We start from the raw sequence: 54,801 nt of genomic DNA on the forward strand, positions 1-54,801 counted from the left end.
TGGTCGTAGGTTCGAATCCTACACGACCCACCATTTTCAGAGGGGCGAGTTGCGTAGGTCTAGGAAGGGGGTGTTGCACCGTTCTAGCCTTGCAGCCGTCTGGGCCGAACATTAGGCCCGCATTGACGTGATGTCAATATGGAATAGCCTGCCTTTCAAGGTGGGCTTTTCTGTTTCTAAGGTCCTGAAACCATTCTGCAGGCGTAGCAATGCGCCCCCGACGTAATCAGCGATTACAGAGGGTACTGCGGTGTTGGCTTTGAAATTGCGCGGCTCTGCCAGCATGCCGGCGCTGGAATCCAGGCGCTCTCGGTAATTCCAGATTATTCCTACAGGCCTAGCGATCTGCTGGGAGGCGCGGCTACCTTTCGTCCGGTAGCCGGCCCCTCAGTACCGGTATCGCTAGGCGAGACTGCTTCGGGCGGCAGATCCCCATCCACCAGATCCACCAGATCCGCTTGTTGCCGCGGGAGCCGCGGATGCCGAGGCGGCACGGTTCGATAAGTGTTGAGCCATCAGAGTGAACAGCACGCTTTGCTCGAAGGTGTCAGGTGGCTGTGGTAGCGCTTCTGCTTCCCACGCGGTTGGACCTCCCTGAATGCCTGTCCCTGGCGTGTGCTCCCTTGGTTCTGCAGGCTCTGTCCTGACCTCCGGTGGCGGCGCTTCACTCACTCGAGCGAGAGGTTGCCCGCATGGCTTCGGTTTGGCAGAGGCTTGCGGGGAGCCGCTGTAATCCACCTTCCTGACATTCTCCAGCGCGCCTTGGGCCAGGCTTCTAGCATGCAGCACGGCACGCATGTGATCGTAGTCGGCCTCGATGTAGCTCATCGTGGTCTGGATATTCGAGTGGTTGAGCAGGCACTTCGTGAGGTGGATGTTCCGCTCGGGTGCCTTCATCAAGTCGGTGGCCAGAGTGTGCCGGAAACGGTGCGGGGTCATCCGCACCCCAACCTTCTCGGTCAACTTCCGGTACATGGCTTCGACCTGGTCGGAGTTCATCACCTTGCTCTTGTAGTGCGGTGAGAACCGGTTGACGTTGAACAACTGGTCGTCATCGGCGAATCCGGCTCTATCGGCCTCTTGCAGGAGCCTCGATAGGTGAGGCACAAGCCCCTCCGTTATTGGCACTACGAACTCTTTGTGAGTCTTCTCTGTCTCGCCGCGGATGAGGATCAGTTGATTTTCCCAGTCGATGTCGCGCTTGCGGATGCACAACAGCGCATTCAACCGGATGCCGGTGAAGTAGAAGACCTCAAACGTGCAAAGCCAGAACCAGGCGGGTGTGATCCGTGCGCGTTCGCCGGTGCAGCACTCGGCGCCGACCTGCATGTTGAGCCAATTGCGGGCGCGCAGGATGGCTTCGGCGGCGACGGTTTTGCTTGCTCGCCTGGGGGGGATGACGGTGGTCTTTCTGAACGGGTTGACTTGGGAGTGCGTCACCAACTCGTGCTCGATGGCATAGCCCCAGATCGTCCGCAGATGATTCGAGTACGTGTTCCAGCTCCGCTTCGACAGGCCTTGTTCCAGTACCTTGCGCCGCCATCCCAAGACAGCCCGGTGGTCCACGTCATGTACGGTTGCCGTAGGACCGAAGTGCTTGAGCAGCGCCTTGGTCGCGGCGCGGTAGATCTTCGCGCTGGCTTCTCGGAGATCGTGCGCGAAGATGTACTCCTCGGTGAGCTGCTGCGGCGTCATTCGACACCCCCTTCGGGGTCGGTGATGACCGTGAGGCTTGGGTTGTCCAGAGGCTGCTCAGGGAACAGTAGTTTGGGATCCTGGAGCAGGTAAGCCTTGAGCTCTTTCGTCTTGCGAGGACCAGAAACCTTGATGGTCCAGATGTTCAGGTTTTTACTGGTCTTCCGGTGAAGCCCTTGTTTCTCGAACGCGCGCTGCACCAGCTTCCAGCCGGTCGTATCCTTGGCCTGGGCCAGCTTTTCGAGCTCTGGATGCTCCTGGACATAACGCTTGAAGATTCCTGGCGTGACCAGCATGGCGGTCCCGTCGACGGTATGCACCAAAGCCTTGGTGTCGTTGATGAACAGGCGACGGGCCGCGATGCCAGATTTCATCCAGCCAATGAGTCCCTGTCCCAGATCAGTGCTTCTGCTAGGCATAAATACATCTTCAATTGCTTCAGGAGCGCAATCTGTTGGCTCCTTGGTCCCTAGTGGCTGCTGTAGGTTCTCCTCCCCGCGAGTATTCGTAGGAGAAGCAGCCGATGATGCGTAGCTAGTGTCTAGCTCTTCTAGTGGCGAAGTGATATTACCAAGAAGCGCGTACAAATCGTCTGTTTCTTCCTGATCAACAATTGAGGGCTTCGCAATCGCCCGCATCTCGTTTGACGGTTTCGCAACGCTCGGCGAAGGTTGGCGGAGCGTCATCTTGGTTTCTGGTGCTTGCTGCTGTTTAGCCGGTTCGTTGGGAATTTCACAGGTCGTTTCCGGCTTTTCCGTTGAGGCGGTTCCATCTTCAACGACGAGTGATCCGCTGTAGGGCGCGGGACGCTCGGCAGGGTCTGTCCAGATCAAGGCTGGAGCAATCTTGAGCAGCGTGAACTTGTTTCTCCATCCAGCACCGTTGTCTACCGTGGCCGTCCAGATGGCCTTGTCCTCGGCGTTGGTCTGGATGACGGCCTGATCCTGGAGCATGTTGAAGAACGGCGCGTTGGAGGAGGGCACCCCCTCGATACCCTGGGCCAGCAGGTAGGCTCTCAGTTGATCGGCTGCAGGCTTGCTCACCAGCCAGAGTGCGTCCTGGGTCAGCCATCCATCGGACGGACCGCCAGGTTGATTCAGCTTGAACTTGTCCTTCACCAGGAAGCGAAGGCCGTCAGCCAACTGCCGCTGCAGCGACTGCTTCGGTGCAGCCAGAGCTCGATCCGGATTGCCTCCCAGCTCCTGTGCGACTGAGGCCTGGTCTGCCTTCACGATGATCTCGCCGAGGATCCCGGCGTGCTCGTACTGCCCAGCGAACAGGTAGATCAATTGAGCCCACAGCTCTGGAAAGCGACTGAGCCAATCGAGTGCAGTGCGCGGTAGCAGTTGGTGGATGAGGAGTGCTGAGGCTGCTCCGTGGAGCTGGTATTCGCGGGACTTCACGTACTTGAAGCGGTAAGGCTGGTTGATCGGTCCGTTCCAGGGGTGCCAGGTGCTGCCGTCCTGCAGCTCCACCTGCAGGTCGACGACGATCTTGCCTATGTCGTGAGCCAGGGCACCATACGCGGCGGCGGCCGACCAGGCTTCAGCCTGGGCTGACTGTGACTCCGGCGCCGCGCCGATCGGGAGCAGGTAGGTCTGCCGAACCTTCAGTGCGTAGGCCACGATTTCCAGGCCGTGATCGATCATCCCGCCTGGATGGGCATGGTGATGGTTTTCCGAAGCTGGGAGCTGCTGGACCAGCTCGGCATAGTTGGCCAGTGGCCGCCGGTAGATCTCCTCGAATTGCGGTTTGGATAGCGAGGCGCGCTGCCAGATGTTCTCCAGTAGCTGCCGGCGGCGAGGCGTGCCGAGCAGTTCCATACTGCTCAGAGGAGGGAGGAATCCCCCTGGGGCAGTTTTGGTTGGTGGGGTGCGGGATGGCTTCCTGGATATCCAGGAAAGGAGTTGAAACATGGGAAGCTCCATGACGATTCATGGAGCGGGCTTTTCCCTTATTCCAGGGAAGAGGAACAACAGAAAATCCTCACCTCAAGTAGCTGGTATTTTCTATGGCAAAGTGCCACTTCTGGTGCTTGTTTTTTCGGTTTTTTATTCATTGTCTTTAGTTTAAAGCATCTGAATGCTGCTTAAGCTTAGTAAGTCAATTTTGATAATTTTCCAACGCCTCAACGCGGATGAATTGGATACACTTTTTCAATAGTTACCGCGCTGGTGTAGATCAGGCTACCGTCGCTTATTCGATACCCAGTCAAGTTGAAGCGACCCCGTTTAGTATTTGAGTCGAGATAAACTCGTAGTCGACAGTCACGTATAGGCCCGCATTCGTGTGGTAACACGAGCTTAAGTCTGGCTTGGTCAATAGGGATATGAACCTCTTTTTCACCAGTGTTTTGCAGATGCACTTCCGCTTGGGCAAGGAGCTTTTCATCGCCATCGTTGAGGTGAAATCGAATGTTCTTTAGTGAAATAGCTTGGGCTTCATCCGAAAGCTTGCACCAGCCGTCAAGATTGAAAATGCTCATGATGATATCTTCCGCTGCCTTGAGACGGTGATCTTAACCCTTGGGCGTGCAGAGCGTTCTCTCTGCCTTCCGCTCTTCTTGGATAAGTTAGAGCGTTGATCGGGCATGTGTCGAGGGCTAGTGCTAAATTGACGGGTTTCCGTTAGATTACTATTCATGATTGCTTCTCTTATTGTTCCTGTTCACATTATATTGGTCGTTTCTTAATGCGTGCTCTGTGCGTTGTCGAACTCTTCTGGTCGTTTTGTCTCGTGGATTTTTGCGAGGTGAGTATGTACGCTGGTGCACCGACATCGTATTCTAAGTTCACCAGTATGGAGGGAGGTCTATTGATCCGTCGGTGCCCAGAAGAGACCGGCATATGGCTATAGAGAGGTGTTCAACATGTGGCATCACGGCATCTTACAGCCAACGCTGTGGCAACTGATTGTCGCGACTTTGGCGCTGACCCATGTCAGTATCATCAGTGTGACGCTATATCTGCATCGCCATTCAGCTCATCGCTCGGTACAATTGCATCCTGCGCTAAAGCACTTCTTCCGTTTCTGGCTGTGGCTGACGACGGGAATGAACACCCGTGCGTGGACGGCCGTTCATCGCCGGCATCATGCCTGCTGCGAAACGCCCGACGATCCGCACAGCCCGAGGTTCAAGGGACTGCTCACGGTGTTGCTGCGAGGTGCCGAGCTGTATAGAGCCGAGGCTCGCAATCCGGAAACCTTGCAGACCTATGGCCGAGGCTGCCCGGACGACTGGCTGGAGCGTCGCCTCTACAGTAGGTTTCCGAACGCCGGGCTAGGCCTCATGCTCGGTGTGGACTTGGTTTTATTCGGCGTCGCGGGGCTGACAGTCTGGGCGCTGCAGATGGTCTGGATCGCCTTCTGGGCTGCCGGTGTGATCAACGGTCTGGGCCATGCTTTCGGCTATCGTACCTTCGAATGCCCGGACGATTCGAGCAATCTGCTGCCGTGGGGAGTCCTCGTCGGCGGCGAGGAGTTGCATAACAACCATCATGCTTACCCGGGCTCGGCCAAGCTTTCCGTGCAGGCCTGGGAGTTTGATCTGGGCTGGGCGTGGATATGTCTGCTGAGAGCACTCGGACTGGCTCAGGTCAACCGTGGGCTGCCCACCATCCAGTGGGACTGTGACAAGCGAGCGCTGGATCTGGAAGCCAGCGAAGTCATCCTGCGCAATCGCCTGCTGGTCATGGCCCAATACGGGAAACGGGTAATGCGGCCGCTGGCACGCGAAGAAAGCGTTCGCTGTGATGCGGCGACCCGGCATTTGCTGCGGCGCGCCGGCCGTTTGCTGGTGCGGGACCCAGACAGGCTGAGCGATCTGCAGCAGAGCCTGTTCCATTCAGCTGTCGGCAGGAGCCAGGTGATGCAGCTAGCCTGCGCGCATCGCCTGGCGTTGCAGCGCACATGGAGCGATGCGGGGGCTGACCTGGGCGAAGTACATGCGGCGTTGAAACGCTGGGTAACCGAGGCGGAAGCCAGCGGGATACGCCCGTTGAGGGAGTTTGCCGGGCTACTGTGCAGCTACAGCCTGTACGCTCCGCAGCAGATCGTGCCGTAGATTCGCCGTTGAAGCGGGCACGAGAAGTCGTGGAGGAGGGGCGTACCGGTCTGGGGATCGACTTCAAGAGGAGATCCATGTTTCATGATCGCCTGCTAGATTTGCAACGTTGCGTACGCCACTTACCGTGAACGCCAGCCTGTGGATACCGAGACTATTTTCGTGGTACCGAGCAGGGTCGACTGCGACCGGGCCTTTCGGCGTTTGCGCGAGGCGGGTGAGCGGATGGCGTTGCGTCCACTGCCTCGCTGAGCTTCTGAATGGAGCAGTCGTCGCGATACAAGGGGCGGGGGGGCAGGGGCAGAGAGCTGGGGGCTCCGTTGTGTCGGCTCGTTACGATTTGGAAGACGCCCAGTTCCCCGGCCTCGAACGCCAGCGCGCTGGCGGCCATTAACAGGCGCCAGGCCCGGTAGGTGGGTTCGCCGACATATTCGACGGCAAGCCCCTGCCGCTGCTCTAGGCGAGAGACCCAAAGGCGCAGGGTCAGGCCGTAGTGACGGCGCAGTGATTCGACATCGGTGACTTCCAACTGCGCCTGTTCCATCCTGCGGACAAGGCTGCCCAGAGTGTCCGGCTGGCCGTCGGTGAAGAGATAGCGATTGATCAGGCGGGCCGACGCGGTCCGTTGCCACCCGTCCGGGCACTGAGTGATGCCCTGGTTGAGAAACAGCCCAGAATCCTTGAGAAGGCGGTGTACCGTGTCGAAGTATAGCGACAGGTTGTCCGGGCCAAGGTGCTCGGACAGTCCGACACTGGCGATCTTGTCGTATACCTGCTGACCTTTTAGGTCGCGGTAGTCGCAGCATTCCACCGTCACTAGCGCCTGGAGCCCTGCCGCGTCTATTCGTTCGCGTGCCAGGGCCAACTGTTCCCGGCTTAGGGTGATGCCATGGGCGTGTACCCTGTGGTATTTCGCTGCATGGAGGATCAACGCGCCCCAGCCACAACCGATATCGAGCAGGTGCTCGCCGGGATGCAGCTGGAGTTTCCGGCAGATCAACTCAAGCTTGGCCCGTTGAGCCTGTTCGAGGCTATCGTCGATTTGCTCGAAGTAGCCACAGGAGTAGACCATCGCCGGATCCAGCCAGAGTCCGTAGAACGCATTGGACAGGTCGTAGCGGAAGGTGGTGGCGTCGGGGTTTTCTGCGTGCGAGTGCATCCCCGTCGTACTCTGTTGGCGCAAGAGTCCTTTCTGCCTGCCGGACTCCGTAGTGACCGAGCTCGGCAGCATGATGGCGCCGAACAACAGGCGTGCGCGTCGGTGCCAGACCTTGCGCTGGGTTTGCATGTGCTCCCTGAGCGCCAGGGCTGCGAAGAGGTCGCCCTCGATGTCGAAGTCGTCGCGGAAATAGGCTTTGGCCAGGCGCTGTGGGTCGCTATTGCTTAGGATCATCTTCTGTACGCCGTCCGCATGCCTATAGACCAGGGTGAATGGGGACTGAGTACCGGCAGTGGGCCCCAGTTGCAGGAGTGTGCCGTCCCACAGCCGAGCGTTCATACGGCTACTCGTGCCACGGAACAACTGGCCGAGCAATTTTGACGACTTGCGCGCGCTGAGGCTGCGGTTGTGGCGGGTGGTGATCTCGGCGACGTTGCGCCACTTGCCGGAGGCTGTTCGGGGGAGCAGGTGATCGCTGGCGAATAGGCGATCCCAGAACGCCGAGGTAACCCCGAAGTGCCCGGCTTGCCAGGGTGCGCTGTGATGCAGATGGTGGCATAGCTGGCGGCGAGCCAGCCAGGCGTTGTCAGAGTGATCGAAGTGATGCACGGCGTGATGGATCAGGATGTACGCTAGGTAGCCTGACATGATGCCCAAAGCCAGCGAGGAGCCTCTCCAGGGGCCGAGTGTGAGCAGCGCTGGTAGGTAGACCAGGCCGATGAACAGGGCCGCGCTGGACAGGGTGGATAGCCCTATCAGCGCGCCGGGCCGTTGGTGATGGGACTGGTGCCATTGGCGAAAGGGTGATAGTCCGTGGAGGACAAAGCGATGCAGGAGGTATTCCAGCAGCGACCACGCCACCAGACCGAACGCGGCCAGCAGCAGGCATTCCAGACGCAGTTCTGCGGGGCAGAAAAGGCCGAGCCAAACGGCCAGCACCAGTACCCCGACAACGTAGAAGGCGATATCGGTCCGGTGTACGAGCTTACTGTGTTCGAGCTTGAAGAGAGGCATGTCGACCTCGGTTCATCCGGAGCGGAGTGTCCTGTATGGTCCTGGCCCGGGTTTGTCTGATATCGAACTTACATCGCGAGTAACCGAGTCGAGGTGCCCGGAGCGAGGTCAGACCAGACTGATGTCCATGTGCACGCCGACCCCCACGGAACTCTCGATGACATCGCGCACGAGCAGGGACTCGATTTCCGAACGGGTATTCGCCAGCAGAACGACATGGCCCTGGGCGATAGCCTGTCTGAAGGGACCGCTGACCTGGCTGACATCCACCGATGCGCCGACCGCTCCTCCGAACAGCGCTCCCAGGGCGCTGCTCCAACCCAGCAAGGCCAACGGTGCATCACCGAACAGGCTGGCCTCGGTTCGTGTCAGAGCGAATGTGACCAGCGTGCTGACGAGGAGCCCTGCTAGCGCGCCGGCTGCGCCACTTGACAGCACCTGGATGAACGAACGCCGGCGCGTTGTTGGAAGTGGAACGTCTTCAGCGCCGAGGATGCTCAACTGTTCGAGGCCGAGGCCTCGGTCGACCAGACGTTTGCGAGCGCTTTCGGCCTGCGCTCGGAGGTTGAAAACGGCCGATACCTGATGGCTGTAGCCAGCCATGGCAGATCTCCCGGAAGATATGGATTCCCAGTCTACGGGCGGGGGCCGGCGACGTCTGTGCGCAAGCGAACCCAGGGCGGCCGACCTGCGCATCGCTGCCAGGTCAGGTCGGAGTCTTTTTACCCGCAGTGGTGGCGCGCCGCGCTTCGAGAATGGCGTCGGCCCAGGCCAATGGCCACTGGACATAGCGCTGTTTGTCGAACTCCCTTTTCCAGTTTTCGGTTTCCTCCACGTTCAGTTGCGTGAAACTGTTTGAGCCTGCCTCCTTGGCCTCCCGGAACGTGGAGTACTCGACGCCGTTGTCGCCGCCGAACTTCTTCAGCGGTTCTTCCGGCATCCGCGGCTGGAACCACTCCTGGGGTTCCTCCGGTGCGTGGGCGATGAAGTAGTCGCGCAGGGTCCGTCCTTCGGGTAGATGACCTTCGGCAAGTAGCCGGGGTACGTAGATATCGTCGTCGATGTTCATGGTGTCGCATCCGGAAGATGAAGAGGGTGAGCGGCGGGCTGGCGCGCCGTCTCGTTGCCGTGCGACGAAATCCTCATCGGGCGGGCAGATAGGGAAGCAGGCGATCGGTCTCGCGCTTGACCACCGCGTAGCATTCGCAACAGAGCGCTTCCAATTGCGGACGGTCGAGAACCGTGATGTGCCCTCGGCTGTACTTGATCACGCCGAGTTTCTGCAGCTTGCCGGCCGCTTCGGTGACGCCTTCGCGGCGGACCCCCAGCATGTTGGCGATGAGTTCCTGGGTCATGCTCAACTGGTTGCTGGGTAGCCGGTCGAGCGACAGCAGCAACCAGCGGCAGAGTTGTTGGTCGATCGAGTGATGGCGGTTGCACACCGCGGTCTGAGCCATCTGGGTGATCAGCGCCTGGGTGTAGCGGAGCATCAACTGGAGCATCTCGCCATGCCGATTGAACTCGTCCTTCAGCTTCTGTCCGGGCAATCGATAGGCATGCCCCGCGCTTTGCACAATGGCGCGGCTCGGAGTGCTTTCCCCACCCATGAACACCGCCACGCCGATGAGTCCTTCGTTGCCGACGACGGATATCTCCGCGGAGGCGCCGTCCTCCATGACATACAGCAGAGAAACGATGGCGTCGGTGGGGAAGTAGACATGTCGGAGGGCATCGCCCGATTCATAGAGGACCTTGCCGAGCGGCAGTGTAACTCGCTCCAGGTGCGGGATCAGACGCTCTTGTATCTCCTGGGTAAGCGCGGCGAGCAGATGGTTCTGCAGGGGAGAAACGTCATTGGTCATGTCGGCCACCAGTGGGTTCCCTGTGGTGGTTAGGCGTGATTGCGCTTGACATTGCCAGTGGAGTGGGCGCAAGGGAAACGCAGGGCGCTGAGATATTTTCGAGGATCAGCTCTGGCAGTGTAGCCGCAATGGCCAGGAAAAGCGTGGCTAGCGATGAGAGGCGGAACGGAAGGGCGAATCCCCCTTGGGAGGGATTCGCTTAGAAGTGATGTGGCTAGGGGGCGATGTCCAGGCGCAGATCACGGATGAGTTGGGTCACCGCTTCGGGTGTACGCCACTGTTCGGTGCCTATGCCGGTGCTGAATGCCTCGATGGTGCCCGTCAAGGCATTACCCAGCAGGATGCTCATCGCTCCGTCCCGGTCTCGTGTGCAACTGCACGTGAACGGTGAGAAGGAGGGTTCGATGAGCTGCCGGGCCTGCTCAAAGGTCAGTCTCATGTGCCAGGCTCGCTCATTTCTGTTGTGAAGACGGCCCCTGGCGCCCGGCTTCCTGGCTCATCAGGTCGTCGTCACCGCGGGCGGCCTGCGGTTGTTGCCCATTCTTCACGGGATCGCGAGTTGCCGTGGCGTCTGATTCCGGCTTCTGTTCAGAGGGCTTGCGCTCGGAGTAGCGTTCCGCCTTGCTGGGGCTGGCAGGGGGCTGGCCGGACTGGTGCTCGGGGGTTCTGTTGGCGCCATTACCATTGCGCGGCGCTTGCTTGATGTGCTTTTCCATGATGTTGCCTCGGATCGTGTCCCGTGCTCGGCGAAAGTGTCGAACGCTGGGACAGGCATTGTGGTGAGCCGCGGTCTTGCTGTCGGTGCGTTGCCGTACCCAGGCGCAACCCGGCGCTTCGACTCAGTAGGGGAGCCGCGCTAAGTGTGGCAGCGCACCGACCCGGCCACCTGAGACGGTGCAGGCTGGAAAAGCCAGGGGTCGGCAATCGTGCCGGTGCCGGTTTGCAGTGGAGTTCATCATGAATACCCCCACGGAGCCCTCGTCAGCCACGTCCGGACCCATTTTGGACGCACATCGTGCCGAAGGATCGACGGAGCCTGGCACCGACGATGCCCATACTCTGTTGCCGCCGTATCCTCCGGCTGCACTGCCGGTCTGGCTTGCCAGCGAATGGGCGTGGCTGGGCGAACGCGGACGGGCGGTCGCGTGTCTTTCTCGGCAGTGCTATGCCGGGACCCGTGCATGGGTCTTGATGCTCCTGCCAAAACATTTCCGTTGAGCCTTCATTCAGAACAGGTGCCTGGCGCACCTGGAGTGGGCTTCGCGAGGACCTCGTCGAGGGTGGCAGATCTGCTTGGCCGACTCTGCTGGCGGCGCACCTCCCCGCCGTGGAACGACCGGGCTCCGGTACGCGAGGAACTGTTCGGCGTCGAACGCCTCGAGCATCACGGAGAAAGCCTGGCCGCAGCCCAGCCGGTCACCGCGCGTCCTCCCATCGTCCGCCCCCTGCGCAGGCGTCTTGCTGACAACGCGGCGGCGCTGCTGACGGCATACCGGGCCAGCGCCAGCGAACTGGAGCAAGGACGCAGGGTGGTGCCCGCTGCTGAATGGCTGCTGGACAATTACCATGTGGTGGAAGAGCAGATCCGCGAGATCCGCGACGACCTGCCTCCCGGCTATTACCGGCAGTTGCCCAAGCTCGCGTCGGGCCCCTTTGCTGGCTACCCGAGGGTCTTCGGGTTGGCATGGGCTTTCGTCGCGCATACCGACAGCCATCTCGATCTCGAGTTGTTGCGGCGTTTCATCGCCGCCTACCAGCGTGTCCAACCGCTGAGCATCGGGGAACTATGGGCGGTGGCGATCACCTTGCGCATCGTCCTTGTCGAGAACCTGCGGCGCCTGGTGGACCAAATCGGCCAGGGAAGGGCCGAGCGGGCCGAAGCCGATGCCCTGGCAGATGCCCTCCTGACGCCCGGCTGCGCCGCCTCGGCGCTGGCAACGGACATCGCCCGACGCTCGCCGGCAGCCTTGTCGGAAATCTTCGCCGCCCAGTTGGCCAGGCGCCTGCGCGATCAGGACCCGAAGACAAATCCAGCGCTCAACTGGCTGGACGAGCGGCTCCAACAGCAAGGCAGTTCGGTGGAGCAGGCGGTGCAGCACGCGCAGCAGCGGCAGGGCGCCTCGAACGTCAGCGTGCGTAACGTCATTACCAGCATGCGCCTGATCTCTGCCATCGACTGGGCGAAACTGTTCGAAAGCGTGAGCCTGGTTGATGCCCGCTTGGATGCGGACGGCTCCTTCGGCAGGATGGACTTCCCCACCCGGAACCTCTATCGCAGCGCCATCGAGCAACTGGCCCGCAGTGCTCCGCTCAGCGAACTGGCCATCGCCGAACAGGTGCTGGCGAAGGCACGCTCCACCGCAGCACCCGGCATACTGGGCGAACACTGGAGCGAGCCGGGCTACCACTTGATCGGCGGCGGACGTCGCGCGTTCGAAGCCCACATCGGCTTCCGGTCGCCGCCGTCATTGTGGCTCGGTCGTCTCGGCGGACGTCTGGGGATCCTCGGCTATGTCGGCGCAACGCTGCTGCTCAGCGGGCTTCTGCTCGGCGTGACCGTCTACGTCCTGCAGGTGCCAGGGCTGGGAGACGGTGGGTGGCAGTGGCTGGCGCTGGTAGGTGCTCTGTTCGTTCCGTTCAGCGAGGCCGCGGTGGCGTTGGTCAACCGTGCGGTAACCGGTGGAGTGGGAGCCGCCATCCTACCGGGACTGGAACTGGCCGATGGAATACCGGAGGAGCTTCGGACCCTGGTCGTGGTGCCGACCCTGCTGGGCGGCGAAGCAGAGCTGCTGGAGCAGATCGAGCAACTGGAGGTGCATTATCTGACCGGCACTCGCGGCGATCTCAGCTTCGCCCTCCTGGCCGATGGCATTGATGCGCGACAGTCCGTGCTCGAGCGCGACGTTCGGCTGCTGAAACTGGGCGCCGCAGCGATCGAACGGCTCAACCGGCGCCATGCTCCGGCCCCCGGCGGGCCGCGTTTCCTACTGCTGTACCGGCAGCGCCGGTTCAATCCGCAAGAACGGCGCTGGATAGGCTGGGAGCGCAAGCGTGGCAAGCTACATGAGCTGAACCGCCTCTTGCGGGGCGCGACCGACACCAGCTTCGCCAACCTCGGCGAGTCAGGACCGACGGTGCCTTCCGGGGTGCGGTTCGTCATTACCCTGGATGCTGACACACGTCTGCCACGCGAGACGTTGCGGCGTTTGATCGGCAAGATGGCCCACCCCTTGAACCAGCCGCTGTTCGAGGCGGCGACTCAGCGCGTAGTTAGTGGCTACGCTATCCTCCAGCCCCGGGTTACGCCGGCACTGCCGCTTGGCCGAGAAGGCTCGCTTTATCAGCGGGTGTTCTCCGGACCGGGTGGAATGGATCCATATGCAGCCGCAGTCTCGGATGTCTACCAGGACCTGTTCGGCGAAGGATCTTACACTGGCAAGGGTATCTACGATGTAGATGCCTTTGAAGCCGCCATGGCCGGCCGCATCGGTGAAAACAGCGTTCTCAGTCATGATTTGTTCGAGGGCATATTCGCCCGTGCAGGACTGGCTTCCGATGTGGAGGTGGTTGAGGAAGCGCCGGCGCGCTTCGATGTTGTCGCTCAACGCTTGCATCGCTGGACGCGCGGTGACTGGCAACTGCTGCCGTGGATCATCGGTCATTGGCGCGGTGAGTGGGCAGTGCCGTGGGTCGGCCGCAGCAAGATGCTCGACAACCTGCGCCGTTCGCTGCTTGCGCCTTCCGCCGCGCTCGCGCTGCTGTTTTCCTGGCTGCTGCCGATGCCGCAGGCGTTGTTCGGTAGCCTGCTACTGGTTGGGAGCCTGGCACTCCCGGCCTGTCTGCCGGTGTGCCTGGGACTGTGGCCACGGCGTCGCGGTATCGGCCTGCGCCATCACTTCAGCGCCTGGGCCGCCGAACTTCGGCGCGCTCTGTTACAGACGCTGCTGTCCCTGGCTTTTCTGGCCGATCAGGCTTGGCGCATGGGCGATGCGATCGTGCGGACGCTGCTGCGGATGTTCGTCACTCGGCGCAATCTGCTCGAGTGGACCACCTCCGCGCAGTCGGTGGGGAAACCGCGTCCCGGGTTGGCTATCAGCTATCTACAGATGGTTGGCGGTACCTCCCTGATACTTGGCGCGGCGGCACTGGTGCTGTATTTGCAGCCGTCCTCCCTGGCTCTGGGCGTACCCTTCATGCTGCTCTGGGCACTGGCGCCGGCCTTGGCGGTATACAGCAGTCGAGTGCCGCGGCCGTCGAAGCGCAAGGTCCTGGCGCCGGAGGAGGCATTGGGGCTGCGTTTGATCGCGCGACAGACTTGGCGATTCTTCGAAACCTTTGTCGGCGCCGAGGACAACCGGCTACCGCCGGACAATTTCCAGGACCAGCCAAGGCCCGTAGTGGCACACCGTACCTCGCCGACCAACATCGGCCTCTATCTGCTTTCTGCGGTCGCCGCTCGCGACTTCGGCTGGGCGGGCACGCAGGAAACCCTTGAGCGCCTGGAGGCGACCCTGGCGGCCATGCAGCGCCTATCGCGCCATCGGGGGCATTTCTTCAACTGGTACGGCACGCTCGACCTGCATGTGCTTGAGCCGGCCTATGTGTCCTCGGTCGACAGCGGCAACCTGGCCGGCCATCTGGTCGCCTTGGCCAATGCATGCGAAGAGTGGCTCGACGAGCCGCTGTCGCCGGCTTGGCGCAACGGGTTGGGCGATACGGTGGCGCTGGTGCGGCAAGGGCTCGATGGGCTTCCCCGTGGCGCCGGACATTGGCGGCGACTACGTACGACCGTGGAAGAGATCCAGGCGCAGATCGATGGTCCGCAGTCCGCCGAGACGGGCTTGGCAGGATTGCGGCGGCTCGCGGAGAAAGCCGTGAGAGATGCCGTGACATCGGCCCCCCGGGGAGTGGATGCAGTTTCTGATGAGCTTCTGTTCTGGCTCGACGCACTGAGGAACTCCGTGGTCGAACACCAGCGTGACCGCCTGCTTTCCGCTGCGCCGTTGCTGGAGGCTCGCGTGCGGAGCGTGGCGAAGCAGGCCCGGGCCTTTGTCGCCGGGATGGATTTCGCGTTCCTCTTCAATACCGAGCGTGACCTGTTTTCTATCGGTTATTCCCTGGCCGACAACAGCCTGGACAGCAGTTGCTACGACCTGTTGGCCTCGGAGGCGCGCCTGGCCAGCCTGATAGCCATCGCCAAAGGCGATGTCCCTACCCGCCACTGGTTCCGCCTGGGTCGTACGGCGACACCGGTGGGGACGGCATCGGCGCTGATATCTTGGTCTGGCTCGATGTTCGAATATCTCATGCCATCGCTGGTCATGCGGGCGCCCGTCGGCAGCCTGCTGGAACAGAGCAATCACCTGGTGGTGGAGGTGCAGCAGGCCTACGGGCGGAAGAAAGGTGTTCCCTGGGGCATCTCGGAGTCGGCCTTCAACGCGCGGGACCTGGAGTTCACCTACCAGTACTCGAACTTCGGTGTGCCAGGGCTGGGGCTTAAGCGCGGTCTGGCCGAGAACCTGGTGGTGGCGCCGTATGCCACGGGGTTGGCGGCGATGATCAAGCCGCGTGCGGCGTTGTTTAACTACGCGCGCCTGGCCGAACTGGGTGCGCGCGGGCGCTACGGCTTCTACGAAGCGCTGGACTTCACGCCGTCGCGGCTGCCCGACGCGACGGCGGTGGCGCTCGTCCACAGCTATATGGCCCATCACCAGGGCATGAGCATCGTGGCGATCGCCAACGCCCTCGATGAGGGGCGGATGCGCACTCGCTTCCATCGCGAGCCGATGGTCCGTGCGGTTGAGCTGCTGCTCCAGGAGCGCATTCCCTCCGATGTCTTTCTGGCGCATCCGCGCGCTGAGGAAGTGCGCGTCTCGTCATACGAGGCCGGCATAGAAGCCTCGACGCTGCGGCGCGTAGCGTTGACGCCGGGCGAGTCACCGGTTACCCACCTGCTTTCCAACGGTCGCTATTCAGTAATGCTGTCCGCTTCGGGCGCTGGCTACAGTCGCTGGCGCGACATCGCCGTGACCCGGTGGCGAGAAGATCCGACGCGCGACGACTGGGGCTACTATGTCCTCCTGCGCGACGTTCATGACGGTCGCACATGGGCGGCCACTACTCAGCCGAGCGGGCAGGCACCGGCCAACGGAGAGATCCTCTTCGACGAAGACCGGGCGGAATTCAGCCGCCACGACGGTAGTCTGAGCAGCGTGCTAGAAGTCTTGGTCTCGGGCGAGGACGACGGCGAGGTGCGGCGCATTACCCTGGTCAACAACGGTCGTCGTTCACAGGAGATCGAACTGACTTCCTACGCCGAGCTGGTCCTCGCGCCGGCTGCCGCTGACGATGCCCATCCGGCGTTCTCCAAGCTCTTCGTGCAGACCGAATACGTCGCCGAGTACGCAGCCCTAGTGGCTACCCGGCGTTTGCGCTCCGGCACCGAGACGCCGGTTTGGGCCGCACATTTCGCGGTGGTGGAGGGCGCCCTGACCGCGCCTGTCGAATACGAGTCCGACCGTGCCCGCTTCCTTGGCCGCGGAAGGACCTTACGCGATGTCTTGGCGGACCTGCGGCGGCCGCTATCCGGCAGCGCCGGCACGGTGCTCGACCCGGTTTTCTCGCTGCGCCGGCGATTGCGTATCGCGCCTGGGGAAATGGCGAGGGTGTCCTTCTGGATTGTGGTCGCTGAGACCCGCGAGGCGCTCTTCGACCTGATCGACAAACACCACGAGCGCAGCGGCTTCGACCGCGCCAGGACTCTGGCCTGGACCCAGGCGCAGGTACAATTGCGTGATCTCGATATCGCCCCCGGAGAGGCCGCCGATTTCCAGCGCCTGGCGGCGCCGCTGCTATATGCCGACGCACGTTACCGTGCGCCACCCGAGTCGATCCGGCACGGTTCAGGGCCTCAGTCCGGGCTCTGGCCCCTGGGGATATCCGGAGACCTGCCGATCCTGCTTCTGCGACTTGACGACAGCGACGACGTTGAACAATTGCGGCAGATCCTGAGGGCTCACCAATACTGGCGGACGAAAGGCCTGGAGGTGGACCTGGCAGTCGTCAATGAGCGCGCTTCGTCCTACATCCAGGATCTCCAGGTAGCGATCGAGACCGCCGTGCGCAGCAGCCCGTCGCGTACCCGTGAGGGCGACGGCGCGGCGCGGCGCGGCCAGGTGCACACCTTGCGCGCCGATCTTATGAGCCAGGAGGGCAGGGCACTGCTGCTGGCGGTCGCACGCGTGGTACTGCTCGCCCGGCGGGGGCCGATCGCCAGTCAACTGGCCGCCCTGTGTTCCTCCAGGCCTATACAGACTCCGGCTGCGACTGCTGGTACGGCGCGACTGGTGGCCAGCCACGTGGGGGGGGCGGATAAGACGAGCCTGGGTGAGGATCTCGAATTCTTCAATGGGCTAGGCGGCTTCGGCAGCCGCGGCCAGGAGTACGTGATTCTTCTGGAAAAGGGGGAAAGCACGCCAGCGCCATGGATCAATGTCATCGCCAATCCCCGGTTCGGCTTCCAGGTCTCGGCGGAGGGCAGTGGCTATACTTGGGCGGAGAACAGTCGCGAAAATCAACTGACGCCCTGGTCCAACGATCCGGTCGGCGATCCCTGCGTAGAAGCGTTCTACCTCCGCGACGAGGAAAGCCGGGCGCTGTGGAGCGTCACTGCGCGGCCGATTCGCGACGATGGGCTCTACAGCGCACGCCACGGATTCGGCTACAGCCGTTTCGGCCATCGCTGCCAAGGCATCGACATGGATCTGGTGCAATTTGTCGCGCTGGCGGACCCGATCAAGATTTCTCGTCTGGTGCTGCGCAACCTCTCCGGCAAGTCACGACGGCTGTCGTTCACCAGCTATGCGGAACCGGTTCTCGGCAGCGCCCGGGCGACATCGGCGGCCTTCATCGAGACCTGCCAGGATGTCGAAAGCGGAGTGCTGCTTGCGCGCAACCCTTGGAACGCAGCCTTCCCCGGGCGTGTCCTGTTCGCCGATCTGTGTGGCCGCCAAAGCAGTTGGAGCGGTGATCGCCGCGAATTCCTCGGGCCACTCGGCGCCCCCTCCGCGCCTGCGGCGTTGCTCGGCGAGCCGGGCCTTTCCGGACGCACGGGGGCTGGGCTCGATCCGTGTCTGGCGCAGCAGTGTTCGATCGAGCTGGCACCGGGGGAGGTGGTGGAAATCGTCGCATTGTTCGGCCAGGCGGACTCCCTGGCCCATGCCCGAGATCTGGTCACGCGATACCGCCGGATCGATCCGGCAGAGACACTGGCGGGTGTTGGTAGGCACTGGCGGACCTTGCTCGGAGCCGTTCAGGTGAGCAGCCCCGAGCGTTCGCTGGATATCCTGCTCAACGGCTGGCTGCTGTACCAGACCCTGGCCTGCCGCGTCTGGGCGCGCTCGGCGTTCTACCAGGCCAGCGGCGCCTATGGCTTCCGCGATCAGTTGCAGGATGGCATGGCGCTGACCCTGGCTGCTCCGGCGCTGACCCGCGAGCATCTTCTGCGCGCCGCCGGTCGGCAGTTCCGCGAGGGGGATGTGCAGCACTGGTGGCTGCCGCACTCGGGACAGGGGGTGAGGACGAGAATTTCCGACGACCGGGTCTGGCTGGCGTATGCCACCTCGCTGTATCTCGAGGCGACGGCCGACATCGGGATTCTCGACGAAGTCCTGCCGTTCATCGAAGGGCCGCCGCTGCAAGAGGGCGAGCAGGACGCCTTCTTCCAGCCAATGCCTTCGGATCAGTCCGCGTCGCTATTCGAGCACTGTGCACGAGGCCTGGACCAGTGTCTGGCTCTGACCGGTGAGTCGGGCTTGCCGCTGATCGGTTCCGGCGACTGGAACGACGGCATGAACCGCGTCGGTGCCGGCGGCACAGGAGAGAGCGTCTGGCTCGGCTGGTTGCTGCTGGATACTCTCGCGCGCTTCGATGGCTATGCTCGTTCGCGTGACCCTGAGCGAGCCCGGCACTGGCGCGAACATGCCGGGCGGTTGCGTCTGGCCATGGAGCGAGAGGCCTGGGACGGTCACTGGTATCGCCGAGCGACCTTCGATGACGGAACCTGGCTGGGTTCGAAGGATGGCGAAACCTGCCGCATCGACTCGATCGCACAGTCCTGGGCCGTTCTAGCGGGGGCCGACCCGCTGCGGGCGGGAATGGCAATGACCGCGTTGGAGAGGTACCTGCTACGTCCAGCCGATCGATTGGCGCTGCTGTTTACGCCCCCCTTCGACGAGAGGGGGGCGGATCCCGGCTATATCCGCGGCTACCCACCGGGCCTGCGGGAGAATGGCGGGCAATACAGCCACGCGGCCATGTGGGCGGTCCTGGCATTCGTCCGCCAGGGCAAAGGGGACAAGGCGGGGACATTGCTTTCCTTGCTCAATCCAATCAACCATGCGCTCACGCCGGAACAGGTGGAACGCTATCGAGTAGAACCCTACGTGCTGGCCGCCGATATCTACTCCGAGGTGCCGCATATCGGTCGTGGCGGCTGGACCTGGTATACCGGCTCCGCCGCCTGGATGTATCGCGCCGGACTCGAAGGTTTACTGGGAATTAGCCGGCAGGGTGCCTGGCTGCTGATTGATCCGTGCATTCCGGTGACATGGCCGGGCTTCGAGGTAAGCCTGGAGGTGGAGGGCGGCCACTACGAGATTCAAGTGGAGTCCGGAGAGGGGCGCAGCCGTGGCGTGCGCGAGGCTTTCCTCGACGGCCTCGAAGTGGAGTGTATCGATGGCCGAGTGCGGGTGCCTCTCGATTGTCAGCGACACCGCTTGCGACTGAGCCTTTAGAGCAGCTAAATGGTCGAAAGGACTAAATTTTAGTCAGAAAGGCGCAGATGAGATTGAGATGCTAGGTAAACCATAGGCTTGACTCGGAGCGAGTACGGACCTTTTCCGCCTTCCGGCAGGCCCTTTCGGATAGGGCTTTTACCCTTGTGAACCATTCCCTTCGCCCTTCAAGCCCATTCCCCTTTGGGCCATTTGCTCCTGCAGAGGCTGCTCATCGGTGGGGCAGGTGTCGATCCAGATCCATGGAGTCGTGAAGCACGCGAACCACCTCGAGCACCTGGTCTGTTGCCACCCGGTAGAAAACGAAGTGCCTGGGCCGAACAACCTTACCGACGTTGGGCATCGAGCGGCAGTAAACGAGGTGGATGCTGCGCAGGCCAGCTCCCAGTTCTTCACGGCTGATGCTGCCTACCTGTTGTGGGTCTGTCGCAACTGCTTCCAGCACCGCCCCTATGAGTGCCTGGTAACGTCGGCGCGCGGCATCGCCGAAGCGGTTGTGGGTGAAGCGCAGGATATCGACGATGTCCGCTTGGGCATCATGGGAGATGCGGTACTTGGCCATGCTTCAGTGGCTCGCCTGGTTGCCGAGCTCGTCGAGGTATTGGGCCAGGTCGTCGCTGGTGATCTCGTCGTACTCGCCGCGTTCCAGTTGCATCAGTCCACTGGATGTTGCGTTGCGGAGGGCTTCGAGCTTGGCGCTATTCTGGGCTTCCTGTTGCAGCAGCAGGCGCAAGCCTGCCCGGATGACTTCGCTGCGATTCTGATAGCGGCCGGTCTCCACCAGCTCGTTGATATCCTGCTCCAGCGGATCGGGAAGGACGACGTTTCGAGTTGCCATGAGGTGCTCCAGTCGGCAGATAGCTAGTGGCATAATATGCCATAAGACTTGCCAGATCATCTTTTTTGGCGTATAGGTGATAGCAGGATGCCTCCCTTTGGGAGCCAGGAGATTGATGATGAACGCGCACACCAACAAAGGTTTTGCCTCCCGGATCGGTTTTGGTCTGGGTATGCTTGTGCGTTCCTGCCTGCATGACCGCCGTCCAGCTCTACGTTGGGTTAAGCGAGTTAGCCTATTCTTGTTAGCGGCTCTTGTAGTGTCACAGAATTTTATGTGGCTTGCTGGGATATCAATGACTCTACTGTGTGTCTTTCTGGTGGGATTTGCCTTGGTTAAAGGGGACATCTCCGTCTCTAAAGGGTCTCCAAGTCGAGATGTCTCAACTATGACTTCACAAGCTGAAACTGAATCTGTAGCAGAGCTGTTAGACTATCAGGCAGCACACCATTACCGGGACTAGAACCCGGTAATGGATTTATACTTTCTCAAACTGCGTTTTTAACTCTATTTCCTGCTTCCTTGCCGGCGGCTTGAACTCCTTCAGTCCCTCTGCTCAATCCGTTCAGAACAGACCCTGCTTGAATTCCGGACCAGCCGATCGCGGTCATCCACAGTAGTGGTAAAACAATGAACATAGAACCCATAACGAAGTTCAGGATCGCATCTTGAGTAGCCGTATTCAGCCCCATGACTGGGTTGAGTGAAAGGTGTGGTGATCCCGAACCATAGAAGGCATCAAGTATCGTGCTGTCGATATATCTGGCCAACTGAAACCAGAAGTCGACGAACATCATCGCAAAGAAGACGACCGTCATCGTCATGGCAACTTTCAGTTGATAGGTGCCGATGACCAGGACCATCGGAATGCAGATGACCATTGCCATCTTCAGGAACGACATCACCATCGGCAGTGCCTGGCGGACCATATCCATCGCCGGGAAGTAGGCCAGGCTGCCCATTGCCACTCCGAGAGTGCCTCCGGCACGAGCCAGTCCATTCCAGACGGTTCCGCCTACCTGCCCACCGTAATCGGTGTAGACGTTGCCCTTGACCTGGCTGGAGGGGGAGATCACCTGGCGAATGACTGCCTCGGTTACCTCGTCCTGGTTCAGCCATTTCGCCCACTTGAGGAAGCTGGTCATCAGGTCCGGATCCACCTGGTCCTTGATCCGATCACGCAAGCCGATCCCTGAGTCAGCCCACCACTGCTTGCAGGTTGGGTAGCCGCCACCACCGCCCACCTGAGGCAGGCCGGCATCGCGGGTGGCGTTGTAGGGCCACGACTGACGGGGACTCTTCGAGTAGTCGGTGTCGTAGTACCCCGGGGTGTTCAACAGGAATCGGGAGCCGATCCAGTTCAGGTCTTGCAACGCCTTGTTGTCCTCGGCGACGGAGCCCAGGTCGGGTTGCCGCATGAACAGCCGCGCACGGGAAGGCCCGTAGCAGTCTCTGGAAAAATCAGCGATTTCTTGTGCCAGCAGCGGATTGTTCACGCGCGTGTTGTCCACTTCCATTCGCATCTGCCGCAGATCCGTGCCGCACGGAATGGCCGCGATGGCGCCGCTGGTGAAGCCCTTGGACAGGGCGTGCATCATCGCCCACCAGAGCGGCATCTGCGCACTCTTGCCGGCCAGGCTGCTGAAGGAGCTCGACCAGCCGGTGTCCGCCGGTGCCGGCAGATTGTATTGGCACTGCTGGGCGCGAGCCTGGTCGAACTCGATGGTGTCGAAGCTCACGTTGACGACCGGGATCCCCGCCAGGGCGACCACGATGTAGCCGACGTAGATGTGCGTCTCGATGCGGGCCAGAGACAGCACGCCCTTATTGCCCTCGTCGGCGCCTTCCCCGCGAACTTTCAGCCATTCGCGCATCACGATGGCCGCGAACGGCACCGCGAACAGGCCAGTATCCGAGATCATGTTCCAGATCCCGTTGTTGATGATCCAGCCGAGGAGGGTGAGGTAATACTCCAGGTAATCATTGGTCATGAAGGTCATGATGCGCCTCCAGTACGGAAGTACGCTTTGCTGAATTCGATGAGCAGGACCAGCAACAGCACCAGGATCTCGATCCGCCGAATGCGCTGCCGCTCATGCGCGCTCAGTTCCTTGCGCTGCTGCTGCTTGAGCCGGAACCAGGCGATGGCCAGGGCGCAGTACAGCAGCGCCCGCCAGGCGAACAAGCTCCAGTAGTTGCTTTGCCGCCAGGCCTCCAGGCCCTGGATGCCACCGAAGTGGTTCAGGGCGAAGAGGCTGAGCAGCGTACCGACCACTGCCAGTCCGATGACGATCAGCACTCCGACCAGTAGCTGACCGAGAAGCTTTCGGGTGGTGAGCGTATCTGCCATCACGGTCTCCCTCCCGACTTGCCGCCGGCGGCAGAGGGGGCCTGCAGGCGATCGAGGCGATCGGCATCGGGCGCCGACTCGAACACGCCACTGGACCCTGAGGCGCGTTGTTGCCCGCGCTCGATGACCCGCATGGGGGAATTGCTGGCCAACTCGCGACGGAGTTCCAGTTCGGTCTTGAGATTGGAGATCTCCTGCTGCAGGAGGCTGGTCTGCTGATCGACGGCTTGGGTGGCCAGGCCGTTGGCGGCGACGTTGGGCTCCTTGGCGCCGGCGAACATCAGGCGCTGCAGTAGCAGTGCCTTGCTGAGCACGTCCATCAGGGAGACATCGGACGCCAGGCGGCGCGCCAGGACGTCCTGGTCACGCTCGTCGCGCAGCGCCTCGATGACGCCGCGGGTAATTGGCAGAGCATCGGTGCCGGCCGCAGCCAGGTTCTCTGCAGTCAGTGGTTTGCTCTTCGACAGCAGCTCCTGCAGCGACTGGAGCTTCTTGTCGTAGGTCTCCTGGATCAGCGGGGTGAGGCCGACGCCAGCAGCCGTCACCGTCTTCTGGCAGCCTTCGCAGGTCTGTTGCTGTTGCTCCCCCAGTACCCGGGTGGCGAATGCGGCGGCCTCCTGGGGGGAGGACCAAGTGTTGCAGACCAGGCCGTTGTTGCAAGTGGCGGAAGGCACGCTCGACGAATCATTCACCGAGCGGCTGGTCAACAGGTTGTAGCCCGCCCGGGTCACGTCGTTGACGATGCGAATGGGCTTCTGGCCGGAGCCGCCGGCCTTGTCTCCACCGACCCAGGTTACGCCATCGTTGCCGCCCTTCTTCTCCACTGCTTCGAGGGCGGATACGGCGTCTTTCCCGCCAGAGGCCAGCGTGGCTCCCAGGGCCTGGCCTTCGGCGATTTTCCCCCAGCCGGTCTGCTCGCCAGCGATGTCGGCCATCTTCTCGGCGATCGCTCTGCAAGTCCCTTTCGAGCGATCGTAGTCGATCCGCGCCTGCAGGATGCCATTGGTGATCAGGTTGTAGAGCTGAGGGTTCGCGCGCTGGATGATCAACGCCGGCAGCGACATGACCGCGCCGGTCGCGTTCTGGATGACTGAGCCCATGATGTTCTGGAAACCCTGTGTGGCACCGTTGAGCTGGTTCTCCAGGGTGGTGCTCAGGTTCATGTTTCCGCACATCATGTCGTTGTTCCAGCCGAAGCCGACGCCGATCGAGTCCATCTGGCCGGCGCTGCCCATGCTCACCGCACTGCCGCCGCCAATGCTGTAGAGGACCTCGTCGCTGAGCACCGTGCCGGTCTTGGATACGTTGATCGGGTCGTCGGCCTGGGCAAGTTGCGCTGCGAGCAGCCACGTCAGCGCGACCGAGGTGATGTTCATTCGCATGATTCGTCTCCGTGTCCTTATTGGAAGTCGGTACTGCCGAGGAAGATCTGCCCCTTGCGCTGGCAGCAGGAGTAGGGACGCCAGAGCGCCCAGGCGTAATCGCCGTCGACGGCTTGCGTCTTCGGCCCAGAGTTGGGAAACACCGCGCAGTTGAGGCTCAGGGATGGGGTCAGCTCCTGCCATTTCCCGGTCGAGGCATCGCCCTCTTTCAGCTCGCCCGCCGGCCAGTAGCCGTCCTTGGGGGCTGCGCGCATGGGGAGGTAGACGTGGAGCTGGCCGATTCGCGTGGTGATATCGCCGGCGCGCTGGGCGATGACGGCTGCCGTCTTGTAGTCGTCGGTCTGGTGCAGGAAACCGCTGCGCGGATAGAGGTTCCCCCACATGTCGCCGGAGAAGATTCCACCCACCTCGCGCAGCCCTGGGACCAACGCTTCGGGGTACACCTGCTCGGGAATTCCATGCCGCCAGCCAATGGCGTCCAGTGTGCTGAGAAAGTACGGCACCAGCGGGAAGGTGGCGCCAGGGCAAACGTACCCAGAGGCGCTGGCGAACCGGCTGAACGTGGCGCCACCAGGATGGCCGATCACATCCGCTTCCTTGAAGCGGCCGATGCTGTTCTCGGCCTTGTAGTTTGTGGTCGCGTCATTGCCGGCCTGGGCGAGTGGATTCGGTGTACCCAGCGCCGATACCTCGGTCCAGGGGTTGCTCCCGGTATTCGCGTAGCTGGAGACGACTGCGTCAGGCACGTAGTGGCGGACCTTGACCGACGTCTTCACTTTGCAGCCATGCGGGCCGCAGAGCAGCCAGTAACAGATCCCGACGACCTTGTATTCGAGGCACTGAGGGGAAAGGGTGGAGGAGACGATGGCAGCGCTGTTGATCGCGGCCGAGGCCGTGAACGAGAGGCTGAAGGTGGCGGCCGCCGCTGCCAGGCGGCGGAGGTTGAGGCTGGTCATCAGCGCGACCTCCTGGCCTTGGCGATTAGCTCAAGAGCGCGCGAAACATCCGGTTCGCCGTAGACCACGTACTGCCTATCGACTACTACGGCAGGGATCTTCTCGACACCGAGACTCCACGCATCGGCGACGTCTTGTTGTGCCTTGACCAGCTCTGCCTGCAGGCGGCGCCCATCGGGGCTTTGTAGCAATCGCTTAAACGCCGCTTGAGCATGCTGTGGATCCTGGGGCAAGGCCGCAGTCAGTTGCTCCTCGAGGTGTTCCTGGGCGTCCAGAAGCAGAACGCGCGACGATCCGGTGGCAGAGACCGGATGAGCCTTGTCGGTGATGACCCAGGTTTCGGCCTGACTCGCGCTGCTCAGCAGTACCAGTAGTACGCCAACGGCCAGCGTTGGTGGCCGCCGGCCAGGGGGGGAGTGATGAAGAGGCATGGGTCTGTACCGGTTCTAGAAAGGTACAGACAGCAGACAGGATCACTTCCGATAGGGCAGCAGGAAATCATCAACTCGTAGGTGGTGTATTTTTTCGAACCGTGATCGAACGCTGCCACGTACATAAGTAGGGGTGACGCCTGCATGTCCTGGGTAGCATAATTCCTGTATGTAGCTGGCTAACTGATATTAAGGAGTGGTCGAAGTCATGGAGCGCTTGCTCGAGAGCATTTACATCAATGCTCGGCCGGCAATGGAGTTGAGGCTTAGCCTCACCAGCTCCGGCCACAAGAGAATGGTAAAGATTGTGGATGGGGAGGAGGTCGAGGTTCTGCCAGGTGAAGTGCAGGGCATCCTGGAGGCCCAAAAGAGGGATGTTGGAATCCTCGCCGATTTCTTAGCCAAGAGTCTCTTGGCGCGACGCTAGAGATCCTTGGCTAGCCAGTCTATCGCCGACAGCAACGTGGTCTCGTCGGCCATGCCTTCAAGCTTCACGCTTCGTCCCGTCTGGTTGTCCCGGATGACGAGGGTCGGGGTCGCTGTAATGCCCTTCGACCGTGCAATGTCGATGTCCAACTTGATATCTGAGTCAATAAGTTCGTTGTCTTTCGCACATTTCTCCAGTCGAGCCTGGTCCAGTTCAGGAAAGTCCAATGTGCCGCCAGGCAGCCCGCCCCCGTTGCCGGCCGACTGAGCGAAGATCGCATCGATAGCGCTCCAGAAGGCTTTGGCGCCGCCTTGGATCCCCGCGCACTCCACCAGGCGAGCCTGGTGGCGGGCCGCCTCGCCATGCATCTGCAGGGGAAGATGGCGCCAAACCAGGTTCACGTCCGGATGGCTGTCTACCCAGCGCTTAAGCCGCGGGGTGTAGACCTTGCAGAAGGGGCACTCCAGGTCGGCGTATTCATTGATCGTCCAGCGCGCTTTCGCATCGCCGTAGAGGCTGTGGTTGGCTGGCAGGCCCTTCACCAGAAGCTCTACCCCTACGGCGGATGCAGCCAGCAAGACCAGCAGCAGCCCCGCCCAGGGCAGGGCGGGACCTTGAAATCGTTTGGCTGCCCAGCCGCCCTTCAAGAGTCTCACGCTTGCCTCCGCTGTAGGATCTCCGCGCGGTCCACGGCCTCAATGAGCGCCTGTTGGGCCGTATCAGGCTGTGGATGTTGTTGCAGCCATTCATCCAAGAGCTGCTTTATCTGCGGGACGATATCCCGGCGATCGACTGCCCTCAGTTGAATCTGCTGCAGCTCCTCTATCAGTACAGGAGCGCATATCCTTAGCGTCTGCAGGGCATCCTCTTCGGGGTTCTGCAGGATCTGGGTCAGGTTGTCGATCAGGTTCTGGGTTAGCGAATTCAGAGCTCTCATTCGTCCTGGCACTCCACTGCCGGTTGGTCTGGGAAAACAATGGGGAAGGGTGGCAGGCCGCGCACCTTGTCGAGATCCGCTGCGACCTGCAAGGCCGCCTCGAGCTCGTCGTAGCCGGTGGCTTGCATGATGTTGTAGCGCTGGTTCTTTTCTTCGTTTTCGGTCATGGCCAGGGCCAGGTAGAGACTCGGGGGAACCACACGGACGAGGTATTCCTTGCCCTTGGCCAGGAGCACGCCCTCGGTGAACTTGCCGCTTTCCTTGCGGGCCGAGAGCATCATCGACTTCTGCGCCGGCGACAGCTCGCGGAACCTGGATATCTTCTCTACTTCGTCGGGGGGCATGTTCAGGCACAACCACCACTCGATCATGTTCAGCATCGGCGCCCCGGAGGCTGGGATGTCGTCGATGTTCTGGGTGGCGAGCCAGAACCAGGCGCCCAGTTTCCGCCACATCTTGGTGATCTTCATGGCGTAGGGCAGCAGCAGCGGGTGCTTGGTGATGATGTGCCCCTCATCGGTGATCTTGACGATTGGCCGGCCCTTGAACTGGTCGCGTTCGGCGATGTTGTTCACGGTGTTCAGCAGCGAGATGTAGGCGATCCCGAGCTGGGCGGCGTAGCCTTCGCGCGCGTACGTTGCGAAATCCACCACGGTAAGGTCGGCCTCAGGCCAGGGCGTGCCTTCGCGATTGAACATCTCGCCGTCGGCGCCCATGCAGAACATCTGCATGGCTTCCGCCATTTCGGCGATCCGCGCGCGGCGTTCTGGCGCGGTGCTATCGCTCCTGGAGGCCTCGTAGAGCGCATCGCGCACGTCCTGGGTCAGTACCGTGCGGTTCGCGGCGGCGCAGGTCCTGGCCGCCGCCAGGATCGCCTGGCGGACGGCGCTGCGATCGGCACGGGTCAGGCGCGCATCTTCCTTCTCTTCGCCACCGGTAATCATGAGGCGGGCGACGATCTCCATCTCGCCCAGGATGTCTCGCTGGTCGTCCTCGAGGTCGGCCTTGCTGCCCTGGACCGAGTCCGAGGCCTCGATGTCTTCGGCGTCCAGCACCTTCACTTGGTCGGGGCTCTCGACCAGCTTGATGGCGTCCGCGAACGGCGCCAGGCTGACGCCGGAGCCCGGGGCGAGGCGCACCCGGTGGACCGAGAGGCCAAACCGCTTGGCTAAGTCGGCCAGCAGGCCGAAGCTGTTGCCCGCTTCCGCGACGAACATCCGCGGCAGGTACATGGCGAGCATCTGGCAGATGAGGTTGGTCAGGGACGCCGACTTGCCGGAGCCAGTTGGCCCGAAGATGAAGCCGTGGGCATTCATCTGCCGGTCCAGCTTGTTGAACGGGTCGAAGGTCAACGGCGCGCCGCCACGGTTGAACAGCGTGAAGCCAGGGTGTCCGGTACCGGTGGTGCGCCCCCAGATGGGCGACAGGTTGGCGATGTGCTGAGCGAACATCATCTGGGTGTACCACTCCAGGGCTCGCTTCTCGTTTGGATCGAAGTTTGAGGGGAGCCAGCGCAGGTAGCTGTTCAGCGGTCCGACTTCGTTCTGCGGTTCGACCGGCACCAGGCCGGCGCCGAGCAGTACGTTGCTCACGGTGATGCAGCGTTCCTCCAACTGGGTATGGTCGCGGCCGCGCACGAACAGAGCGATCGCTCCGCGATAGAGCTTGTGCTCCCGGCCGATCAGGCGTCGAACGGTGGCCACGTCCTCGCGGGTGTGGATCGATGCCTGGGTGTCACCAACGGCCTTTTTCGAGAGCTGCTGTAGATGCCCTTCCAGCATGTCCTGCGGCGTCACGACCATGGTGATGCACAGCAGCGTGTCCTCGGGCATTCGATCGAACAGGGCGTTGAGGCCATCGCCTTTGAGCGTCTCGCCGGTGAAGTGGCCTGTCAGCGGCGCCTTGTTCAATTGGTCGACCACAATCACTCGGTGCGGCATGGCATCGAAGAGCCATACGCCCTGGGTGGCATCGGAAACAGGCTGCCGATAGAACAGGTTCTGGGAGAAGTCAGTGCCGTCGGCCAGTGGCAATTCATCCTGCAGGATCGGTTCGTCCGGACGGCATACCAGTTCGTAGAAGCGACGTAGGTCCGCCTCGGCCTGGCCGAGGTGATCCGGGTGCGGGTTGAACCAGCGGATCAACCAGTTCCTGATCTCCTGTCCGCCCATGCGCGAAGCGACGATGCCGGCGTTCGCCAGGCCGCCTTGGATACGCTCGCAGATGGATTTCAGGTACGCCGCCGGGTCCTGTCCGCGAATCTGCGCATCCGCATTGCGGATCCGGCGGTACACGACCATCCGCACGCGCCGCTGTTGTCCTCGCCAGGGCAGCTTGCTGACGGCGGTGTCGACGAACAGTCCGCCCGGCTTCGAAATGCCCTCCAGGTGATGCTTCATGAGCGCCAGGTACATCTCGCTGAAGGCCGATCCTCGCGCTCGAGGATGGACGTACTGCCTCAACTGCTCCTGGAAATTGTCCCAGCTGATCTCGTCCTGGGCGTAGAACTGGACAATCCAGGGTGAGGTTTCGTGCTCGTCGAAGGAGTTCTGCAGGGCTTCTTTCAATGCGTCCCGGGCGTTCTGCATCCAATTGGGATCGCGGCCCTCGGTGCCCAAGGGCACCAGTTCGAAGAATGCGGCGCGCGAACGCCCATCCTCTAGGAGCATCACTTGCTCGTCGGGCAGGTACTCAGCCCAGGGCAGCAGGTCTACGAACGATGGGTCGTGATCGTAGAGGCGTGACGCTTCAGCCTGCGTGGCGCCATTCTTGCTCCCGGTGTTGGGCAGAGGAATACCCATGGCGGCCAGTCGCGCCAGATAGCGCTCAGTCGCTTCTTCCGCGGCCGCTACGTCCAGCGCTCCTGAATCTTCGGGAGCGTCTGCCGGTACCGACTGAGGCTGTGTGCGACCGCGCAGAAGGGTTTGAAAAAAGCCCATCAATAGTCCTCCGTGCGTTCGCCCGGCATGGCGTACTGGACTCGCTGGTAGAAGGGGAACACGGTGGTGTATCCCGGTACCGGGGCGGGATCGCTGCCGGCCAGGTGCGGGAACACATACATCACCAGGTCGGGATTGGGCAGTCGTTTGAACTGGCTGTGGATCTCGTTGCTGGCCGTGCGGGTGTAGTCGGCCTGGTCATTCGCGGAGGCAGCCTGCTGCGGATCGATTGGGCGCCGCAGCGTTTGCCTGGCATCGAGGAGCAGCCGGCCACGGCTGTTGCCTATCGAGCTGGTCGCACCTCGCTCCCAGACGTCGAGCATGTTGGCCTCGCCGTGGGGCAGCATCTCCTCCTTGCTGGTGGAGCACGCTGCCAGGGTCAGCGCGCAGGCCAGGCCGGCGCAGAGACGAAGAAGGGGGTTAGTCCAAGTCTGCTGTTGCATGAGCGGCTCCAGAGCTGTAATCGACCTTGCGGCCCTTGAGTTCATAGTCGATCGCCAGTTGCTGATCGAGATGCACGGCGACCCGCGCACCTGGCTGCACGTAGACGGCGGCGAAGGCCTCCCCGTACAACTTGTTCATCCACTGCCGGATATCGCTGACGCCGCCGGAGAGGATGCTGTTGAGGGCCGAGTTGCTGTTGGTTCCGGTCGTCCCGAAGCTGGTGCCGTTGCCGCTGAAGACGGTACTGGTGTTGTTCTCGTCGGCGTCCAGGAGCTTGGCGATGCCGGCCCCGGCAGCCGTGAGTAGGCTCTGATTGCCCAGGTACTCCTTGGCATTGGATCGGCGATCACCGGCGATGCAGGGGATGCCGTAGGGGTCGCTGATCCAGCCGAGGCCGCCCTGGATGGTTTTCTGGTCGGCGCTGGCGGTCTGGTTGTTGTTGCTCTGGTTGTCATTCACCTCCTCGGCCGGCGCCGGGAAGGTGCGTACGGTCCCGTCGTTGAACACGAACGTGAGGCTGCGGATCTGCCCACGCACGCAGGAGAGTGTCCAGTCGCCCGAGGCGGTCCCGCTGGCTACCGCGCCGGCGACGTCCGGCAGCTCGATGCCGTTGGCGGTGAGGTTGTCCGGGCCGATGAGGATTTTGAACGGGTAAGGATCATTGACCGTCCCGTCGACTGGCACACGACCGATCAGCGCAGACATGGCCACCGAGCCCATGAGCGTCGAGTTCTGCGGCAGCGTGTAGGTCTTGCGGACGAGCTTGCGGTTTTCCAGGTCGGATCGCTGTTGGCCGACGGGGTGCAGCCCGTCATCGATCCGCTCCAGCGCGTTCTGTCCGCGATCGACCGCATGGCCGAAGGAGGTCGGGAAGCTGAATCCGCTCGGTTGGGTGGTGGAGCCGGCGGCCAGCGGCTGGCCATTGGCATCGACCGCGCGGGCGTCCTGGGGCTCGATCCAGACGATATCCGATGACGACGAGCCCGCTCCCTGAAAGTGCTGGCCATCCTCTGGTCGCACGCCGAATCCTACGGGCAGGTCGGTGTCGCCGGCCTCGGGAATGTGGGTTAAGTTCTCGAGCCGTTTCTGTACCTGATCGAGGATCTTCTGGCTACGGTTCTCCTGCTGTTGCTGCAGCTCCTGGGCGGTGTTGTTGAGCTTCTGCTCTATGTTCTGATCGATGTTGCGCAGGCGGCCCTGCAGGTTCTCATTGGCGGCTTTGAGCGAGTCATTCTCCTGGATCACCTTGCTGATCTGGTCCTTGAGCTGCCGGCTTTCCGCCACGATGGTGCGTAGTGTGTCGGCGGGCGTGTCGCCGTCGATGCCCAAGGTTGCGGCTTCTTCCGACGTTACCGTCGGGGTTGCGGCGCCTTGTGACTGCGCGCTTTCCTTCTTGCCCATCATGCTCACGCCGATCAGGATGGCGCCGATCACGACGGGGATGACCAGCAATTTCAGGAGGGGATTACCGGTCAGCGCCACGACGGCCTCCTTTGGGATCGATCTGGCTGATGGAGGAGGGCAGGAGCGCGTCGGCAAGGCCGCGGCCGCGCGTCACCAGATACACGGTAGTGGTGTCGGAAGCGTCGCCCCGGGCCCCCAAGTACGGGTGCTGGAAGGTCGCGGCGACGAAATTGCCCATCAGGTCCCTGGGATCCAGGGCCAGGTGCTGGGCGCTGGCGTTCTGCAGCTTCACCGCCGTGACGTAGTAGTCGTCCAGCCGCCAGGCGCCCAAGGCGGTAGCCGTGATGGGTAGGCTGGGGAGCAGGGTGGTCAGGTCGAGCTGTCGCTTGACGCGCACCTGACCGACGCCATCCACCGGTTCCACCGTGCGAAGCGGGGCATAGAGCATCTGTGCCGCATAGCGCGTCAGAACCACGGGGACGGGCGTTTCGCGCGGCACGGCCTTCGGTGCTTCTGCCTGCTCGGTCTGTTTCGCTGCTGCCGATGGCTGGGCTTCCCGGGGCTGGCCATAGTGCGGAGCCACGGGCTCGCCGGCGACGATCCTGACCGGCTCGCGCGGCTGTTGGTCGGCCGCAGCCTCGGTGGCGGCGATATCGATGAGCATCTGCTCGCCATTGGTCGCGTCCTGCAGGCGCAGGCGCGCTGGAGGAATCGGCTCGTTGGCGAGCAGGTAGAGTGCGCCGCCGGTACTCTGGACGCGCAGCTTGCCCTGCAGATCCCGAGGAACGCCAACTCGCACGTTTCTGTCGACAAAGACAATGCGTTCCTGGCCGACCGTCAATGGAATGGCCAACGGAATGCGCTCCCAGCGCAGAATCTCCATCGCGTGGGCCAGTGTGGGTAGGGCAAGCATTAGCAAGAGCGAGCCTGTCGACTTCCGGATCATAGACCTCCCTCCCGCTTGGTGGGGGCGGCCGGCTCCTCAAGCTCGATACGTTGAGGCGTGTCGGAGTAGCAGTCCCACTGCAGGCCGAAGGGATTGGTCTCCGGGTCGACGTCGGCGCGGATAACGTGCAACGGGTAGCGGGCCAGCGCCCGCTTGATCTTCTCGCCGGCGTAATACTCCGTGCTGTCCATGTCCAGGTTGACGGTCCAGTCATTGATCGAGTGCTGGATCACGCGGCCATTGCTCTCGCCAATGCCCCGACCGGGGATTTCCGAAGTGGTGCGCTCGCGTCCCCTGAGCTCGCCGGCGTTACGACGAAACTCGAAGTCTTTCTCCAGGAAGACTTTGCAGGAGGGAGTGAGGTAGGCGGCGTAGCGGAACAGGTTTCCCTTGTAGTCCACCTCGCCGTCCTTGGGCCAACGTTGCACCTGCTGGAAGATGTAGAGACCGAATGCATAGACACTCTCTGGCGGAATGTCCCACCACAACCGGGTGCTCCCTGAACGCAAGTCGGGCGGAATGTGGATCCAGAGGTCTTTGCGGGCTTCCCAGACGCAGTAGGCCAGCACCACGATGACCATGCACAAGAAGCCGGTGATGAACCGGAACGTGTTGATGTGAGCCTGCTGTTGCGCGGTGTGTTTTCTGAAACTCATGGGGACTCCGTACGTCGACTGGTCCATGCGCCGGAGCGCGTCACCAGGTGACGATTGCCGAAGACGGGAAAGCGCAGCGAGAGGGCCAGCTCCACCTGGCGGTAGAACCAGATATCGGGCCGCCCCCGCTTCATCCGCCGCAGGACGCGGCTGCCGATACCCAGGCCGAGGGCGCCGACCAGCAGCGCGCCCAGTGGAATGCAGGCAGCGTTACCTGCGACCAAGGCAGCCGGGATGCCAAGAACGAACCCGGCTGCTCCGCTGGTGAAGACCGTGATCCACATTTCGTCTGCGGTCAGGCCGCCGATGACCACCGGTTGCCGGTTCAAACGGGTCGGCAGGAAGCTGAGGGTTCCATCCTGAAACAGATGTTCTTCGGGCATGGGAAGGCCCTTACATGATGGTGGTGGCTTTGGTGACGAGATAAATGATCAAGATCAGCAGGCCGACACCTACGGCCACGCCCGCTCCGAGATCCGACCACTTCTTCTTCCCGTCATGGATGGCGTGATAGGTGCCGTAGGTATGCCAAGCGACCCCCAGAAAGACAGCCGCGCAGATGAGCAGCGCGAGGAGCATCGCTCCGTCATAGCCGAAGTTCTGGATGGTTTGCATGATGCCCGATCCCTCCCCACGGCTAGGTGCCTCGGGTTTGGGGAGTGCAGCCAAAGCGACACCGGGGAGCGCCAAAGAGATGGCAGCCAGGCTCCGGTAGAGGGCGGACAGTTTCTGGATGGTGAATTTCAGCATGAGTGTCTCCGTATGGGTCAGCTGAGGAGGAAGAAAGAGGTGATGCCGAGGAGGACCACGATCCGGATCGCGGAAGCGCCGGCGGTGGCACTGTCGAGGTTGTTGGTGGCCCAGCCGCGCCAGGTGCTGTACATCGCCCAGGCGGACCACAGCAGAAGGAAGGTCATAGCTGCTCCAATGAACAGCCCCTCGCCGGCCGATGGGGGAAAGCCAGCGGCGGCCTGGAACGCCGATGTCTGGGCTCCGCTCATGCTCACGGCATCGGCCCTCCGCGCAGGGTGTAATTCCCAGATAGGTCGGAAGGGTCACGCGGTTGGGCGCGGCTGGGCGTCATGTAGTCCTGCAGGCCTTGGCGGATGCGCTGCAGGTCAGCGGCCAGGCGTGAGTAGTCGAAGTAGAAGCGCTGTCCGGGCTCATCGGCGCCCTGGGCACTGCGGCGGGCTGTGTCCTCGAGGGCGTTGAGCTGCCGGATCATCACCTCCAGGTTCGCCTGCTCGGAGGCGCTCGCTGCGAAAGCTCCCTGTGCGACCAGCGCACTGCAGGCCAAGACGGCCAGGCAGCTTCGGCGAAGGGATGGATGTGGAGTGTTCACGGCGAATCTCTTGCAGATCAGGGTGCGATCAGCTTGCCGATCGCCCTGATTCCATTCCGCAAGAAATACTCGGCGCGGGTCCGGGGTATTTTTTTATGAGGTTGCGCGCTTGAAAAACAGCAGGTAGCTGACGGGCAGAGCGACGCCCCAAGCCCAGCCTTGGGCGTTTTGATTGCCGATCTCGGTTACGCCCCGCATGAGTGGCTGAACGCTCACCAGCTCCCAGCCTTCCTGGCCGAGGCGCTGCACTTGCTCCCAGCGAAGGGGATCGCCCAGCGCATTGGCGTTCGGCTCCAGGGCTTTATCTGTCCGTCGTTGGCGTCCCAGCAGCCTCACGGATTGAGGGAGATCCTGGTAGGGGATGTTGATATTTTCAATGTGGTATTCGAAGGCCTGCTTCATGACGTGCTCCTAGATCGGTTCGAGTTGAGCCGCACGCTTTCAGGAGCAGTAGTAGGGTTCAAGCGGAAATACCCTAGATGGGAGGCATTGAATTTTTGAGGTATGCACCGCTCAGGTGAACGGAACTACTTCGTCTTCGTCGTTCCCATAGGAGATAGCACATTGAGCTCCATTGATCTCTTCGTCTACACGATGAAGACTAGAATGTTCCTGGCATTATACTTCCTGATGTTCGTGGTTATTAGTGGCCTGATGGAAAACCTGGCCGAGGCTTGAGTCTCGGAGCCTTGAACTACGTGTGAGACGTGCCTTGTTGGCATTGTTTATGACAGTGTCGACTGTTCTTTGGGCTCTTCATTTCTTCACCGATCTCTTATGGCGACTTCGCTTCATTTCCCACTGCTGGATATCAGCTCTTTTAGCTTTCTATCGTCCACGTACCGTTGCGTGATCAATAGCGCCAGACTGTTGATGGCAAGGGGCTTCATCGCGAGAGTCACTGCTAGATGGAATAGGTTCAATTTATCGTTGCGCTTGTTTCGCATTTTTATTCTTTCGTATGGAGCCGGGAGTGATTTGGGCTATTGGTATTCTATTGTGAATTCAAGAGACGCATTTGCTGTACCTGGGGTGATCGCTCCTGTCTGATAGTAGCTTGCAGTTAATGGGATGCTATAGGTGCCTTTCTCTCCGACATAGTTAGGTATTTTCTGTTGGGTGCCAAGTTTAAGTTTTGAATCTCGACTTGCTATGCGGACTGCGATGCCAGCGGCGGCATCGCTTCCCTTATCTATTCGGATGATTCCTTTGTCTGAGTCAATAGTCTCATTAATGGGATCCAGTCTATAGAGTATCTTGGTGAATCCTCCCGGACAATTCTCTAGCCTGATATCGAAGTCCTGTTTCCCTGCTTCGCTTCCTATTCCTTGAAATTTGCCTATGTAGATATCCCCGAGATTGACGTTCATATCGCGAGTTTGGCAAGTTGGTACTAGGAAGTTGATTGAGGGGAGGAAAATATTGGCGCTTAGATCTGGGATCGGAGTGCCAAAAATATTGTGCACATAGGAAGTCGCTTTGGCGACAGCGGTACTGTTTAATCGGGAGCCGGGGAGAATGGGGCCGATTTTTATGAGCTGAACCATGATTTCAACACCCAATGTTGCTGGAGAGTCGGAGTCTCGTCCAATCGAGGTGTTTTGTACGTTTACAAAATTAGATGCTGAGATACGGTTGGAAGTAGTCCTCATTTTCGCTATGTATCCAACTCCTGGTGTTGATGTTTTATATATTGTTAGTCCATCGTAATCTTGCCCGGTAGGGGAGGATTGGGTTAGGAAGGCTGCTCGGACCTTTGTCGAGTCAAGGCTGGAACTGCACTTCCAGAGCGAGGGGTAGGAACCTTCTATCCAATTTGATATTGGAGTTAGAATTGGCTGGTCCGGTAGGACAGTTAATGATGCTGGAGCGCTAAGTACAGGGGCGCTACTACCTTGGACCCACTGACAAACGGCCCAAGCACTATTTGAGAGAGTGACCAGGAATAACGCATATATTAGAGCTGCACATTGGCTTGTAGGTGTAGTTCGACTGGGTTTGAAGATCATGATGTATTCTCGTTCAGCGAAGCCCGATCAGGAGCGACTTTCTGGATTTTGGGTAGAGGGCGGCAGACAAGTCCCGTCGAGTATTGTCATTCTTCGGCCTCTGTTTTCTCGAGGTTCAGGTAGGCTGAAGTTGACTTGGCAACTTTCGCTGCCCTCTTTTCCCCAGGTTACCCGCACCAGCCCTTGCCGATCAGGAACGCGCAGGAATATTCGCCCTCCCTGGCCGACCAGCGACAACCATTTGCTCTGACTGTCTAATACTTCTGCGCCTACCGGGATGGGTTGTCCGTCACGCTGCCGGACCTTGAGCAGGATTGGGATGCCGCTACGGGTGGGATAGCTCAGGCGTACTATCGCGCCATAGCGCGGCGCAACTTTCTGCGACGTACTTTCCAGCTCGACGTCAAGGGAGCTGCCTTTGGGGTCGAGGCTTACGTCGTTGCGCCGGTAGGGCATCAGGCCGGTCACCAGGGCGTAGCCCGACCTGTCGAGGCGGACTCCGTTGTTGACCACGGTCGCGCCGCTCGCACCCTTGGCCTCGACCAGGGCCATAGTTTCGCTCAGTGGCGGTCCGAAGGTGACTCCCTCGGTGTGGGCAAGTAGTGTCCCGCGGGCGCTGGCGTTGACTTGTCGGAAACCGTCGCCGTCACTCAGGCCCAAGCCGAAGTCACCGGACGATGCATGGTATTGCAAGTTCGCGCCGTTGCTCGACGAGCGTTCGCCGTTGTCGCGTTGGGTGGAATTCGTCAGGCTGTAGTTGAAACGGCGCTCGTCGTCCAGCGTACCGCTCAGGGTCGATTGCAGCGAATGCCGGTGATCCTGGACGGACAGCGTGCTGCTCAGGTAAGGCGCGGTGGTAGTGCTTCCCAGCGGCAGGCTGAGACTCAGCATGTACTGGTTATGGGCTTGGCTGTCGGCATTCCGGGTTCGGCTGGCGGAAAGACCCAGGGTTCCCCAGGAAAATCCTCGATTGTAGCCGGCTTGGAAGGTAACGTCACTGTTCTGCCCAGGTGTCCAGTAGTTCTGCGCGCTGCCGCTAAAATAGAGAGAGCCTGCGTCGCCTGGAAGAGGCTGAGTGACATTGAGCTGGAAACGATTGCGTTGGCGGAACAGACCGCTATCTTCGCCCGGCTGGCGACCGTTGATCCGGGCATAGTCGTTGAAGTTCAGATAGCCCTCGCTGGCGAAACGATAGGCCGCCAACGTGAAGTTGGTACGGCTGTTGTCGAGTATCTTGCTGTAGGTCAGGCGGTAGCTGCGTCCGTGCATGTTGCGCCGGATACCTGAGCCTGTTTCCGGCAAGGCCGAGGCGCGTGCTTCGGTCATGTCGGCGGCGATGGCGCCCAGCGGCGTATTCAGGGCGAGGCCCGCCTGCGCGGAAAGATAGTGCTCGGCGAGAATGCCGCCGAGGTAGCCGGTCCAGCGGTTGGACATGCCTCGCTGATAGCTGCTCTGGAGAAAGTTCGGCAGGTCGCGCAGGCGCTCGTCGCGGTAGCGACCGGCGCTGGCGCTGAACCGTACCTGCCCCGGGCGCAGCAGTTGTGCGATCGAGGCGTAGGGGACGGTGAAGCGATTGACGCGTCCGTCGGCCTCTTCGATGGTGACTTCCAGGTCACCGCTGTAGCCGCTGTTGTAGAGGTCGTCGATGACGAACGGGCCGGGGGCGACGGTGGTCTCGTAGAGAATGGTGTCGCTCTGTCTGACCGTGACCTTGGCGTTGGTTTCCGCCGTGCCGCGGATTGCGGGGGCGAAGCCGCGCTGAGACTCCGGCAGCATGCGGTCGTCGCTGGTAATTTGCACGCCGGTGAAAGGGGTGGCGTCGAACAGATCTCCAGGGGTGTAGTACTGACCCAGGGTCAGTTGTGCGCGCAGGCCGGTCAGATCGCGCTGCGCATAGCTGCTGACCGAGTCGTAGTGCGAGGTTGACGCGCCATCCTGCTGCCGGGACTGGCTGTAGTTGCCGTTGTGGCGCACCCGCCATTCTCCGAGATTGACCCCGGCGTTCAGGCCAGCGCTGTATTGGGTCTGCCGCCGTCCCTGCTGACGCGACTGGAATGCATTGACGTTGTAGCCCAGGAAAGCCGCGGCCATTCCGCCATCCCAATGGACCGGATCGACATAGCCGCGAGCTTGGCGGGCTAGGAAGGCTTGGGGGACGCTCAGGCGTATTTCCAGTTCCGAGCCATTGACCTCAAGGCTGGCCTCGGGAAGAAACTGGTCGAGGGTCAGGCAGCTGTTCTTTTCCATCTGGGGGCTTTTCAGTTTTTCTTCCGCCACTCCCCAGTCGCGTAATTGTTCCGGTTTCAGGCAGGCGCGGGTACTCCGCCCTTGGTTGATGATGTGGATGCTCTGTCGGCCCACCCAGTTGGCATTGACGAAGATGTCCATCCGATAGACGCCGGCCGGCAGAAAGTTGCCGGTTTCGAAGCGGGATAGATCGACACCCTGGACGGCATTGCCGCGTGTGATGAAGGCAGGGTTGAACGAGGCGTAGAGATCGTCTTCAGCGTTAGCCAGAGGGGATGCCATTGCCGCGGACGAGTCGTTCGCTGTTCCACCCACGCAGGTCAGCACGAGCACCATCCAGATGCCTGAGCCGCATGTCAGCCGAGCACGCCGAAGGAGTCCGTCTGGGAAGGGGGGGGATGTATCATGCAACACGAAACGGGTCTCTACCTTGAACATAACAACGGACTACCGAGCACTCATGGGCGTGTGCTCATGAATGGTTAAAAGAGGGGCAGGACTTTCGGAGAAGAGGTAGCCGAGTGAGAATTTCGATTGGCCGGAACTCCTGCTCAGAGCCTTTTGCTTCCAGATACGGCAGCGCCGTAGTCGTTTATCCAGACATAACGGACGGAGGCGTTCTGGTCAGGAGGAAAGGGCGGCGTATCCAGAGGCAGCTCTAGATCCTGCCCGGGGCCGACCATACCGCCGCCGGCAGAGAAGGGCTTTGCGCCGACCTCCAGCTCTACTGCGCTAAGCGAGACGTGATAGCGACTGGGGTTGGTGACTTTTAACGTCGCTTTCCCGGCGCGGGTCACGAGCGACCATTCGAGTTGCCCCGCGGCCGCATCCGCGCTTCCGGCTAGATTTGCGGGGCGGAACAGCAACTTGATCTGGCTGCGAATGGATATCTGCATGTAGTTCTTGGTGCCGATGTCTGCGGGTCGCGGCGGGACATCCAGTACGTTCAGCCAGTAAACGCTTTCACGTTCATCGGCCGTTTGTTCTCCGGTATAGGCGATGCGCAGCGTCTGGCTCTTGCCTGGGCCGATGCGGGCGATCGGCGGCATGATCACGAATGGTGCGTCGCTGTCGCTCGGTGAGCTGGCATTTTCGTCGTCATTGACCCAGGCCTGCACCAAGGCAGGTTGGTCTCCGACGTTACTCAACTGGAGGGTGACTTCTTGCTTGTCGGCCGGATAGATAACCCGGGTGCCCGCGATCACTACGTTGGCGCGGGCGGGTTGTCCCAGCACCAGCAGCGATGCCAGCAGCAGAAAGGGTAAGGAGCGCATGATGTTCCTCAGTGCCCCGGCGCCTTGCGCCGGGGCTGGGTGGTCACTCGTATTTCATCGAAAACAACGCGGTGGTATCCACGCTGCCGGGCCCGGCGGCTCCGCCAACAGCGATGTAGTACGCTCTGAGATTGATCTCCGCCGTGCCATCCTCGGTGAGATCGACTACCTGGCTTCCTTCACCCTTGGTGAGGTTGATCTCCTTGTCGTCATCAGTCGTCAGCCCGACTTGGACGTTCTTGGCGCTGCCAGAGTTCTTGAGGAGGCCTGTCGTGGTGTCGACGTTTCCAAACGTCTCGAACTTCATCTGAGCCTTTTTCACCGCCTTACAGCCGGTGAGGCTGATCTTGAAGGGTTTGCCACCAGCTGACTTGCCTTGGGCGTCCAGAGCAGATACCGACACGGGATCTAGTTCCACATTGATTGTGCTCAGCGTGCCAGCAGGGGTGCCGGTGTCGACTTTCGCCCCCCCCCACATTGCAGGTGCTGCTGATGATGGAACCGGTAATCTTGATCATTCCATCTGCGGCGTGCGCAGAAATGGCGGTGACGCCGAGCAGCAGGGTCAGCGCCGTAGCGAGTGGCTTTTTCATTGACGTTCCTTGGGTTTCAATATGACGGGATTGCGGGAAGTTCCACGATGAAGCAGCGGTTGCGACGAACGCAGCCAAGTTCTGCTGGAGGGAACTATAGGAACGTCATGTGGAGCGGGTCTTGAGAAAATTCTTAATTGCCTGGAAGGACGTTTTTCCTTTGTAGATCAAGCGCCCAGGTTGTAATGAAGGATTCGATAGGCGGCGACAGATTAAGAAAATTCTTAAGTGTAGTGGGGGGCTGACCCCATAGGATTTCTGCATGAAATCCTTTCCGCTGTTCAAAACAGTCGACTCCCTGTCGCTTACTCCCGCAACGGCCCGCAGGTTGCTTCATCTGTTGGTGGGGCTCTTCGTCTTGGGCTTGTTCTGCACCTGCGCGCTCTATTTCTGGTCGAAGATCAACAACGGCGTTTCATGCCAGCGCCGTCTGATGAACGATGCGGCCGGTGAGATGCTCCTTTATTTTGGCCGGCGCCAGATGCTACTTGAGCGCCTGGGGGCGCTCGTGGTTCGCGACTCGACTCTGCCGAAGCGGACATTGGACCCGCATCGTCAACTGCCTCGCTACCAGCACCAATGGGTGGCCCTGGGGGAGGCAAGGAGTGCTTGGGGAGTCTTGCTTTCGGGGCGGGATATGGCCGACTTGGACCAGATGGGCGCCGGCTTATTGTATGTCAGGGGCGACAAACGCCCGGTGGTTAGCTACCTGCATGGGCGTTTCGAACGTCGTTCGATGTTGCCTGAAACGGTACTGGATGCTTTGGTATTGGAAAAAAACGGTGCCGACGAGGAAGCGCTTTGGCTGGCTGCGCCGCATGATCCACTACAACGAATCTACCTATTCCTCGCCGTGCGCCGGGACGATGAAGCGATCTGGCTGGGACTCGAGTTGCGCGGTAGCGACCTTTCGCACGCGCTGGCTTCGCGTTTCGGCGGAGCTTATGCATTGCGGGATGCCGTGCGTCACGTGGTCCTTAGTAGTGAAGGTGCGAGCGTCGAAGGATTTGACGGTTGCATCCGTAGCGAGGATGCATTCGGCTTCTGTGGCAACGGTCTGCTGCCGCAGTTTCTGATACTGACTAAAGGCATGGGGCCTTCGGGGTGGCGCCTAAGCTACTACCTTCCAGTGGAGAGGCTGTTGTCTCCCTATTGGTCGATATTTGTCGGTTGCTTGCTTTTCTGGGGCAGTGTGGCTCTTGCCGTGCTTGGGCTGGCCTGTCGTGTCGACAAACGTCTGATCAAACCGGCCCGAATGCAGTTGCGAGATCTGTTACAACATGACGAGTTTCTCCGCACTACGCTTGAAGTCGCTCCCATTGCTCTTTGCCTGTTGCGTTGCTCGGATGCTGCCGTGGTATTGGAAAATCGCCTAGCCAGACAATGGCTTGGTCAGGGGGGCGGGCGATATAGCGAGAGTCTCAGATGGGTCGAGCTGGCCCATAGAGCCTCGACCGAGTCGAATTCGATGGAGGTGCAGAGTGCCAACGGGTGCATGATGCAACTGAATTTTGTGTTCACCCGTTACAAAGGCGAGGAAGTGCTGTTTTGCGCCTGCAGCGACATCAGTGCGAGGAAACAGACCGAGCGGGCTTTGAGGGAAGCCAGGGAGGTCCTGACTTCCACTCGTGAATCCAAGCGTCTGTTCTTGAGCGCAATGAACCGGGAGGTACAGGCACCGTTGTACAGAATGCTGGATTTCTTGACGTGTCTTCGCACCGCTGGGCTGGATCGGCAGCAACGGAGCAGCCTGGAGTCGATGCAGCGTTCGGTGCTCAACCTCCAGCATCTTCTGAACGACATTCACAATGTTTCGCAGCTCGAAGAGGGGCGCATTGTCCTCGAACCGCGGGAGTTCTCGCCCTCCATGCTGTTGCGTGACGTCGCCCTGGCCCATGCTTCTGATGCTCACTGCAAAGGCGTTGATCTTTATGTCTGCTGTGCTCCCAACATGCCAGAGAAGCTCTACGGTGATGTGGCCCTGATACGCCAGGTACTGGATAACCTCCTGGATAACGCCGTGAAGTTCACGGATGACGGCTTCATCGCCTTGCGTGCCCGGGTGCTGGAGATGAGTCGCGGGTGCCAGGTCATCTGGCAGGTCAGCGATACCGGATGTGGCATTCCTGCGGAACAACAACCGGAATTGTTCCAGCCGTTCTTCCAGGTCAGCGGCAAGGGAATAGCGGCGACGGATGGCTCCGGGCTGGGACTGACCATCTGCCACTACCTCGTCCAGCTTCTCGGTGGGACATTGGAAGTTGTCAGCGAGAGAGGCCTGGGCAGCAGTTTCGCGATGTGTCTACCCATGCAATGCCCCGCCGAAAAAACCGTTGTTGCGTTGGCCGCGAGCCAGCCAGTGCCGGTGTATATCCGCTGCCGCCCCAGCGACCTGAGCGATGCCCTGGCGGGCTGGCTGCAACGCCAGGGAATGCAGCCTCGATCGTGGCAAGCCGGACACAATTCCGGAGCGGTATTGCTTGAGTGCCTGTTGCTCAGAGACCGGCCTTTGGCTGAGCGGGACTGGCATGGCCCACGGGTTATCGCCAGTGTCCAAGAGCCGGACAAGGCGAGCATGAGAGGACGCGCCTGGCAGGTCAGCCTGTATGACTTGGATGCCATCGGAAAGGCCGTCAGGTCGGCCCAAGAGCTGGTCGTGCACAGCGACCTTTCCAACTGCTATCTATCCTGAGAGGAGGCAATACGTGAGGGTGGCATTTCCCTGCAAAGTGCTGATCGTCGATGATCACCCATTTCAACTCGCCTATCTGCGTGAACTGTTCGGACGGGCTGGAGTTTCTGACCTGCATGTGGCCAGCAACGGCAAGGAAGCGTTGCAAATGCTCGAGCGGGAATCGTTCAGCCTGATCCTCAGTGACCTGATGATGCCTGAATTGGATGGTGTCCAGCTCATCCAGCGGCTCGCTGAATGGAAAAATTGTCCGCCTGTGGCGCTGATGACAGCCATGCCGCATCGCATGCTGAAGAATGTGGCAGGCGTGGCGAGGGCGCTCGGTATCGACATTGTTGATCAAGTGACCAAACCTGCGACGCCAGAAGCGATACAACGTCTGTTGGGCCGTCTGGACACGGCCCGTGAGTCAGGTCGGCGGCGGACGAAGAGAAGCCCGCGGGCATACCGGCGGGAGCAGATTGAGCTAGCGCTGTCCGCGGGTCAGATTCAGGCTTGGTTCCAGCCGAAGCTACATCTCTCCAGTGGCAGAGTCATCGCAGCGGAGGCCCTGGCGCGCTGGTGCCATCCCATGGAAGGGGTACTGATGCCGGGTGAGTTTCTGGACGCCTTGGAACAGGCGGATCTGGAAGAGAAACTCTTGTTCCATATGCTGGAGCAGGTGGTGAGGACGCAGATTTCCTGGCAATCCCGGGGAGGGCGAATCAAGGTCTCCTTGAACCTGCCCGGCCATCTGCTGGATATCTCGGACTTGCCGGATCGCTTGTACAGCCGGGTGAGGGAACTGGGCGGGTGGCCGAGCGCTCTGGTCCTGGAACTGACCGAGAGCAGCACGACATCCCTGCCCAGCAGCTTCCATGCCGCAGCCTGTCGCCTGCGAATGATGGGTTTCGGCCTGTCGCTGGACGACTTCGGGAAGGGATACAGCTCGTTTTCCAATTTGTTCGGAGCCCCCTTTACCGAGATCAAGATTGACCGCTCGTTGGTGAGTGAAAGCGTAGGCGATCCGGCGTGCGCGAGCGCCCTCGCCAATATGATCGGCCTAGCCGAGCAACTGGGGATGGAGGTTGTCGCGGAGGGGGTGGAAGATCGACAGCAACTGTCATTGATGCGGGAACTGGAGTGTGACTTCGTGCAGGGCTTTCTGATCGCTCCCGCGTTGCCGGCCGAGGTCTTTCTGCAGATGCTGCGCGAGAAGGCCGGGTCTTTCTAAATGGGCCCGCTTCCGTGGTGGGGTGCCGGCTGGGGCGGCATGCCAGGGACTACATCGCTGTGAGTAGGTGTCATAATGATGCCTCCCACCATGACCCCTTCCACCGACTTTCTGGTTCCTGCCATGAGTGATGCCCATTCACCGATTCGAACGTTGGCTAGGACATCCCTGCGCCTGAACGTCTTCCTCGTGGTCTCTGTCTTGCTCGTCATCGTGCTGGTTCTGGCCTGCTACTGGTCATTGCTGCGGTTGGTGGAGGAGGAGGGGGATATCGTCGAGTTCCACTTCCTCAGACTGATGGGCAACATCCATAGTCATGAGGACTTTCTTGCACAACTCGCCCGGCGAACCGACGAGACGACTCGCAGGCTTGACCAAGCGGTCATTCCCTTGCAATACAAGCTGCTTGAACGCTCTCCTCGCATAACGCTCTATGAAGGGCGTGAGTTCTCCTTTTCCTTGCCTTTCAACTTAGCCATGCGCGAGGAGGGGAATGGAGGGCTGGCAGCGAGCGACAAAGGGATTCTTTCCCTCGGCGTGATGCTGTCGAACGTCTACAGTTCCTACTGGACCACGTCACACTATCCGGCTACGCAGGTATTCTTGCTAGATATGCAGAAGCCCATCAGTCTCACCGTCCCGGCGATGGACTCTGCGTCCGAACCCTACGGAAGAGAGCGTGAGACATACTTGCAGACGGTGGAGAGGATTCGCGAGCATATTCGTGCGCGCGCCTCCGCAGGAGAGGCACGGCACGTACGCTGGGCAAAGGCTGGGCATTTCTTTGGCAGGGGCACGGAACACAACCGAAAACTCGAGCTGATTGCTTTCACTCAGGCTGAAATTCCTGAATCCCTATGGCGCCGAACGCCAGCGCCAGGGGATGTCGTAGCCGTTTCCCTGCTTGATCTGCCACGTCTTAACGAGTTCGCACATGCTCTGAAGCGGCCGATCTTCGACGCGCTGGAACTGCGCTCTCCCGAGGGAGAGACGTTGGCCGGCAAGGTCTCGCTAGAAGGCGAAATCACCGGAAAGCATGTGTTCACTCGGCAGGGGCTGTTCATCCGTATCACCAGCGAGGATGGCTGGACGGGAATCTACCAGATCGGCTACGACACCCTATTCCACTACGCCAAATGGCATCTGCTGCTGCTAGCCTGTCTCCTTCTGCTGATTTCGTCCTGCGGCATTCTGGCGCTACGTTGGTATGTCTCCCGTGTGGTGTTGCCCGCTGATGAGGCACATCGCTATGTGGTCGAGAGCGATGCTTTTAGTGCTTTGATCATCGAGACCGGACAGGTTGGCATTTGTGTGATCCGACGGCTGGATGGTGGAGTGGTGCTGGAGAACCGCCTCGCTCGTGAGTGGCTGAACGACTCCGAAAGCATCGTTCGCATGAGCCGGGAATGGCGTTCCGCAGAGCGTGGCCGCGAGGCGCCGCTTTCCTCTATCGAGGAAACCCAGATTGAAGTCAATGGACGCTTTCTGCGAGTGGGGTTCTCCCTGACCCGCTACCATGGTGAGGATGTTATCCTCTGTACATTCCATGATGTGACCGCACACCGCCTGACGGAAGAAAAACTGGCGGAGGCCAAGCGTTCTGCGGACGCTGCCAGCGAGGCCAAGACCGTGTTCCTCGCCACCATGAGCCATGAGATTCGCACCCCCTTGTATGGCGTGCTAGGAACGCTGGAGTTGCTTGGCTTGACTGAGCTGAGCCCGCAGCAGCGAGACTATCTGCGGACCATCCAGCACTCGTCTTCGTCGTTGTTGCAATTGATCAGCGACATACTCGATGTGTCCAAGATCGAGTCCGGGCAGATGCCGCTGGATCTAGCGGAGTTCTGTCCACTCGATCTTGTCGAGGAAGTCATGCGGACCTATAGCGCCGCAGCCACAGGAAAGGGGTTGCAGTTCTATGCCTGTATCGATTCGCATACGCCGGAAAAGGTGATCGGTGATGCCGCAAGGATCCGGCAGATTCTTGGCAACCTGATCAATAACGCCATCAAGTTCACCGATATGGGGCGTGTGGCCTTGCGCCTTCGCTGCTCCACAGGTGAGAGCGGCACAGTGGATATGGAATGGCAGGTCTCCGATACGGGAGAGGGCATTCCGCGCGACCAGCAGGCTCACTTGTTCGAACCCTTTTATCAGGTGCTTGGTGGCCAGTGTACCTTGAGTGGTACAGGGCTCGGTCTGTCCATCTGTTCTCGCCTGAGTGAACTGATGGATGGCCGGATTGAGGTCGTTAGCGATGTTGGCCTGGGGAGCAGCTTCACACTACGACTGAGTCTCCTCGTCGTGGAACCTCCATCAGAGGAAAGCTGCTTTCGTTTGCTGGCCGAGACGGTTTACGTACGTGCGCCTGTACGCGATCTGGCCGCTAATTTAGCCGAATGGCTGAATCGTTGGGGGGCTAGGGCTGTCGTGATCAGGAGCGATGAGTTTCCTTCCAGTATGCCTGGCGCCGTTCTGCTCGACCTACTTCCCGACGCTCTTCCGCCCATCGAGTGGGCCCATGGACGTGTGCTCTGCATCAACGGCCCTTCCAGTCCGGAGCCGGAATGTATCACTGCGAATCTGTACGCCTTCCGCGAGATCGGTCAGGCTGTTAGGCAGGCGCAGAAGGGAGAACCTCCGCCTTCTCGAAGCGCTTCCGGCGATCAGGGACGGTCATGGAAAAAACTCGGCCTCAGGGCTCTGGTTGCGGAGGACAATCCATTCAACCAGCAATTGCTCAAGGAACAATTGGAGGAACTGGGGTGTACCGTCTGCCTCTGTCAGGATGGTAGGGAGGCGCTTCAGGCTTGGCTTTCAGGGCGGTTCGACGTGCTGCTCACCGATGTGAACATGCCCGTGATGAATGGCTACGAACTGGCCGTCGAGGTTCGGGCCTTAGATCCACTGATGCCGATCATTGGCGTCACGGCCAATGCCATGAAAGAGGAAGGGGAGCGTTGCGTGGCGGTCGGCATGAATACTTGGATCGTCAAGCCGCTCAGCTTGCGGATGCTATACGAAGGACTTTGCAAGGTCTGCAGGATCTCCCCTCTCGAAGCGGCAGTGGATGGCTCCGAGCCTCAGGGCAGCTTGGAGCTGTCGGAGAAGACCAGGTCGTTGATGTTGAAGGTCCTCGGCGAGGACATTGACATTGCGCGTGCCTGTATCGCTCGTGGAGACTGCATCGGCACGCTGGATAGACTACACCGTATTCGTGGTAGCTGGGCGATCGCCCAGGGTGGGGAACTGTTGGACTTCTGCCAGCGAGTCGAGCAACTCTTGGCTGAGCAGGGAGCTGGCAAAGAGGCTTTCCGAGCTGCGTCCGTTGTCTTGGATCAGATGGAGATCGTCATACGTACTCTTTGAGCGCGCATCTGACAACGGTGGAAACATGATGAAGAAACTGAGTGTTGTTATTGCCGATGACCATGGGATCGTCCTGTTAGGGATACGCGAAGTACTTGAGAAGGACTCAGGATTCCAAGTCGTTGGTGAGGCTTCTTGCTCTAGCGAGCTTGTTCGGATGATGGTCGAGGCTCGCCCCGACATACTAATTACCGACTATTGTATGCCGGGAGACAGTCAGTACGGTGATGGATTAAAACTAATCGAGTACCTCTGCCGAAACTTTCCAAGAACGCGGGTTCTAATCTTCACGATGATGTCCAACCCTTTGGTGCTATCGACACTTTATGACATTGGCGTTGCGGGTGTGGTGCTCAAGAGTGGGGAGCATAATGAGTTGCTTACCGCACTTGCCACATTGGGGCGTGGCCGAGTGTACCGTGGCAATACTCGGCCATCAGTGCATAGCGTAATGTCGATTGATGATGAGCTAATGGCGCGGGTGGCTACTCTTTCGATCAAAGAATTGGAAGTGCTTCGAGATTACGTCATGGGGCTGACTCTTACCGAGATTGCGCTCAAAAGGAATCGAAGCATCAAGACCATCAGCGCTCAAAAAGTCTCCGCCATGCGCAAACTCAATGCGGAAAATGACCAGATCCTGATGACCTACTGTATTCAGGCAAGGATGTTTGAGTAAGTATCTTGCAAGTTATCACTATAAGTATTTCTTAAAACTGGATGCAGTGATGCAGACCGCTACGCCGAGCAGCGCGGCGCAGGGCAGCAGGATCAGCAGGGGATTGATGCTGATGGGGATCGCCAGGTAGAGGGTCCAAGGGACGACCGCTAGCGGAAGGATGCTGCCGCGCGCCTTGTGGTAGAGGTAACTGGACTCCCGGCCGGCGCCGAACTTGCGCAGGTCCCGGCGCACCAGGCCGTCCACCAGGCCGGTGAACGCGGCCATCAGGAACAACGGGATCGTCATGGCCAGGATCACCAGGCGCACGACGAATGTCAGCACCGTGTACAGCGCGGCCAGGCCGTAGTTCTGCAGCGTGGAGACACCCTGGGCGGTGAGATAGCGAACGTCCAGCGGGCTCCGTGGCCCGGCCTGCGCGATGATAGTCATGTTGGTCATCCAGTCGACCATCCCGGTCTTCACGAACAACCAGTCATAGGCCAACTGGGCCAGCCAGGTGGCGGTTCGACCTGGCTCCTGCACGACGACGCTGTGTAGCAGCCCCTGCGACAGCCAACTGAGTTCGTACTCAAACATGGCCTGGGCATGCTTCCAGCCCGCGTCAGGCCAGAAGAAATACAGGCATACCCACTCCACGATGATTGCGCCGATCAGCGACCCGAACATCACGCCGAGAAATTGGAAGGGCGTACTGATGATGGTGCCGAGAAGGGTCTTCTGGCTCTCTTGTTGCTGCTCTGCTCGTTGAGTGACTTCAGCCATCAGGCGGCATCCTCACCGGCGCCGAGGTGACGGAAATCGTCGACCAGGTCCTGGGGCAGACCATCCTGCAGGGCGGAGTATCCCGGCGCCTCCCACCACTCGCTGTTGGCGGCCTGGCCCTTGCGCATACCGGCAGCCAGCTCCTGCAGGCTTTTCGGCATCACCTCGTCGGGATCGACCGCCGGCAGCGGCATTCGGATCTTCCAGAGATTGCCGCCCTCGAGTAGCGCGAACGCTTGTCCTTTGGGCAGACCAACGATGTGGGCCGGCTCGAGCATCGGCACGCTGGTCATCTGCACCTGGTCGTGCGAGCTGGAAGTGAAGGCTGCCTTCTTGTTGTTGATCGCGTCGTTGGCGCCGCTCGCCGGCGTGCTGGTGTAGATCTGGACCTTGGGGAGCTGATTGGTAAGGAGTTCGGCCGTGGCGGTCTCGCGCACCCGCAGCATGAACAGGTTGTTGAAGTTGCCGATGATCTGACCGGCCTTCGCGCGGGAGCCGATCTTGGCCTCGATGTCGCTCATGGTCTGGGTGTAGGCCGTCACCTGCACGCCGGCGCCGCCCGCTTTGTTGACCATGGGGATGAACTCGTCGCCAATCAGCTCGTTGAACTCGTCGGCATGCAGGTTGATGCGGACCTTGCCGCCAGCGAGCGAGCCGGGCAGGCCGTCATCGACACCATGCTTGTAGATGTGACCCGCTACCGAGACCAGGTCGCTGAACATGGAGTTGCCCACCGCGGCGGCGACCTCGGTATCCGATAGTGCGTCGAGGCCGACGTAGACCACGGCGCGTTTGCGGATGACCTGCATCCAGTCGAAGATCGGCCGCGGATCGTTGAGGTCCGCGTAGTTGGGCGAAAGAAGCTCCGAGATCCGCCCGGTAGTGAGTTTCTCCAGCAGCGGCAGCAGCGAGGCCACGATCTTGTCGAAGTAGGTCTTGTCGTAGCGCACGGCGCTCTTCAGGCCTTCCATGACCGGGTCGGCGATGCGTTTCTGTGTCAGGTACTGGTCGATGGCTACGACCCGCAGGGGCCGTCCTTTCATGTTGAACGGGATGTTCTTGTCGTTGAACTTGCCCTCGATCTGGATGATGGTGTCCCAGGCCCTGGGATCGTGCTCGCTGATGTATTTCTGCGCATATTCGACGAACAACGCATCGATGTTCACGACGTGCCGGAGGATCTGCTGGTAGTCAGGCCGGATACCCAGCGCGTGCAGCGCGCGGGCGATGATGTTGACGAACCGCCAGGCGAACTCGCGGAACGCCGCGCTGTTGCCCTCGCCGGAGAGCTGGCCGGCGACGCGTGTGGCGACCTCGGAGATCCGACCGAACCGGCCGACGGCGTTGTAGCGTGCCGACAGGTCAGGATGACCGAGGTGGAACACGTAGAACTCGTCCAGGCGGCCGGCACGTTCGCATTCCACGTACATACGCTTGAGCAGGTCAGCGTCGCCTTTCGGGTCGAAGACGATCACCACCTCGTAGTCCGGCTGCTCCTCTGCGCGCCGGCGCCGGTGGCCGTGGTGAACCGTCTGGGTCCGCCGGCCCATCTTCACCCGCCGGCGTCGTACCCGGCAGTGAGTGCGGCGAATATCCTGGGTGATGAACAGCTCCGCGAGGCGCGTCTTACCCACCCGCGTGGTGCCGAGTACCAGTGTGTGGCCGACGCGCTCGCCCAGTTGCAGGCCTACGTCCTGTTCGCGCGGCTCGATGCCATGGAGCCGAGGCAAACCGCCCACGGGCGGCAGCGGCCGTGCGGGGTTCCAGGCCACGTCCCAGGCAGTGGCTTTGGCGACCAGCTTCAGGGGGAAGGGGGCGAACTCGAGCTGCTTCTCCAACCGGCGCGCGCGCTCGTAGAGGGGCGAGGGCTCGACGTAAGAGGCGAACTGGGGCAGGTAGGTATCTGCCAGGCGCTGCGTATGCTTCTGCGTCCAGCGAAATCCTTTACCGATGAACAGGTGTTCGTTGCTGACCGGCATCTCGGCGCTGGTCATCGTGTACTTCGGCAGTCGGCGAATGTTCCGCCGGTAGCGGAGCACCACGCCGGCCTGCTTCAGCCGCACGATACCCAGCCAGGCGAAGCACAGCGCGGCCACGATGCCGAACAGCGGAGTGAGGGCGAACGTCCACGGCGCGACGATGCAGAGCGCGGCTGCGGTGAAGCACACGGTGGTGGTGTAGAGCTCCACGGCAGGCCGCAAGAGCGCTTCCAACGGGTACTGGCCAGCCATGGGTTACACCTTCAGGCTTGCCGGCGCCTGCAGGCGGCCCGGTCGGCGGCCCTTGGCATGAAGTTCGAGCACCTGTTTCCTGGCTTGCTCTACCTCATGATCAGGCAGCATCTGCTCCAGCAGCTCGCAGAGGGTCGACTCGTCCTCTAAGGCCTTGGACGCCACCTCACCGCCGTAGCGTGAGATCAGGTCGAGCAACCCCTGGTACATGAGTTGGCGTGCCTGAGCGTCGCTCGGCTGCTTGATGACTAGGGTGATCAGGTGAGTAGTCATGAGGACTCCTACTGCTGGATGGCGGTGGATGTGATGAGGGCGGGGTAGTGCCGCAGCCCTAGCCGGTCGACTAGGTCGTCCGCAGGCGCTGGCAATATCTGAAGTCCTTTCCCCCAGGCCCGGATTTCCGTCAGGCGCGCTTCGCTGGCCACGTTCACTGCCAGGCCCACGGCTTGGAGGCCTCGGAGCTCGTCGCCTCGCTCTTTCAGCCAGATTCGAGACAGCGTGTCGTCGCCGACCAGGAACAGCGGTTGCAGGCCTGGAGCGTTGATGGCGCGCCCCTGGACCTGTCCTGGCGAAAGGTGGGCGGAGCGAACTGGAAACGCACCTGAGCCACGGACGCCCAGGTCGCCAGGTCCTGGTGCAGCAGCGGATGGCTGCGGATCCAGGCCCTGGTAGTAGGGGAGCGCCGAGGCGCCGCCGAGGTCTTCGACAACGATCAGCCCGGCGGCCCAGGCTTGAGTCGCGAACGCCGTGCAAAATGCCAGCGTGGCAAGGAACTTCTTCATGGATTGGTCACCAGTAGGTTGACGCCGAGAACTTGGCTAAGGTGGCGGGAAACCGTCCTACGGTATTTGGCGGCAGGCGCGCCGCCGGCGGGGCGGTGGTAGCGGCCGGCAACTTGGATCCAGTCCACCGGTCTTCCCGGGGCGGATGCATACAGGGCGTCCCGCTGCTCGATCAGGATGTCGGAGGTGGCGTCCAGATTCTTGTACGGATCCAGGGACTCGCAGGGGCTGGAGAAACGATGTCCGTTCCAGCCAATGTTGACCTGGCCGAGGCCGGAATCGACGCTCTTGGCCCCGTAGAGGTTGATCGCCGCGAGTAGCGCTGTGCAGGCGGCGGTGCGGGTCGCGTAGTAGTAGGATTTCCCGGCGACGTTCAATGTCCAGGGCCAGGGAACGTATTCGCCGCGCAGCAGGACCTTGCTCTCGGTCAGCGCGACCGAGTAGAGCACCTCGGCCGGAACCCCTTTGGGCAGGGCGATCTGCTTGTACGCCGGCGGTGGATCCACGGCGGCCTGAGCGATGTTGACTAGGACCAGCAGGGTGGCCAACTGGAGGGCTCGAACTACAGACGTTGCCATCGGCCGTTCACCTCCTGTACCAGGGCGGGAAGGGCCCCGCCCAGTCCCAGGGCCATCCAGCGGCCCTCGTCATGATTGAGCGTGATCTGCTTGCTGCGAACCTTCTTCGGGTCGACGCCGGCGAGAATTGCCCAGTGCCGCACTCGCTCTGCATCGTTCTGGCTACCGACGAAGTAGAGATCGAACTCCTGGTTCTGCTGCTGCAGGTCGCGCACCCGCTGGATGCAGGCGGTGCAGTTGTCCTGGACGAACAGGGCCAGGCGCCCGCTGCTCTGCAACGCTGGACTCATGTTCGGCGCGCCCGACGGGTTGGCCGTGCTGCTTTCGGTGAGGCGGATCACCCCCTCGCCTGGATAGGCGCGGGCGAAGGCTTCGTCGTATGCGCGCTGGTAGGCGAGTTCCTTCTCGACCCGGCGCCGTTCGGCCTGGACCTGTAGATCGGCATACCGCCGCCGTTCCTCTGCCGATCGCGCCTCGATGCCCAGCGCGGTCAGCGGGTCAATGCCAGGCGAGTACACGCCCCGGGGGCCTTGCATGAGCGTCTGGTAGCGGGTCCATTCCTGTTGGTTCAGTCCCCACTCCTGGGCCAGGTCGCTCTGAGATGTCTTTTGTTTCAGCGTGCCGAGTTGGCTACCGGACAGCTGGCTGCTGGTCTCTCGGCTTGCCGCAGCCTCTTGGCCGACTGCGGGATAGCTCAGCAGCAGCACCAGGCCGGACAGGAGCGATACGGTTCTGATCATGGGCGGGGTCCTATGGTTGGATGCGAACGCTGCGCGAGGCGCCGGCGACGTCGAAGTGCGCGGTACGATCGTCAAGGTCGGTCAGTCGCCAGGTCGTGCCGGCGACGGCATCGCCTTGGCGAATGAGGTAGATCTGGCTGAGCTGGGTGGATCCCGGAGGTGCAACCGACAGAAACCGTTCGCCCCCGCGATACTCCACGCCAAGGATCGAGAAGGGCGGAGGCTCCATCGGTTTGGGTTTCGGCTTGGGCTTGGCGGGTATTGGGCGTTTGGGCGCTGGCACGATCAGCGGCGGCGCCTTGGTCTGCTTTTCTTGAAGCGTGCGGACAGAACCGTCCAGTGTCTCCACGGTTGCCTTGAGCACCAAGAGGTCGCCGGCCGAGGCGGTGGTCTGAGCCAGGTTCTCGACGGCATCGGAGGCCTGCTTGGCGAACGCCTGCGCGGCGTCAATGCGGTTGGACAGCGCCTGCTGGCCTGAGCGGAAGTCCTCGTTGCTGACCAGGTGCTGTCCATCCACGGCGTCGAGGCGCTCGTCGACTCGATTCAAGCGAGCCAGGATCGCCTCTAGCGAGGTCTTTTCCGCGGCACTGTCCACGCCTGATCGGAGCTGAATGAGTTGGTACTGCTGGTAGCCCAGCAGGCCGGCCATTGCTGTCAAGCAGAGGCCAAGAATCATGGATGCAGGGGATGGGCGTTTCATGGGTGTCCTCGCGCGAAGCCAGAGACACCCTCTCAGACAGCCCCCATTGAGGCAGTAGGAAATACTCGGTGAGTGGGGGTGGGATTTTTTTGGATAGGATTCTGGCGAATCGCCGGGCCTGATGCGCTATGCGAAGATCAGTCGATTCTGGGTGCCCTTCACACGCACCTAGGCTGTGTCATTTCTGCTTAACACTGCTTTGAGGAAGCCTTAGGCCATGAGTACAAACCTTCCCCAGCTCGAACAAACCATCATCGTGTAGTGGTCTACTGATCCCGGACACCGATTTA

General features: G+C 61.0%; 46 protein-coding genes. 7 read left to right on the top strand and 39 right to left on the bottom strand.

All coding sequences use genetic code 11. The features are described from left to right. Nucleotides 1-402 precede the first annotated feature (402 nt). The 3 genes from xerC to HMPREF2716_RS29555 form a co-directional block, all read right to left on the bottom strand. The gene (gene xerC, locus HMPREF2716_RS00005; protein WP_016264186.1) at nt 403-1,695 is read right to left on the bottom strand and encodes a site-specific integrase; all 1,293 of its coding nucleotides are present in this window, start codon (nt 1,693-1,695) and stop codon (nt 403-405) included. Further along, nucleotides 1,692-3,611 carry a MobH family relaxase gene (mobH, locus tag HMPREF2716_RS00010; protein ID WP_016264187.1) on the bottom strand — a complete coding sequence of 640 codons (1,920 nt, stop codon included), beginning with the start codon at nt 3,609-3,611 and terminating at the stop codon, nt 1,692-1,694. The genes xerC and mobH overlap by 4 nt, the downstream gene beginning before the upstream one ends. 212 nt (nt 3,612-3,823) lie before the next feature. Further along, nucleotides 3,824-4,180, bottom strand: coding sequence for a hypothetical protein (locus HMPREF2716_RS29555; RefSeq protein WP_071535904.1), 357 nt, complete (start codon nt 4,178-4,180; stop codon nt 3,824-3,826). 384 nt (nt 4,181-4,564) lie between these two features. Between HMPREF2716_RS29555 and HMPREF2716_RS00015 the strand changes: the two genes are divergently transcribed. Further along, complete coding sequence (locus tag HMPREF2716_RS00015) at nt 4,565-5,758, top strand: DesA family fatty acid desaturase (protein ID WP_016264188.1); 1,194 nt, start codon at nt 4,565-4,567, stop codon at nt 5,756-5,758. 154 nt (nt 5,759-5,912) lie between these two features. Here the strand turns inward: HMPREF2716_RS00015 and HMPREF2716_RS00020 are convergent, their stop codons facing one another. The 6 genes from HMPREF2716_RS00020 to HMPREF2716_RS28265 all read right to left on the bottom strand — a co-directional run bounded on the left by HMPREF2716_RS00020 (nt 5,913) and on the right by HMPREF2716_RS28265 (nt 10,509). Further along, a complete protein-coding gene (locus HMPREF2716_RS00020) occupies nt 5,913-7,931 on the bottom strand; it encodes a class I SAM-dependent methyltransferase (RefSeq protein WP_016264189.1) in 2,019 nt (672 codons plus the stop codon). 108 nt (nt 7,932-8,039) lie between these two features. Next, a complete protein-coding gene (locus HMPREF2716_RS00025; protein ID WP_016264190.1) occupies nt 8,040-8,534 on the bottom strand; it encodes a hypothetical protein in 495 nt (164 codons plus the stop codon). A gap of 103 nt (nt 8,535-8,637) precedes the next feature. Further along, nucleotides 8,638-9,000, bottom strand: coding sequence for a hypothetical protein (locus HMPREF2716_RS00030; protein ID WP_016264191.1), 363 nt, complete (start codon nt 8,998-9,000; stop codon nt 8,638-8,640). A gap of 73 nt (nt 9,001-9,073) precedes the next feature. Next, on the bottom strand, nt 9,074-9,793 hold the full coding sequence (locus HMPREF2716_RS00035) for a Crp/Fnr family transcriptional regulator (RefSeq protein WP_009875850.1): 720 nt from the start codon (nt 9,791-9,793) through the stop codon (nt 9,074-9,076). 214 nt (nt 9,794-10,007) lie between these two features. Beyond that, nucleotides 10,008-10,232: a DUF1652 domain-containing protein gene (locus HMPREF2716_RS00040; RefSeq protein ID WP_003456722.1), complete on the bottom strand. Its 225-nt coding sequence runs from the start codon at nt 10,230-10,232 to the stop codon at nt 10,008-10,010. Nucleotides 10,233-10,245: 13 nt separating this feature from the next. Beyond that, nucleotides 10,246-10,509 carry a hypothetical protein gene (locus tag HMPREF2716_RS28265; RefSeq protein ID WP_016264192.1) on the bottom strand — a complete coding sequence of 88 codons (264 nt, stop codon included), beginning with the start codon at nt 10,507-10,509 and terminating at the stop codon, nt 10,246-10,248. Between the two features lie 564 nt (nt 10,510-11,073). Between HMPREF2716_RS28265 and HMPREF2716_RS00045 the strand changes: the two genes are divergently transcribed. Further along, nucleotides 11,074-19,587: a GH36-type glycosyl hydrolase domain-containing protein gene (locus HMPREF2716_RS00045; RefSeq protein WP_070621770.1), complete on the top strand. Its 8,514-nt coding sequence runs from the start codon at nt 11,074-11,076 to the stop codon at nt 19,585-19,587. Nucleotides 19,588-19,798: 211 nt separating this feature from the next. On the opposite strand, the gene HMPREF2716_RS00050 is transcribed toward HMPREF2716_RS00045, so the two are convergent. From HMPREF2716_RS00050 to HMPREF2716_RS00080, 7 genes are all read right to left on the bottom strand, one after another. Further along, complete coding sequence (locus HMPREF2716_RS00050; protein ID WP_016264194.1) at nt 19,799-20,149, bottom strand: type II toxin-antitoxin system RelE/ParE family toxin; 351 nt, start codon at nt 20,147-20,149, stop codon at nt 19,799-19,801. A 3-nt stretch (nt 20,150-20,152) separates the two neighbouring features. Further along, nucleotides 20,153-20,425, bottom strand: coding sequence for a type II toxin-antitoxin system ParD family antitoxin (locus HMPREF2716_RS00055; protein ID WP_003086148.1), 273 nt, complete (start codon nt 20,423-20,425; stop codon nt 20,153-20,155). 488 nt (nt 20,426-20,913) lie between these two features. After that, nucleotides 20,914-22,425: a conjugal transfer protein TraG N-terminal domain-containing protein gene (locus HMPREF2716_RS00060; RefSeq protein WP_016264195.1), complete on the bottom strand. Its 1,512-nt coding sequence runs from the start codon at nt 22,423-22,425 to the stop codon at nt 20,914-20,916. Further along, nucleotides 22,422-22,775 (bottom strand): hypothetical protein, encoded by a 354-nt coding sequence (locus HMPREF2716_RS00065; protein ID WP_058163957.1) that lies wholly within the window; start codon nt 22,773-22,775, stop codon nt 22,422-22,424. The genes HMPREF2716_RS00060 and HMPREF2716_RS00065 overlap by 4 nt, the downstream gene beginning before the upstream one ends. Further along, the gene (locus HMPREF2716_RS00070; protein WP_003159687.1) at nt 22,775-24,157 is read right to left on the bottom strand and encodes an integrating conjugative element protein; all 1,383 of its coding nucleotides are present in this window, start codon (nt 24,155-24,157) and stop codon (nt 22,775-22,777) included. The genes HMPREF2716_RS00065 and HMPREF2716_RS00070 overlap by 1 nt, the downstream gene beginning before the upstream one ends. Nucleotides 24,158-24,174: 17 nt before the next feature. Next, nucleotides 24,175-25,113, bottom strand: a complete 939-nt coding sequence (locus HMPREF2716_RS00075) for a TIGR03756 family integrating conjugative element protein (RefSeq protein WP_016264197.1) — start codon at nt 25,111-25,113, stop codon at nt 24,175-24,177. Further along, nucleotides 25,113-25,544: a TIGR03757 family integrating conjugative element protein gene (locus HMPREF2716_RS00080; protein ID WP_083318178.1), complete on the bottom strand. Its 432-nt coding sequence runs from the start codon at nt 25,542-25,544 to the stop codon at nt 25,113-25,115. Before HMPREF2716_RS00080 ends, HMPREF2716_RS00075 begins: the two co-directional genes overlap by 1 nt. 208 nt (nt 25,545-25,752) lie before the next feature. Here HMPREF2716_RS00080 and HMPREF2716_RS00085 point away from each other — a divergent pair, with 208 nt between their 5' ends. Beyond that, complete coding sequence (locus HMPREF2716_RS00085) at nt 25,753-25,971, top strand: hypothetical protein (protein ID WP_016264198.1); 219 nt, start codon at nt 25,753-25,755, stop codon at nt 25,969-25,971. Here the strand turns inward: HMPREF2716_RS00085 and HMPREF2716_RS00090 are convergent. From HMPREF2716_RS00090 to HMPREF2716_RS00160, 16 genes are all read right to left on the bottom strand, one after another. Continuing rightward, nucleotides 25,968-26,627, bottom strand: coding sequence for a DsbA family protein (locus HMPREF2716_RS00090; RefSeq protein ID WP_011666760.1), 660 nt, complete (start codon nt 26,625-26,627; stop codon nt 25,968-25,970). The genes HMPREF2716_RS00085 and HMPREF2716_RS00090 overlap by 4 nt on opposite strands. Then, on the bottom strand, nt 26,624-26,908 hold the full coding sequence (locus tag HMPREF2716_RS00095; RefSeq protein ID WP_003086159.1) for a hypothetical protein: 285 nt from the start codon (nt 26,906-26,908) through the stop codon (nt 26,624-26,626). The genes HMPREF2716_RS00090 and HMPREF2716_RS00095 overlap by 4 nt, the downstream gene beginning before the upstream one ends. Continuing rightward, nucleotides 26,905-29,847: a conjugative transfer ATPase gene (locus HMPREF2716_RS00100; RefSeq protein ID WP_083318179.1), complete on the bottom strand. Its 2,943-nt coding sequence runs from the start codon at nt 29,845-29,847 to the stop codon at nt 26,905-26,907. The genes HMPREF2716_RS00095 and HMPREF2716_RS00100 overlap by 4 nt, the downstream gene beginning before the upstream one ends. Next, nucleotides 29,847-30,290, bottom strand: a complete 444-nt coding sequence (locus HMPREF2716_RS00105; protein ID WP_017001414.1) for a TIGR03751 family conjugal transfer lipoprotein — start codon at nt 30,288-30,290, stop codon at nt 29,847-29,849. The genes HMPREF2716_RS00100 and HMPREF2716_RS00105 overlap by 1 nt, the downstream gene beginning before the upstream one ends. After that, nucleotides 30,268-31,773, bottom strand: a complete 1,506-nt coding sequence (locus tag HMPREF2716_RS00110; RefSeq protein WP_070621766.1) for a TIGR03752 family integrating conjugative element protein — start codon at nt 31,771-31,773, stop codon at nt 30,268-30,270. Before HMPREF2716_RS00110 ends, HMPREF2716_RS00105 begins: the two co-directional genes overlap by 23 nt. Then, the gene (locus HMPREF2716_RS00115) at nt 31,757-32,641 is read right to left on the bottom strand and encodes a TIGR03749 family integrating conjugative element protein (RefSeq protein ID WP_058198050.1); all 885 of its coding nucleotides are present in this window, start codon (nt 32,639-32,641) and stop codon (nt 31,757-31,759) included. The genes HMPREF2716_RS00110 and HMPREF2716_RS00115 overlap by 17 nt, the downstream gene beginning before the upstream one ends. Then, nucleotides 32,638-33,297, bottom strand: a complete 660-nt coding sequence (locus HMPREF2716_RS00120; RefSeq protein ID WP_003086164.1) for a PFL_4703 family integrating conjugative element protein — start codon at nt 33,295-33,297, stop codon at nt 32,638-32,640. The genes HMPREF2716_RS00115 and HMPREF2716_RS00120 overlap by 4 nt, the downstream gene beginning before the upstream one ends. Next, nucleotides 33,294-33,680, bottom strand: a complete 387-nt coding sequence (locus tag HMPREF2716_RS00125; protein ID WP_023084764.1) for a TIGR03750 family conjugal transfer protein — start codon at nt 33,678-33,680, stop codon at nt 33,294-33,296. Before HMPREF2716_RS00125 ends, HMPREF2716_RS00120 begins: the two co-directional genes overlap by 4 nt. A gap of 10 nt (nt 33,681-33,690) precedes the next feature. Continuing rightward, nucleotides 33,691-34,047 carry a TIGR03745 family integrating conjugative element membrane protein gene (locus HMPREF2716_RS00130; RefSeq protein WP_023084763.1) on the bottom strand — a complete coding sequence of 119 codons (357 nt, stop codon included), beginning with the start codon at nt 34,045-34,047 and terminating at the stop codon, nt 33,691-33,693. Nucleotides 34,048-34,064: 17 nt separating this feature from the next. Beyond that, complete coding sequence (locus tag HMPREF2716_RS00135) at nt 34,065-34,304, bottom strand: TIGR03758 family integrating conjugative element protein (protein WP_003123360.1); 240 nt, start codon at nt 34,302-34,304, stop codon at nt 34,065-34,067. Beyond that, complete coding sequence (locus HMPREF2716_RS00140) at nt 34,301-34,639, bottom strand: integrative conjugative element protein, RAQPRD family (protein ID WP_016561610.1); 339 nt, start codon at nt 34,637-34,639, stop codon at nt 34,301-34,303. The genes HMPREF2716_RS00135 and HMPREF2716_RS00140 overlap by 4 nt, the downstream gene beginning before the upstream one ends. Nucleotides 34,640-34,732: 93 nt before the next feature. Further along, nucleotides 34,733-35,041 carry a hypothetical protein gene (locus tag HMPREF2716_RS00145; protein WP_023084762.1) on the bottom strand — a complete coding sequence of 103 codons (309 nt, stop codon included), beginning with the start codon at nt 35,039-35,041 and terminating at the stop codon, nt 34,733-34,735. A gap of 581 nt (nt 35,042-35,622) precedes the next feature. After that, nucleotides 35,623-36,291 (bottom strand): fimbrial protein, encoded by a 669-nt coding sequence (locus tag HMPREF2716_RS28275; protein WP_168168077.1) that lies wholly within the window; start codon nt 36,289-36,291, stop codon nt 35,623-35,625. Nucleotides 36,292-36,675: 384 nt separating this feature from the next. Continuing rightward, nucleotides 36,676-39,231 carry a fimbria/pilus outer membrane usher protein gene (locus tag HMPREF2716_RS00150; protein ID WP_023084760.1) on the bottom strand — a complete coding sequence of 852 codons (2,556 nt, stop codon included), beginning with the start codon at nt 39,229-39,231 and terminating at the stop codon, nt 36,676-36,678. Nucleotides 39,232-39,446: 215 nt separating this feature from the next. Continuing rightward, nucleotides 39,447-40,169 carry a fimbrial biogenesis chaperone gene (locus tag HMPREF2716_RS00155; RefSeq protein WP_023084759.1) on the bottom strand — a complete coding sequence of 241 codons (723 nt, stop codon included), beginning with the start codon at nt 40,167-40,169 and terminating at the stop codon, nt 39,447-39,449. A 43-nt stretch (nt 40,170-40,212) separates the two neighbouring features. Beyond that, nucleotides 40,213-40,647 (bottom strand): fimbrial protein, encoded by a 435-nt coding sequence (locus HMPREF2716_RS00160; protein ID WP_070621767.1) that lies wholly within the window; start codon nt 40,645-40,647, stop codon nt 40,213-40,215. 377 nt (nt 40,648-41,024) lie between these two features. Between HMPREF2716_RS00160 and HMPREF2716_RS00165 the strand changes: the two genes are divergently transcribed. From HMPREF2716_RS00165 to HMPREF2716_RS00180, 4 genes are all read left to right on the top strand, one after another. Beyond that, a complete protein-coding gene (locus tag HMPREF2716_RS00165; RefSeq protein WP_023084757.1) occupies nt 41,025-43,454 on the top strand; it encodes an ATP-binding protein in 2,430 nt (809 codons plus the stop codon). Between the two features lie 13 nt (nt 43,455-43,467). Beyond that, nucleotides 43,468-44,667: an EAL domain-containing response regulator gene (locus HMPREF2716_RS00170; protein WP_023084756.1), complete on the top strand. Its 1,200-nt coding sequence runs from the start codon at nt 43,468-43,470 to the stop codon at nt 44,665-44,667. Between the two features lie 90 nt (nt 44,668-44,757). Further along, on the top strand, nt 44,758-48,036 hold the full coding sequence (locus HMPREF2716_RS00175) for an ATP-binding protein (protein ID WP_235536313.1): 3,279 nt from the start codon (nt 44,758-44,760) through the stop codon (nt 48,034-48,036). Nucleotides 48,037-48,061: 25 nt separating this feature from the next. Continuing rightward, nucleotides 48,062-48,715: a response regulator gene (locus HMPREF2716_RS00180; RefSeq protein WP_371858414.1), complete on the top strand. Its 654-nt coding sequence runs from the start codon at nt 48,062-48,064 to the stop codon at nt 48,713-48,715. 18 nt (nt 48,716-48,733) lie between these two features. Here HMPREF2716_RS00180 and HMPREF2716_RS00185 read toward each other — a convergent pair whose 3' ends face one another. Genes HMPREF2716_RS00185 through HMPREF2716_RS00215 form a run of 7 tightly spaced genes read right to left on the bottom strand, consistent with a single transcriptional unit; the run spans nt 48,734 to nt 54,511 of the window. Continuing rightward, entirely contained in the window at nt 48,734-49,480 is a 747-nt protein-coding gene (locus HMPREF2716_RS00185; RefSeq protein ID WP_058198033.1) for a TIGR03747 family integrating conjugative element membrane protein, read from the bottom strand. Beyond that, nucleotides 49,480-51,711, bottom strand: coding sequence for a type IV conjugative transfer system coupling protein TraD (gene traD / locus HMPREF2716_RS00190; RefSeq protein WP_070621768.1), 2,232 nt, complete (start codon nt 51,709-51,711; stop codon nt 49,480-49,482). Before traD ends, HMPREF2716_RS00185 begins: the two co-directional genes overlap by 1 nt. 3 nt (nt 51,712-51,714) lie before the next feature. Continuing rightward, on the bottom strand, nt 51,715-51,984 hold the full coding sequence (locus tag HMPREF2716_RS00195) for a hypothetical protein (RefSeq protein WP_004347931.1): 270 nt from the start codon (nt 51,982-51,984) through the stop codon (nt 51,715-51,717). 8 nt (nt 51,985-51,992) lie between these two features. Continuing rightward, complete coding sequence (locus HMPREF2716_RS00200) at nt 51,993-52,493, bottom strand: integrating conjugative element protein (protein ID WP_034006743.1); 501 nt, start codon at nt 52,491-52,493, stop codon at nt 51,993-51,995. Further along, on the bottom strand, nt 52,490-53,071 hold the full coding sequence (locus HMPREF2716_RS00205; protein WP_003141478.1) for a hypothetical protein: 582 nt from the start codon (nt 53,069-53,071) through the stop codon (nt 52,490-52,492). The genes HMPREF2716_RS00200 and HMPREF2716_RS00205 overlap by 4 nt, the downstream gene beginning before the upstream one ends. Beyond that, nucleotides 53,056-53,811, bottom strand: a complete 756-nt coding sequence (locus HMPREF2716_RS00210) for a TIGR03759 family integrating conjugative element protein (protein WP_070621769.1) — start codon at nt 53,809-53,811, stop codon at nt 53,056-53,058. Before HMPREF2716_RS00210 ends, HMPREF2716_RS00205 begins: the two co-directional genes overlap by 16 nt. Before the next feature lie 10 nt (nt 53,812-53,821). Further along, nucleotides 53,822-54,511, bottom strand: a complete 690-nt coding sequence (locus HMPREF2716_RS00215) for a hypothetical protein (RefSeq protein WP_004347935.1) — start codon at nt 54,509-54,511, stop codon at nt 53,822-53,824. Nucleotides 54,512-54,801 lie beyond the last annotated feature (290 nt).

The organism is Pseudomonas sp. HMSC076A11 (assembly GCF_001810205.1).
GTDB lineage: Bacteria > Pseudomonadota > Gammaproteobacteria > Pseudomonadales > Pseudomonadaceae > Pseudomonas > Pseudomonas aeruginosa.

Coding starts and splice junctions, on each gene's coding strand:
- HMPREF2716_RS00215 (WP_004347935.1), bottom strand. CDS start 54,511: ATGAAACGCCCATCCCCTGCATCCATGATTCTTGGCCTCTGCTTGACA.
- HMPREF2716_RS00195 (WP_004347931.1), bottom strand. CDS start 51,984: ATGACTACTCACCTGATCACCCTAGTCATCAAGCAGCCGAGCGACGCT.
- HMPREF2716_RS00145 (WP_023084762.1), bottom strand. CDS start 35,041: ATGAAGCAGGCCTTCGAATACCACATTGAAAATATCAACATCCCCTAC.
- HMPREF2716_RS00070 (WP_003159687.1), bottom strand. CDS start 24,157: ATGCGAATGAACATCACCTCGGTCGCGCTGACGTGGCTGCTCGCAGCG.
- HMPREF2716_RS28265 (WP_016264192.1), bottom strand. CDS start 10,509: ATGGAAAAGCACATCAAGCAAGCGCCGCGCAATGGTAATGGCGCCAAC.
- HMPREF2716_RS00075 (WP_016264197.1), bottom strand. CDS start 25,113: ATGACCAGCCTCAACCTCCGCCGCCTGGCAGCGGCGGCCGCCACCTTC.
- HMPREF2716_RS00065 (WP_058163957.1), bottom strand. CDS start 22,775: ATGGCAGATACGCTCACCACCCGAAAGCTTCTCGGTCAGCTACTGGTC.
- HMPREF2716_RS00185 (WP_058198033.1), bottom strand. CDS start 49,480: ATGGCTGAAGTCACTCAACGAGCAGAGCAGCAACAAGAGAGCCAGAAG.
- traD (WP_070621768.1), bottom strand. CDS start 51,711: ATGGCTGGCCAGTACCCGTTGGAAGCGCTCTTGCGGCCTGCCGTGGAG.
- mobH (WP_016264187.1), bottom strand. CDS start 3,611: ATGTTTCAACTCCTTTCCTGGATATCCAGGAAGCCATCCCGCACCCCA.
- HMPREF2716_RS00150 (WP_023084760.1), bottom strand. CDS start 39,231: ATGGTGCTCGTGCTGACCTGCGTGGGTGGAACAGCGAACGACTCGTCC.
- HMPREF2716_RS00205 (WP_003141478.1), bottom strand. CDS start 53,071: ATGGCAACGTCTGTAGTTCGAGCCCTCCAGTTGGCCACCCTGCTGGTC.
- HMPREF2716_RS00085 (WP_016264198.1), top strand. CDS start 25,753: ATGGAGCGCTTGCTCGAGAGCATTTACATCAATGCTCGGCCGGCAATG.
- HMPREF2716_RS00200 (WP_034006743.1), bottom strand. CDS start 52,493: ATGAAGAAGTTCCTTGCCACGCTGGCATTTTGCACGGCGTTCGCGACT.
- HMPREF2716_RS00210 (WP_070621769.1), bottom strand. CDS start 53,811: ATGATCAGAACCGTATCGCTCCTGTCCGGCCTGGTGCTGCTGCTGAGC.
- HMPREF2716_RS00130 (WP_023084763.1), bottom strand. CDS start 34,047: ATGCTGAAATTCACCATCCAGAAACTGTCCGCCCTCTACCGGAGCCTG.
- HMPREF2716_RS00060 (WP_016264195.1), bottom strand. CDS start 22,425: ATGACCTTCATGACCAATGATTACCTGGAGTATTACCTCACCCTCCTC.
- HMPREF2716_RS00115 (WP_058198050.1), bottom strand. CDS start 32,641: ATGATCCGGAAGTCGACAGGCTCGCTCTTGCTAATGCTTGCCCTACCC.
- HMPREF2716_RS00080 (WP_083318178.1), bottom strand. CDS start 25,544: ATGCCTCTTCATCACTCCCCCCCTGGCCGGCGGCCACCAACGCTGGCC.
- HMPREF2716_RS00175 (WP_235536313.1), top strand. CDS start 44,758: ATGACCCCTTCCACCGACTTTCTGGTTCCTGCCATGAGTGATGCCCAT.
- HMPREF2716_RS00015 (WP_016264188.1), top strand. CDS start 4,565: ATGTGGCATCACGGCATCTTACAGCCAACGCTGTGGCAACTGATTGTC.
- HMPREF2716_RS00055 (WP_003086148.1), bottom strand. CDS start 20,425: ATGGCAACTCGAAACGTCGTCCTTCCCGATCCGCTGGAGCAGGATATC.
- HMPREF2716_RS00040 (WP_003456722.1), bottom strand. CDS start 10,232: ATGAGACTGACCTTTGAGCAGGCCCGGCAGCTCATCGAACCCTCCTTC.
- HMPREF2716_RS00020 (WP_016264189.1), bottom strand. CDS start 7,931: ATGCCTCTCTTCAAGCTCGAACACAGTAAGCTCGTACACCGGACCGAT.
- HMPREF2716_RS00105 (WP_017001414.1), bottom strand. CDS start 30,290: ATGCAACAGCAGACTTGGACTAACCCCCTTCTTCGTCTCTGCGCCGGC.
- HMPREF2716_RS00120 (WP_003086164.1), bottom strand. CDS start 33,297: ATGAGTTTCAGAAAACACACCGCGCAACAGCAGGCTCACATCAACACG.
- HMPREF2716_RS00180 (WP_371858414.1), top strand. CDS start 48,062: ATGATGAAGAAACTGAGTGTTGTTATTGCCGATGACCATGGGATCGTC.
- HMPREF2716_RS00155 (WP_023084759.1), bottom strand. CDS start 40,169: ATGCGCTCCTTACCCTTTCTGCTGCTGGCATCGCTGCTGGTGCTGGGA.
- xerC (WP_016264186.1), bottom strand. CDS start 1,695: ATGACGCCGCAGCAGCTCACCGAGGAGTACATCTTCGCGCACGATCTC.
- HMPREF2716_RS00165 (WP_023084757.1), top strand. CDS start 41,025: ATGAAATCCTTTCCGCTGTTCAAAACAGTCGACTCCCTGTCGCTTACT.
- HMPREF2716_RS00160 (WP_070621767.1), bottom strand. CDS start 40,647: ATGTGGGGGGGGGCGAAAGTCGACACCGGCACCCCTGCTGGCACGCTG.
- HMPREF2716_RS00030 (WP_016264191.1), bottom strand. CDS start 9,000: ATGAACATCGACGACGATATCTACGTACCCCGGCTACTTGCCGAAGGT.
- HMPREF2716_RS00025 (WP_016264190.1), bottom strand. CDS start 8,534: ATGGCTGGCTACAGCCATCAGGTATCGGCCGTTTTCAACCTCCGAGCG.
- HMPREF2716_RS00100 (WP_083318179.1), bottom strand. CDS start 29,847: ATGGGCTTTTTTCAAACCCTTCTGCGCGGTCGCACACAGCCTCAGTCG.
- HMPREF2716_RS29555 (WP_071535904.1), bottom strand. CDS start 4,180: ATGAGCATTTTCAATCTTGACGGCTGGTGCAAGCTTTCGGATGAAGCC.
- HMPREF2716_RS00035 (WP_009875850.1), bottom strand. CDS start 9,793: ATGACCAATGACGTTTCTCCCCTGCAGAACCATCTGCTCGCCGCGCTT.
- HMPREF2716_RS00050 (WP_016264194.1), bottom strand. CDS start 20,149: ATGGCCAAGTACCGCATCTCCCATGATGCCCAAGCGGACATCGTCGAT.
- HMPREF2716_RS28275 (WP_168168077.1), bottom strand. CDS start 36,291: ATGAGGACTACTTCCAACCGTATCTCAGCATCTAATTTTGTAAACGTA.
- HMPREF2716_RS00095 (WP_003086159.1), bottom strand. CDS start 26,908: ATGAGAGCTCTGAATTCGCTAACCCAGAACCTGATCGACAACCTGACC.
- HMPREF2716_RS00125 (WP_023084764.1), bottom strand. CDS start 33,680: ATGCCCGAAGAACATCTGTTTCAGGATGGAACCCTCAGCTTCCTGCCG.